The organism is Actinoplanes sp. NPDC000266, assembly GCF_042899005.1.
Classification (GTDB): Bacteria; Actinomycetota; Actinomycetes; order Mycobacteriales; family Micromonosporaceae; genus Actinoplanes.
The window spans coordinates 55,405-111,251 of the sequence record NZ_JBIAZI010000018.1; the positions used below are offsets into that span (position 1 = coordinate 55,405).

Consider the following 55,847-nt stretch of genomic DNA (forward strand, 5'->3'; position numbering starts at 1 on the left):
CGGGTCGGCCAGTGCCTTGAGCACCCCGGCCAGCCGCTCGGCGTCGGCACGTTCAATTGGCTCGCCGGCAAGCGGCGAGATCTGAGGCATTGTCATTTCCGCCAACGCAGTTCCCACGATCTCCATCCTTCCACCAACTGCATCGATTCTCCTGCATGGGTGCAGGAACGAACCGCCTAACTTCGAGGCCGTAAGGCCGACATCGATCGCCGGTACGGTCGATCCAGGATGGCCGGTAACCCGAACTCCTGATCAACCTTTACCCCGGCACCGAACTCGGTCTCTGCCTCCTGCAACGCCTCAGCCGCCGTCAGGTCGCTGCCCATCTGTGTCGAGGTCTCGATCCCCGCCCCGGGAGTGAGACGCCCCACATTGTCAATTCGTCGATCTGTTTCCGGTGACTGATCCGATTTGAGCAAGGTCCGCACACACCTCGCCGTCGTCATCTCAACACCGTGTGCGAGCTCCCGGACCGGGCGGCCGGATGCCGGAAGTTCACGACCCGATGAAAGCACGGCACCACGCTCTGCGACGGGCAATTCAGTGATGAATTTACGCAGGTCGTGGCGTGCTTGCATGTATCGAGCGTACTGGCTGGAACGAAACTGGAACCTTTCGCCCCGGCAGTGCCGAAGGGAACTATTGACGCACAACATTGGGTCTCTCTATAAACAAACCTTACTGTTGGCCAAGTCCCTTTCGCCCCATCCGGAGAACATCGACGCAGCTCAAAGCCCCTATGTCCTGGGTCACAGCCGGTGCGGCCGGCAGATCACCCGGACGAGGTGCTGGGAAGCTCCTGTGAATCGTGCGCCCGGACGTTTACCCATGTAGCGAAAAACACCCTCCGACCGGCTGGTCAAGCGCTATCCGGACAGCCGATTGGGGGACATCGCCGGATGAGAAAGTTACCCGTTCGGGTGACCCATGCCCATCAATATGAGGGGCCTCACCTCAAAATGAGGGGGGTGACTGGCGGGTAACTACTCCGACGGACGTGACCAGTACTCATCATCCGACGACGAAGGGGTCGCGCGCTTCCCCGACTCGGCCCCACTCGCCTCACCGGAAGGTCCGGAAGGAACGGTGGGCGAGGACACCTCGGCCGGATTCGGTACGGAGGAACCAGCCACCCCGGAACCAGAAGCCGAACCGCCCGAAGCCGTTTCCCCGGCCGCCGCCGAAACGCCCCCCGGCGTCGACGCAGCAGCCGTCGACGGGACCGCCGGAGCGGCAGCCGCAGCGGGACCGCCAGACGCGGCCGGAGCGATGGGATGGCTGGCGGAGGCAGGCGCGGCAGCGCCAGGCGCGAACGGCTGGACGGGCGGCGGGGCCGGCGTCGTGGAAGCCGGCGCGGTAGCGCCAGGCGCGAACGGCTGGGCGGGCGCCGCGGGCGCGGAGGACGCCGTGGGCTGGGTGGGCGTCTCAGACGTCACCGGCTGGGTGGCGGTCGCGGACGGCATCGGCGGGACGGGGGCGGTCGCAGCGCCCGGCGCCGCGGATGGCGTGGTCTGGACGGTTGCGGTGGGTGGGGCCTCGGCCGGCGTGGTGGGGGCGGGTGGGGCCGGCGGGCGGGCGTAAGGGGAGTCCGGGCCGCTTCCGTCCGGTGGGGCGGTCGGGGCGGGCGCGGTGGGGTACTGCGGGTAGGGCGCGGCGGCGTACGGGCTGGAAGGGCCTGAAGCGTAAGGGGACCCGGGACCGTAGGCACCGGGGTCGTAGCCCTGGCCGTACTGCTGAGCGTAACCCGCGGTGGCCGGATGTCCCGGGTAAGGCGCGCCGTACGCGGGTGGATAGGCGCCGGGCGGGACGGAAGAAGCGGCCGGCTTGCGGAAGAAGGCGCGCGGGGCCGTCAGTATCAGGACCCCGACGACCGCGTAGCCGAGGATCTGCGCCACCGAGAGGGCGGCGTTCGTGCCGACCCAACCACCCGGGTACGCCTCGGTCAGGCGGGTGCCCAGCGAACCGGGCACCGCGTCGCCGCCTCCCTGCACCGCCACCGTCAGCGCGCTCCCGGCGCCGGCCAGGATGCCCAGGACGCAGGCCACCAGCGTGGTAATCCGCGCGGCGTTGCTGCCCCGGCGCAGGGCCAGGCCCAGGACCACGTACAAGGCGAAGATGATCACGGCCAGGGCCAGGGCCACCGCGGCGCCGAGCCAGACCACGGCCACGTAGTAGTCGAGGTCGGTGTCGCCCGTGAAGGACTGCAGCGGGCTGTCCGTGACGTCGCGGAAGCGGTCGATCGTTCCCGGCACGATGGCCAGGGTCGTGATCGCATAGATCAGGCCGATCACGGCCATCACCCAGAGCAGGACAGCGGCCACCGTCACCGTGGGCGGGCGGCCCGACGGCGAGGGTGGCGGCGCCAGGGCGATCGGCGGCGGCTGGACTGGGTATGACATCGACGACTCCCCGCGGTGATCCGTTGGCCCGAACCTACCCGCGTGGAGCGTCGAACGGTGCGGAACCCGTCCAGCGGGACGTCACGGCTTCGGCGGCTGTGTCCCGTCCGACGGCGGCTGCTCGTCCTCCGCGTCCGACGGCTTCGGCTGCGAGCCCCACGACGGCGGCGGAGCGCCCCACGACGGCTGGCTCCCGCCCGGTGATTCCTGCCCGGCCGGCGGCTGGGCGTAGGGATCGGAGGCCGGCGGCGGAGCGTACGGGTCGGAGGCCGTCGGCGGCGCCGAAGGCTCCGGGCTGGAAGGGCTGGAAGGGCTGGAAGGGCTGGAAGGGCTGGAAGGGCTGGAAGCCGGCGGCGGCGTGGACTGGCCCGGGCCCGGATAGGGCGGAAGCCCCGGAGCCGGCTGCCCCGGCTGACCCTGCGGCGCCGGATAGCCCTGAGCCGGATAACCCTGAGCCGGATAACCCTGGGCCGGATGTCCCGGCGCCGGATAGCCCTGGCTCGGCTGTCCCGGGTACGGCGGGTAGGGGTTCTGCTGCCCGTACACCGGATATTGCCCACCCGGCTGCTGACCCGGGTATGGCGGATATCCGACCGACGGATCCCAGCCCCCGGCCGGCTGCTTGCGGAAGAACTCGTTCGAGGCCGGCAGCGCCAGCAGGATCACCGTGCCCAGGACGGCCAGCAGGGCGATCACGGTCAGGGCCGTGGTCGTCGGCGTGTACCAGGACGGCAGGGCGTCGTTGAGGCGCTGGTCGAGGTCGTCGTCCTGCCACGTGGAGCCCGTGTTGCCGGCCGACTCCATCGTGCTGACCAGGGCGTTTCCACCCAGCCCGAAACCGAGGCAGCAGATCGCGATGCCGCCGATCGCCCACGTGACGATGCGGGACGGGTTCTTGCCCTTGTTGTTGAAGAAAGCCAGCGCGGCGAAGCCGATGCCGATCAGCAGGTTGACGATGCCGCCGAAGACGAAGATGCCGGTCACGACGCCTTCGGCGCCCTCGGACTCGGTGCCGGCGTAGACGTCACGGACCGCGTCGGACATGCGGCCCGACACCGAGAACGTGAGGAAGGCGCTGATCACCTGGATCGCCGCGACCAGGTAGAGCAGATAGGACGCGACCGTCACGATGACCGGGCGCGGCCGTGGTGTGGGTGCCGGGTAGCTCGGAACGGTCACAATGCCCCCAAATTCTTGATCCACTCACGGTATCGGTCGGCCGCCATATTCGCGACAGCGGCACAGAAGCCGACAACCTGTGGCAGCATCGGGCGACGATGGACGAAATATCCGTAAATAGGTCGCTCGTTCAGGGGGCGACACGGGTCGATTCCGGCCCCTACACTTCCATCCGTGGCGCCGACGTGGCAGCAGAGACCTCCCGCGACGCCCCCTGCCCGGACGAGTCGCCCGCCCCAGAAGAAGAGGGCCGAGGCAGACCGTCCTAGGGCACCTGTCCCAATACGCCGGCCGCGTGACCACACCGCGGCCGCCTCAGACCTGTTAAGGACCGGTGAGTCCCATGCCCCACGCCGACACCCTGGACGTCGTTCACCATGACGACACCCGGACCCGATTCACAGACGTGCGATATCAGCTCCACCGCGACGGCATCCGCATCTGGCCCGCCGAGGGCGGAGAGCAACTGGTCACGGACGTCCTGATGACACAGGCCTACCGGCAGCGGACGGCCACCGACTAGAAGAGAACGGCCCCGGGAAACCCCGGGGCCGTTTTTCGTCAGCCTCGCGCGACGGTCAGCCCGTCCTTGTCGGAGGCAAGGTCGACCACGACCCGGTCGCCGTCGCGGATCTCCCCCGCGAGCAGCGCCTTGGCCAGCGAGTCGCCGATCGCCGACTGCACCAGCCGCCGCAGCGGCCGCGCGCCGTAGATCGGGTCGTAGCCGTGCTCGCCCAGCCACTCCACCGCGGGCGCGGTCACGTCCAGCGTGAGCCGCCGGTCGGCCAGCCGCGTCCGGAGCCGGCTGAGCTGGATGTCGACGATCGCGGCCAGGTCGCCCTTGGTCAGCGCGTGGAAGACCACGATGTCGTCGAGCCGGTTGAGGAACTCGGGCTTGAAGTGCGCCCGTACGACCGCGAGCACCTCGTCGCGCCGCTCCTCGTCACCCATGGTGAAGTCGGCCGTCTGCGAACCCAGGTTCGACGTCAGCACCAGGATCGCGTTGCGGAAGTCGACGGTGCGGCCCTGGCCATCGGTGAGCCGCCCGTCGTCGAGCACCTGCAACAGCACGTCGAAGACGTCCGGGTGGGCCTTTTCCACTTCATCGAGCAGGACCACGCTGTACGGGCGGCGGCGCACCGCCTCGGTGAGCTGCCCACCCTCCTCATATCCGACGTAGCCGGGAGGGGCGCCGACGAGCCGGGCCACCGAGTGCTTCTCGCCGTACTCGCTCATGTCGATGCGGACCATCGCCCGCTCGTCGTCGAACAGGAACCCGGCCAGGGCCTTGGCCAGCTCGGTCTTGCCGACACCGGTCGGGCCGAGGAACAGGAAGCTGCCGGTCGGGCGGTCGGGGTCGGCGATGCCGGCCCGGGCCCGGCGCACCGCGCCCGCCACCGCGGCCACGGCCTCCTGCTGGCCGACCACCTTGTCGCGCAGCGACTCCTCCATGCGCAGGAGCTTGGCGGTCTCGCCCTCCATCATCCGGCCGGCCGGAATGCCGGTCCACGAGGAGATCACCTCGGCGATGTCGTCGGCGCCGACCTCCTCCTTGACCATCGGCGGCTCGGCGTCGGCCTCCTGCTCGTCGGCCGCGGAGGCCTTCGCGAGTTCCTGCTCCAGCGCCGGGATCTCCTGGTACTGCAGGCGGGACGCCCGCTCCCAGTCGGCGTCGCGCTGGGCGCGCTCGAGCTCGGCCTTGATCTCGTCGAGCTGCTTCTTGAGCTCGCCGACCCGGTTGAGGCCACCACGCTCGCGCTCCCACCGGGCGTTCAGCGCGGTCAGCTCCTCCTCGCGGTCGGCCAGGTCGCGCTCCAGCCGGCCGAGCCGGTCACGGGAGGCCGGGTCGGTCTCCTTCTCCAGGGCCAGCTTCTCGATGCGCATGCGGTCGACCTGCCGCTGGAGCTGGTCGAGCTCGACCGGGCGGGAGTCGATCTCCATGCGGAGGCGGGAGGCGGCCTCGTCGATCAGGTCGATGGCCTTGTCGGGCAGGAACCGGTCGCTGATGTAGCGGTCGGACAGCGAGGCCGCGGCCACCAGCGCCGCGTCGGTGATCTGCACCCGGTGGTGCGCCTCGTAGCGGCCCTTGAGCCCGCGCAGGATGCCGATCGTGTCCTCGACGGTCGGCTCACCGACCACGACGGGCTGGAAGCGCCGCTCGAGGGCCGGGTCCTTCTCGATGTGCTCGCGATATTCGTCGAGGGTGGTCGCGCCGACCATGCGCAGCTCGCCGCGGGCCAGCATCGGCTTGAGCATGTTGCCGGCGTCCATCGAGCCCTCGCCCTTGCCGGCGCCGACCACGGTGTGCAGCTCGTCGAGGAAGGTGACGACCTGGCCGTTGGAGTTGCGGATCTCCTCGAGGACGCTCTTGAGCCGCTCCTCGAACTGGCCGCGATATTGCGCGCCGGCCACCATCGCGCCGAGGTCGAGCGAGACCAGCTTCTTGTCGCGCAGCGTCTCGGGCACGTCGCCGGCCACGATGCGCTGGGCCAGGCCCTCGACGATGGCCGTCTTGCCGACGCCGGGCTCGCCGATCAGCACGGGATTGTTCTTCGTACGCCGGGAGAGCACCTGTACGACACGGCGGATCTCGGCGTCGCGTCCGATCACCGGGTCGATGCGGCCCTCGCGGGCCTGCGCGGTCAGGTCGACGCTGTATTTCTCCAGCGCCTTGTACGTGGACTCGGGATCGTTGTTGGTCACCCGCCGGTCGCCCCCGCGTACCTGCGGGAACGCGGCGACCAGGGCCTCCTCGGTGGCGCCGACGTCCTTGAGGGCGCGGCCGACGGAGCCGCCCACGCGGGCCAGGCCGGCCAGCAGGTGCTCGGTCGACACGTATTCGTCGCCCAGCGGCTGGGCGATCAGCTCGGCCTCGCCGATCGCGTTGACGAACTCACGCGACAGGCTGGGCTCGGCCGTGCTGGCGCCGCGGGCGGACGGAAGCTGCTCCAGGGCGCGGGCCGCCACCCGGCGTACATCTGCGGGGTTGGCCCCGACCGCGCGCAAGAGAACCGGCGCGGTCGAGCCGCCGGTGTCGAGAAGAGAAAGCAGCATGTGCCACGGCTCGACGGTGGCGTGACCGCGCCGTCCGGCGTCGGCGACCGCCCCCGTGATGACATCGCGGCTCTTGGTGGTGAGGCGTTCGGCGTTCATGTGCTCCCCAGAAAGAAACTTGAGCGTGAGCCACTCAACTCTAGCGCGCGCCGCAAGTGATCGTCACCACGACTCCGCCAGATCCTCCGACCACTCGTTGTAACGTTAAACAACGTGTCGAAACGCCTGCTCCCGCTCGCTCTCATCTTCGTAGCGGTCGGCATCTCGACCTCGTTCGTCGGGCCCTACCTGGCCCTGTTCCTCAGCGACGCCGTGCACGCGGGCCCGATCCGGACCACGGCCTTCCTGATCGCCGCTCCGGTCGCCGGCGTTCTCGTGTCCTGGCTGATCGGCCGGGTCTCGGACCGCCGCCCGATCCGCCGCAAGCTGCTCATCATCGCCGCGCTCGCCGGCCTGGCCGGCACGGCGCTCACCGCCTTCGTCCGCGACTACTGGCTTCTGCTCGCGCTCACCGTGACTCTCACGGCTCTGGCCGGGACGCTCTTTCCACAATCCTTCGCGTACGCCCGTCAGGTGCTCCAAACCGGCGATCCGAAGAAGGCGGCCCTCGGCATCAGCACGCTGCGCACGCTGTTCTCGGTGGCCTGGGTCGGCGGTCCGCCGCTGGCCGCGCTCGTGCTGGCCGGGCACGGCTTCGGCTGGACATACGGGCTCGCCGCGATCATGTACGCGATCACCGCCCTGATCGTGATCCGCTGGCTGCCCGAGGTGCGCAAGCCGGCCACCGGCGGCGCCGAGGATCTGCCGGACGCGATCGCCCCGGTACCGCCGCGGTCCACGCTCTTCCTGATCGTCGCCGGCTTCACCGTCGTGCAGACCGCGGGCACGCTCGCCGTGCAGGCGATGCCGCTCTACGTCAGCACCGACCTGGGCGGCTCGATCCGCTCGGCCGGCCTGATCCTCGGCCTCTGCGCGGCCCTGGAGATCCCGCTGATGCTGGGCTTCGGCGTGCTCACCACCCGGGTGGCGTCGCGGACGCTGATCCTGATCGGCGTGTGCTGTGCGATCGCGTATCACGCGGTGGCGGCCAGCGCGGGCTCGATCTGGGTGCTGGCGGCGGCCCAGCCGCTCAACGCGGCCGCCATCGCGGCGATCAGCGGGCTCGGCATCTCGTACATGCAGGACCTCATGCCGGGCCATCCGGGCCGCGCCACCACGATGATCACCAACACCTTCACGACCGGCCAGATCCTCGCGGCTCCGGCGTTCGGCCTGGCCCAGGCGTACGGCTTCCGTCTGGCGTACGCCATGAACCTCGTTCTTTGCGCCGTCGGCCTGGTCCTGTTGATCAGCGCGCGGCGTGCCGTCGTCACACCGAAGCAGGAGGCGGACACGCTGTTAACGTTGTGATCGTGCGCGTACGGGTGGAACAGACTCCTCTGCCGGGTATAGGCGTCCGACACGACCTCGTGACGTCCTCGGGGCGGACGGTCGGCGTGGTGTCGCATCGCAACGGCCGGCGCGACCTGGTGCTCTACGACGTCGACGATCCCGACGCGTGCCTGGCCTCGATCCCGCTGACCGACGACGAGGCCGAGGCCCTGGCCGACGTGCTCGGCGCCTCCCTCATGCTGGGCCAGCTCGCCGGCCTGCGCCAACAGGCGGCCGGCCTGCTCACCGAGCAGATCGGGCTGGGCGCCGGCTCGCCGTTCGTCGGCCGCAAGCTGGGTGACACCCGCGCCCGCACCCGCACCGGTGCCTCCATCGTCGCGGTCATGCGTGACCGCGAGGTGATCGCCTCACCGGGCCCGTCGTTCGTCTTCGAGCCCAACGACGTGGTCGTGACCGTCGGCACCCGCGAGGGCCTGGACGGCGTCACCGCCATCCTGGCCGGCGACGACGACGGCTAGGCGAGGGCGTGCACGACACCACGATCCTGCTCATCGAGGTAGGAGCGCTCCTCTTCGCGCTCGGGATGCTCGGCCGGCTGGGCCGCCGGATCGGCCTGTCGCCGATCCCGCTCTACCTGCTGGCCGGTCTCGCCTTCGGGCACGGCGGCCTGGTGCCGCTCTCCGCGAGCGAGGAGTTCATCGAGGTCGGCGCGGCCATCGGCGTCATCCTGCTGCTGGTCATGCTGGGCCTGGAATATTCGGCGGGCGAGCTGGTCGGCAACCTCCGCGCGGCCGCGCCCGCCGGCGTGATCGACGCGCTGCTCAACGCCCTGCCCGGCGCCGGCTTCGCCCTGCTCATGGGCTGGGACTGGCGGGCCGCGCTGGTGCTCGCGGGCATCACCTGGGTCTCGTCCTCGGGCGTGATCGCCAAGGTGCTGGGCGATCTGGGCCGGCTCGGTAACCGCGAGACCCCGGTGATCCTCTCGGTGCTGGTCATCGAGGACCTCGCCATGGCCTTCTACCTGCCCCTGGTCACGGCCGTGCTGGCCGGCGTCGGCCTGATCGGCGGGGCCAAGGCGCTCGGCGTCGCGGTCGTCACGGTGGTCGCGGTCCTGGTCGTGGCCATCCGGTACGGCAAGCAGATCAGCACCCTGATCTCGGCCCAGGACGCCGAGGCGCTGCTGCTCGGCGTGCTCGGCCTGACCCTGTTCGTGGCCGGCGTGGCCGAGGAGCTGAAGGTCTCGTCGGCGGTCGGCGCGTTCCTGGTCGGCATCGCGATCTCCGGCCCGGTCGCCCACCACGCGACGCAGATGCTGTCGCCGCTGCGCGATCTGTTCGCGGCGGTCTTCTTCGTCTTCTTCGGGCTCTCCACCGACCCGGCCGAGATCCCGCCGGTGCTGCTGCCGGCGCTCGGCCTGGCCGTGCTGACCATGGCGACCAAGGTGGTCACCGGCTATCTGGCGGCCCGGCGGGTGGGCATCGCCCTGCCCGGCCGGCTGCGGGCCGGCCTGGCCCTGATGCCGCGCGGCGAATTCTCGATCGTCATCGCCGGCCTGGCCGTGGCCTCGGGCGTCGAACCTCGGCTGGCGCCGCTCGCGACCGCCTACGTATTGATCACGGTGGTCACCGGGCCGCTTCTCGCGCGCCTGCCCGATTATCAGTGGTTCAAGAATTTTGTCCGGCGCCGTATGCACCCTCAGCAGGCCCCGGTGCTCAAAGCTACTGACTAGTATCCGATTGTGACGCCGTGACACTTCCGTAGGACATCGCTGGCGCGCTACCGTTCCGCTCCGACAACTACGTGTTATCGGGACTTTCTGGCAGGCGGCGGCGTGACAGTGCGTGAGTCGACTTTCTTCGGATTCGCCAATCCGGTCGATCCTCGGCCGGAGGAGCTTCAGGCGTGGGCATACCATCCTGACGCCGTGCCCCTGGACGCCATGCCGCCCGACTGGGACCTGCTCATCTCCGGCGACGTGCTCGCACCGGTCCTGTTCGAGCTGGCCATGGACAGGCAGTGCCCGGCCCGGCGCTTCGCCCAGCACTGCATGTACATCTACGCCGCCGACGGCGTCCGGCAGAACGCCACCGGCCAGCGCAAACGCCGCCTCAAGAAGTTCATCGAGCGGGCCGACGAGATCGGCGACGAGCCGATGCAGACGTGGGCCCACAACTGCCGCGTGCTGATGAGCCGGCCCGAGATCTTCGACTACTCCGACTGGATCGAGGGCGGCCTGGTCCGCCAGCCCCGGCGTCTGGGTCTCTACCACCGCCGATAGAAAAACGAGGCGGCCGGGGCCGCCTCGTCACTTACCTGTCGGGCGCCCGGCGCGGGCGCCAGACCACCAGAGCCGTCGAAGGTCGCTCCTGGCGGACCAGGTCGCGACGGCCGTACGGGCTCTCCATCTGGGCGATCCGGTCGTACGCCGCGGTGAGCTCCTGCTCCAACTCCTGCACCCGCTGTTGCAGGTCGCCGACGAGCTGCTCGAGCCCGATGATCCGCTTCACGCCGGCCAGGTTGACGCCGTCCTCCTGGCTGAGCCTCTGCACCTCACGCAGCAACGCGACGTCCCGCTCGCTGTATCGGCGACCGCCGCCGCCGGCCCGGCCCGGCTGCACCAGGCCGAGCCGGTCGTACTGTCGCAGCGTCTGCGGGTGCATCCCGGCCAGTCGAGCCGCGACCGAGATGATCAGAACCTTCGCGTCGGAGGACTGCTCGACCGAGATGCTGATCTCCTCATGCATGTGCCACCTCCTACAACGGGTCCTAGCTGCCCCGGCGAACCCGGGCCTCGAGCCGCTCCCGCCCGGCGGGCGGGGTCAGCTTGGCGAAGCGCTCGAGCGCGTCCCGGGCTTCCCCGGTCACCTCGCTCGGCACCTGCACATCGACGGTGACGATGAGGTCGCCCGGCGGTCCGCTCTTGCGGGCCACGCCCTTGCCCCGCGCCCTCAGCTTCCGGCCGCTCGGCGTGCCGGGCGGCACCCTCATGGTGACGGGTCCGTCCAGAGTCGGCACTCGCAGATCGGTGCCCAGAACCGCCTCGGCGATGCTGATCGGCACCGACAGCGTGAGGTCGTCACCCGTACGGCCGAAGATCTCGTCCGGCCGCACCTGGACCTGCACGTAGAGATCGCCCGCAGGTCCGCCCCGATCGCCCGGCTCGCCCCGGCCGCTGAGCCGGATGCGCTGGCCGTCGGCCACGCCCGCGGGAAAGCGGACGTTTATCGTGCGGGCCTTGGTGACCCCGCCCGTGCCCCGGCACTCCGGGCACTTCTCGTCGACGATCGTGCCCGCGCCCTGACACTCGCGGCACGGCTCGGAGAAGCTGAACGATCCCTGGTTGCGCGAGATCAGGCCGCTGCCCGCGCACTGCGGACAGGTCCGCGGTGACGTGCCCGGCTTGGCCCCGCTGCCATGACAGGTGTCGCACTCGCCCGCCGAGCGCAGCGTCAACGGCAACGTCGTGCCGCGGACCGCCTGGGCGAACTCGAGCGTCACCTCGGTCTCGACATCACGGCCGCGTCGCGGCCCTCGTCGGGCGGCGCCACCACCAGGCCCACCGCCCGAGAATATCGAGCTGAATATGTCCGAGAAGCCGGCGCCGCCGAACCGGCGGTCACCCGCGGCGCCGCCACCGGCCGCGCCCGCGTTGCTGAACCCGCCGAACAGGTCGGACGGGTCGAACTGACCGCCGCCGCCGGAACGGGCGCCCCGGCGGAAGGCGCCGGAGCCGAACAGCGAGCGCATCTCGTCGTACTCTTTGCGCTTCTTGTCGTCCGAGAGCACGTCGTACGCCTCGGAAGCGGCCTTGAACTTCTCCTCCGCCTCCTTGTTACCGGGGTTGCGGTCGGGATGCAGGTCCCGGGCGAGCTTCCGGTAGGCCTTCTTGATCTCGTCGGTCGGAGCGGACTTGGGCACGCCGAGAACGGCATAGAAGTCCTTTTCGAGCCAGTCCTTCGAGCTCATCCCGCCTCCCCCCTCCTACGGGCAGGTCCCGCCCACCGCGGCGCGGTGGGCGGGACGAACATCTGAGAGATCACTCCGGGTCGGCCACCGCGACCAGAGCCGGCCGCAGCAGCCGCTCGCCGAGCGTGTAGCCCCGGCGCATGACCTCGACACAGGTCGGCTCCGTGACGTCCGGAGACGTCAGGTGCGCGACCGCCTCGTGACGGTTGGGGTCGAACGAGTCGCCCTTCTCGCCGAACGGCGCCAGACCGAGCTTGCCGGTCACCGCGATCAGCGACTCGGCCACCGAGGCGAACGGGCCGACCAGGTCGCCGTGTTCACGGGCCCGGTCGATGTCGTCCAGCACCGGCAGCAGAGCCGTCAGCACCGTGCCGGTGGTCTGCTCGGCCGCCGCGCCCCGGTCGCGGTCGACCCGCTTGCGGTAGTTGGCGTACTCCGCGGTCACGCGCTGCAGGTCGTGGGTCCGCTCCTCCAGGTCGTTCCGCAGGGCCTCCAGCTCGGCGCCGAGACCGGGCTTGGTCTCCTCCGGCTCGGCGGCCGCGGCCGCCGGCTCCGGAGTCACCTCGGCGTCGTCGGCGCGGTGGGCGCCGACCGAGGCCGAGCCCTTCGCCGATTTGTCGCCCTTCGGATCGATCTTGCGGCGGTCCCGGATGACGACCCGCTCGGTCGCCTGACCGTCGTTCTCGTCGTCCGTGCCAGTCACTTCTTGTCGTCCTCCACGATCTCGGCGTCCACGACGTCGTCGGCGCCGCCCGCGGAGGGGCCGGCCGAACCGGTCGTGGCGCCACCCGGAGCGGCACCCGGGGCGCCCTGCGGGTCGCCCGCGGCGCCGGCGCCGGCGGCGGCCTGAGCGGCGTCACCCTGCGAGTAGAGCGCCGAGCCGGCCTCCTGGGAGACCTGCGAGAGACGCTCGTGAGCGGCCTTGATCTTCTCGATGTCGGTGCCGCCCAGCGCGCCGCGGAGCTCGCCCAGCGCCTCGCCGATCTTGGTCTTGCTGTCCTCGGGCAGCTTGTCGCCGCTCTCGGCCAGGAACTTCTCGGTCTGCCACTGGAGCTGCTCGGCCAGGTTGCGGGCCTCGGCGTCCTCGCGGCGCTTCTTGTCGTCGTCCGCGTGGTCCTGAGCGTCGCGCATCATCCGCTCGATGTCGTCCTTCGGCAGCGCGGAGCCGCCGGTGATCGTCATCTTCTGCTCCTTGCCCGTGCCCAGGTCCTTGGCGGACACGTGCACGATGCCGTTCGCGTCGATGTCGAAGGAGACCTCGATCTGCGGTACGCCACGCGGAGCCGGCGCGATGCCGCTGAGCTCGAAGGTGCCGAGCTTCTTGTTGTACGCGGCCATCTCGCGCTCGCCCTGGAAGACCTGGATCAGCACGGACGGCTGGTTGTCCTCGGCCGTCGTGTAGACCTCGGAGCGGTGCGCCGGGATGGTGGTGTTGCGCTCCACCAGCTTGTGCATGATGCCGCCCTTGGTCTCGATGCCCAGCGAGAGCGGGGTGACATCGAGCAGCAGGACGTCCTTGACCTCGCCCTTGAGCACACCGGCCTGGAGGGCGGCGCCGACGGCGACGACCTCGTCCGGGTTGACGCCCTTGTTGGGGTCCTTGCCGGTCATGCTCTTGACCAGCTCGGCCACGGCCGGCATGCGGGTGGAGCCGCCGACCAGGATGACGTGGTCGATGTCGGAGAGCTTGACGTCGGCGTCCTTGATGGCCGACTCGAACGGGCCCTTGCAGCGGTCGAGCAGGTCCTGCGTCATGCGCTGGAACTCGGAACGCGACAGCGACATGTCCAGGTGGAGCGGACCGTCGGGGCCGGCCGTGATGTACGGCAGGTTGATGCTGGTGGTGGTGGCGGCGGACAGCTCGATCTTCGCCTTCTCGGCGGCCTCGCGCAGACGCTGGAGGGCCATCTTGTCCGAGCCGAGGTCGATGCCGTGCTCACCGCGGAACGTCTTGACCAGGTGGTCGATGATCCGCTGGTCCCAGTCGTCGCCGCCCAGGTGGTTGTCACCGGAGGTCGACTTCACCTCGATGACGCCGTCGCCCAGCTCGAGCAGGGAGACGTCGAAGGTGCCGCCGCCGAGGTCGAAGACCAGGACGGTCTGCTCCTTGGAGCCCTTGTCGAGCCCGTACGCCAGAGCGGCGGCGGTGGGCTCGTTGACGATCCGCAGGACGTTGAGGCCGGCGATCTCGCCCGCCTCCTTGGTGGCCTGGCGCTGCGCGTCGTTGAAGTAGGCCGGCACGGTGATGACCGCGTCGGTGACCGTCTCACCGAGGTACGCCTCGGAGTCGCGCTTCAGCTTCATCAGGACCCGCGCCGAGATCTCCTGCGGGGTGTACTTCTTGCCGTCGATGTCGATCGACCAGTTGGTGCCGACCTCCCGCTTGACCGAACGGATGGTCCGGTCGGGGTTGGTCACCGCCTGGCGCTTGGCGACCTCACCCACGAGCACCTCGCCGTTGCGGGCGAAGGCGACGATGGACGGGGTCGTCCGGGAGCCCTCCGCGTTGGCGATGACGGTGGGCTCGCCTCCTTCCAGAACGCTGACGCAGGAGTTCGTGGTGCCGAGGTCGATGCCGACCGCACGTGCCATGGTGTTCCTCGCTTCTTACAGAGCTCGGTTCGTTTACAAGTTGAGTGGAACCGACTCAATGATGCCACGGGCGCGCCCAACGTCAAATCGAAGTTGAGTCTGAGGGGCGCAAGTACGATGCTGCCACAGCCGCTCCAGCACTTCGGTAGATACCTGTCCGGTCACGGCATACCGGTACCTGTTGTTCTGTCTGCATAGATCGGGCACTCTTTACCCGTGACGACGCACGGTGAGGCGGTCGGTCCGTCGGCCCTGTCCGCCGTGCCCGGCGCCACGCTCCCATCCTCGAGCTCGGCGACAGACGCGCAGGCCAGCGCAGTCGACCAGGCCAACGCAGTTTCCGCCGATGCCGCGGACCACTCTGATCGTACGGAAGCCGTCGTGTCCCGTCAGCCACATCCGGAACCCGCCGAGGACCCGGCGCCTCCCGCGGCACCGGCGTCTGCCGCGGCCTCGACGTCTCCTGAGGCCCCAACGTCTCCTGCGGCCCCGACGTCTCCCGCGGCCCCAGCGTCTCCCGCGGCCCCGACGTCTCCCGCGGCCGACGAACCGCCGGCCGCCGAGCTGCCGCCGGCCGTGGCGAAGCTCGCGAAGGCCCTGGGCCGGTTGCGGGCCGCGATCGGCGCCGCCGCGTACCCCCTGATCATGCCGTCGGCCGACGACGCGAAGCGGGTCGGCGCGGCCCTCGTGGCCCAGCTCGACGACTATTTGCTCCCCCGGCTCACCCGGCTCGACGCGCCGCTGCTGGTGGTCGTCGGCGGCTCCACCGGCGCCGGCAAGTCGACGCTGGTCAACAGCATCGTCCGGGCCCCGGTCAGCGCGGCCGGCGTGCTGCGGCCGACCACCCGCTCCCCGGTGCTCGTGAGCAACCCCGGCGACCAGCCCTGGTTCCAGCAGGGCCAGCTGCTCCCCGGCCTGGTGCGCACCCGCGAGTCGAGCACCGACGCGCGCACCCTCCAGCTCGTCTCGGCCCCCGGCCTCGGCGCCGGCCTGGCCTTCCTCGACGCCCCCGACATCGACTCGGTCGTCGACCTCAACCGCAAGCTCGCCGCGCAGCTGCTGGCGGCGGCCGACCTGTGGCTGTTCGTCACCACGGCCGCGCGCTACGCCGACGCCGTGCCCTGGGAACTGCTGACCACCGCCCGCCTGCGCGGCACGGTGATCGCCCTGGTCCTCGACCGGGTGCCGCCCGAGGCAGCCGGCGAGGTCGCCACACATCTGAGCGACATGCTGTCCGTACGCGACCTGGGCGGCGCCCCGCTCTTCGTGCTGCCCGAGACGAGGCTCGACGGCCAGGGCCTGATCCCCGAAGACGTGATCAGGCCTCTGCACGACTGGTTCGGCCAGCTCGCGGCCGACGCCAACGCCCGCGGCGCGGTGGTGCGCCAGACGCTGGACGGCGCGCTGACCGCGCTCGGCCCGGCCGTCGAGGGCCTGGCCGAGGCGGCCGAGGAGCAGACCCGGGCGGCCAAGGCGCTCAACGACCGGGTCGACGCGGCCTATCGCAACGCCCGGCAGACGATGGCCGACGGCCTGCGCGACGGCCGGCTGCTGCGCGGCGAGGTGCTGGCCCGCTGGCAGGAGTTCGTCGGCACCGGCGAGTTCCTCAAGACGCTCGAGAACAAGGTCGGGCAGCTGCGCGACAAGCTCGTCTCGGCGCTCACCGGCCGCCCGCTGCCCGGGCGCAACCTCCAGGCCGCGCTCGAGTCCCAGCTGGTCACCCTGCTGCGGGGGATCGCGGCCGACGCCGCCGAGCAGGCGTACGCGGCCTGGCAGGCCCATCCGGCCGGTGCCGCCCTGCTCGAGCCCGGCCTCCAGCGCACGTCGGCCGACCTGCCCGAGAGGGCCGAGCGGCTGGTCCGCGACTGGCAGGAGTGGGTGCTCGGCCTGGTCCGCACCGAGGGCGCGGAGAAGAGGGTGGTCGCGCGCGGCGCGGCGTACGCGGTTAACGGCGCCGGCCTGGCCGTGATGATCGCAGTCTTCACCACCACCGCCTTCATTCCCACCGGGCTCGAGCTGGCCAGCGGCGCCGCCACCACGGTGGCCGCGCAGAAGGTGCTCGAGGCGATCTTCGGTGACCAGGCCATCCGTACGCTCGCCACGCAGGCCCGTGAAGACCTGATGATCCGCGTCGGTGAGCTGCTCGACCAGGAGGCGGCCCGCTTCAGCGACCGGCTCACCGAGGCCGGGCTGTCCTCCGAACCGGGCGCGGAGCTTCGCTCGGCGGCCGCCGAGGTGGAGGATGCCCGTAAGGAGCTCGCGTTGACCGGGAGCGCGTCATGAGCCTGGTGGAGAAGGTGCGAGGCGCACACAGCATGGACGACGGCCGGGTCGACCCCGACCGGCTGGTCCAGCGGCTCGAGGCGCTGGGCCGCTTCGTGCGGCTGGTCGACCCCTACCTGCCCGACAGCGAGCTGGTCGCGGCGCACACCCTGATCGAGCGGGCCGGCAACCGGCTGTCGCTCTCCCGCGACCACACCGTGGTGGCCCTGGCCGGCAGCACCGGCAGCGGCAAGTCGAGCCTGTTCAACGCGCTGGCCCGGCTCAAGCTGTCGCCGGTCGGCGTGCGCCGGCCGACCACCGGCGTCGCCCACGCCTGCGTGTGGGGGCCGCTCGAGCCGGCCAACCGGCTCCTCGACTGGGTCGGCGTGCTGCCGCGGCACCGCTTCATCCGCGAAAGCGCCCTCGACGGCGACGACGAGGCCGCCCTGCGCGGCCTGGTCCTGCTCGACCTGCCCGACTTCGACTCGGTCGAGCGCGGGCACCGGCTCGAGGTCGACCGGCTGCTCGGCCTGGTCGACCAGATCGTCTGGGTGGTCGATCCGCAGAAATACGGCGACCGCATCCTCCACCAGGCCTACCTCTCCCAGTTCCGCTCCCACGCGGACGTGACGGTCGTCGTGCTCAACCAGGCCGACCGGCTGTCCACCCAGGACACCGAGCTGGTGCTGACCGACCTCAAGCGGCTGCTCGACGACGACGGCCTCGGCGGGGCGCCGGTGCTGGCCACCTCGGCCAAGCAGCCCGGCATGCTGTCCGACCTGCGCGCGGCCCTGGAGACCACAGTCGCCAGCAAGCAGGCCGCGCTGCGCCGGGTCGCGGCCGACGTCGACGCGGTCAGCCAACCGCTGATGGCGATGATCGGGCCGCCGGCGGCCGAGGACGAGGTCGACCGGGCCACCGTCCGCCAGCTCACCGAGTCGCTCGCGGCCTCGGCCGGCGTGGGCGCGGCGGCCGACGCCGCGGCCGCCGCCTATCGGCATCGCGCCGCCGCGGCCACCGGCTGGCCCCTCGTCCGCGGGCTGCGCAAGCTGCGGCCCGACCCGCTCAAGAGGCTCCACATCGGCGCCGAGGCCGAGCCCGACGCGGTCTCCACCGACATCGTGCCCCGCACGTCGCTGCCCGAGGCGGACGCGGCCCAGAAGTCCGCGGTGGGCCTCTCGGTGCGCGCGGTCGCCACCCGGGCCGCCGCCCCGCTGCCCGAAGTGTGGACGCCGGCGCTGAACAACGCCGCCCGCTCCCGCGCGGCCGACCTGCCCGACGCGCTCGACCGCGCGGTCGGCAAGACCAAGCTCGGGATGGAGAAGACCCCGCTGTGGTGGCGCGCCGTCGGCGCGCTGCAACTGCTGCTGGTCGGCGCGGCCATCGTGGGCCTGGGCTGGCTGTTGGCCGGCTACGGCGTACGCGTGCTCGGTCTGCCCGAACTGAACAATCCGCAGCTCGGAGCGGTTCCGATGCCGACGGTTCTGCTGCTCGGCGGGCTGCTGGCCGGCGTTCTGCTGTGGCTGGTGCTCAAGCCGATCGTCGAGTGGGGATCGCGGCGCGCCCGGAAGAAGGCCGAGCAGCGACTCCGCCAGTCGATCACCGAGGTCGCCCGGGAGTATGTGGTGGCGCCGGTCCGTGAGGTGCTCAACGCGTACGCACAGGCGCGTGAAGCTCTCACCGCGGTGCGTTCGGAGTAAAGCGTGTGGCCCCGGTCACGGGTACGCTCGCGACATGCCGGCACCTCAGACTCCGTACGAAGCGGTCCTGCACGCGGCCCGCGACGTAGCGAAGCTCGACTGCGCGCTGGACGCCGAGATGCTGGGCACCGCCCTGCTCGGCAGTGTCTACTCTGTCGCGGCCGACGACAGGGCCGCGGCCGTGCGCGCCTTCGTGACCGACTTCCTGGCCGCCACCGGCCGCCGGCGTTCCGCCTCGGCGACCACGATCCGTGAGGTCTTCGCGGCCCTGGTACCCGACGCCGAGGGCGCCGACCAGGTGCGGCGGGGGACGCAGGCGCCGTCGTGGGCGGCGCAGCTGGGGCGGGTGCGGCCCACCGGGTGCTACGCCTACGGCGACGTCTACGGCGATCAGACGTCCTATCTGGTCACGTACGCCTATGAGGACGTCGAGGACGGCGGGCCCGAGCACGCGGTGGTCGCCCTGGTCGACCACAACATCGGCATCACCAAGGACATCTTCGTCGGCACGTCGGCCGAGCGGATCCTCACCCAGGTGCGCCAGATGTGCGCCGAGGACGAGCTGACCTGGTTCCGCGAGGAAGACCCGGGCCGGCTGCGCGGTGAGGTCAGCCGCCACCTCGAGATCACCGACGGCCTGGAGAACCTGCCGGCCGAGGGTTCTCTCGCCACCGACCGGGCGCTGGCCGCGGCCCGCCTGGCGCTGCTGCCGACGGCCACCACGCCGCCGCTGACCGAGCTGCCACCGTCGAGCGGTCACGACCTGGTGCGCGACTTCCTGGCCTCGCCCGAAGCGGCCCGTTTCGGGCTCGACCGCGTCACAGCGGACGACGAGCTGGCCTCGCTGCACTTCTGCATCAGCCTGATCCTCGACCACGCGGCAAGCCTGCCCGAGCCCGACCCGCTGCGCTGGAGCCCGGCCGTGGCCGGCCTGTTCCTGCTCGACTGGGTGCATCGCCGGGCGGTCCTCGACATGGACGACGCCGCGATGCTGCCGCGGGTGGCCCGCGCCTGGTCGGCGTACGCGACCCGGCGCCGCGACCTGCCCGGCTCGGCGGCCACGCAGACCGACGAGGTGGTCGAGGAGATGATCCCCGAGTTCGCCCGGCTCTACGCGACGGGCGAGCGGCGCAGCCCCGCCACGGCGGCGGTGGCCCAGCTGATCTCCGAGGGTGTCGACCCGAACGACACCGACGCCATCGACGCCTGGATCGAGGCCAACCGCCACCGCATGGACGGCAACTGACTACCAGTTGCTGGAGTGCTCCTCGGCGTGGTGCCGGCCGACGCGGGAGCTGCGCCGCTGCTCGGGGGTCTGGTCGTCGGCGTGGTGCAGGCTGCCGGCGCGGTGAGCGCCCCGATAGGAGCGGTTCGCGATCTGGTTCTCCTCGGTGCGGGCCTCGGGGATCCGGCCGTGATAGCCGCCGCCGTTGGCGTAGCTGCGCTCGAGGATGCGGGTCGCGCGGATGTTGTGCGGACGTTCGGTCACTGCTGACCTCCGGTGACGGTTGACCTTCTTCTCGGGTGTCTTGTCGCCGCGCTCACAGCGGCGGTCGGGCCGCCGGTGGTGAGAGGGTGCGTCCCCGCAGCGCCCGCGCTCATGGCAGGCGGGCCGCTCAGCGGGCACTTCGGGCAGCCCCGGAACATGCGGCTTGTCAGAATCGCCGGAATCATCCGGCCGCTCGGCCCCATCCAAGCCGCCATCGGACGGCTCACCCCCGTCGCGATCCGAGGGCTCGCCCGAATCATGGCCCGACGGCTCGTCCCAGTCGCGGCCGGAGGGCTCGTCTGAGTCGTGGTCCGACGGGTCGTTCCCCTCGTGGCCGGACGGCTCGTCCGAGTCGTGGCCCGACGGGTCGTTCCCCTCGTGACCCGACGGCTCATCTGAGTCGTGATCCGACGGCTCGTCCCAGGCGCGGCCGGAGGGCTCGTTGTTCCTGGGCGGGTCGTGCGGGGCCGGCGGGTCGTCCAGCTCGGGCTCTTCCGGCTCCTCCGGCACGGCCGGGAGGTTGGGCACGGCCGGAACGCCCAGCCGGACCGGCGCCTCGGGCCCGTTTCCTCCGGATCCCTCCTCGCCGGCCGGGCGCGGGGGACGGCCGGCCTGCTCGCCTCCAGGCCGCGGGCGACCGGCCGACGAGTCGCCGGGCCGCGGGCGACCGGCCGAGGAATCGCCCGGCCGCGGACGACCGGCCGACGAGCCACCGGCCCGCGTGCGGTCGCCGGGCGACTCCACCGAAGGAAGGCCCGGCACGCGGGGCATCCCAGGCAACGCCGCGAACGGCTCCCGACGATCGGCCTGGCCCAACGACTGTCGCTGGCCGGCCTGGCCCAGCAGGAGGCCGAGCCTCTTCGCGGCGTCGGCGGCCTGCTGGGCGCCCTTCGAAGCCGGGGACTCGCCCGCCGGCGACTGGCCCGTGGGCGCGGGGCCGGCCGAGGCCGAGGCGGACGGGGACACCGCGACCGGGCCGGGCAGTGCCGGCGGGAGCACCGGAACGTCCATAGTGTCGGTCCGGTCGCCGTTGAGCTCGTTGGTTCCGGCGGTGATCGCGGCCAGGGTCGGTATCGACGCGAGGCCCACCAGAAGCGCCACGATCAGCACATAACGGCGAGTGGGACCGGAGAAGCCGGTGTCGGCCCGGTAGACGCCGTTGAGGCGCTTCCGCATCACCTTCATCGGCGGCACGAGGTCGTCGTCGCGCTGATCCGGCACGTCCGGTCTCCTCCTTGCGGCGAACTGGGCAACGAGCTGGGCAACAAACCGGGGGTAACTGGCCGGTCACGGGCGTGTCACGAGGCGGCCCCCGGGCCGGAGGCTGGAATGATCAACATTGATTCGTCCCGGTTACCGGAGTGAACGACGCATGGGCATATCGGCAGCGGTGGGAAGGGCCCGTTCGTACGGTAGTGACCGTACGAAAACCACTTAATAGGACAAATACGGGCACCGATGTGACGGCTGAATTTCCCAGTTGTGATCGACCTGACCTGTAACGGGGCTCACGTTCTCTGTCAGGATGGGTGCGACGGCACCGCCGCCGTCGCTTCGCCGAATCAGCGGGGCGGAGGTGGGGGCCGTCACTCCCCGGCGGGGTCTCGGCCCGCGCCGAAACGCTGCGCGGCAACCTCACCCGGGCCAGGCGCGGCGACCGAGGCGGTTCGCCGCGTGGACGGGCAACACCCGCCGCGGCGCTGACACGAAACAGGGAGACACGATGGCGAACGGCGAAAGCGAAGTCGGTGCTGACGCACCGGCAGGCGGCTTCGTCCAACTGCTCACCCCACAGGGGGAGCGCGTCGACAGCGTCACGACCGCGGACGGCACGACGTACTCCGTCGACTTCACCGACGAGGAATACCGCGGGCTCTACCGCGACCTGGTGACGGTCCGGCGGCTCGACAGCGAGGCGCTCGCGCTCCAGCGGCAGGGCGAGCTCGGCCTCTGGGCCAGCCTGCTCGGCCAGGAAGCGGCCCAGGTCGGCTCCGGACGGGCCCTGCGCCCGCAGGACATGGCCTTCCCCACCTACCGCGAGCACGGCGTGCTCTACACCCGCGGCATCGACCCGATCATGCCATTCGGCTTGTTCCGCGGTGTCGACCAGGGTGGCTGGGACGCCAACGAGCACAAGTTCAACGGCTACACGATCGTGATCGGGGCGCAGACCCTGCACGCCACCGGTTACGCGATGGGCGTGACCATGGACGGCAAGACCGGCAGCCCCGACGGGGAGGCCGTGATCGCCTACTTCGGCGACGGCGCCACCAGCCAGGGCGAGGTCAACGAGGCGTTCGTCTGGTCGGGCGTCTTCAACGCCCCCATCGTCTTCTTCTGCCAGAACAACCAGTACGCCATCTCCGAGCCCCTCGAGCGCCAGACCCGCATCCCGCTCTACCGCCGGGCCACCGGGTTCGGCTTCCCGGGCGTACGCATCGACGGCAACGACGTGCTGGCCAGCTACGCGGTCACCCGCGCGGCGCTCGACCGCGCCCGCCAGGGCGAGGGCCCGACGCTGATCGAGGCGTACACCTACCGGATGGGCGCGCACACCAGCTCGGACGACCCGACGCGTTACCGGATCGCCAGCGAGGTCGAGTCGTGGAAGGCCAAGGACCCGATCTCCCGGCTCAAGGCCTTCCTGGCCAAGCAGAAGATCGCGGACGACGGCTTCTTCGCCGAGGCCGACGAGGCGGCCAAGCAGCTCGCCCTCGACCTGCGCGAACGGGTGCTGGCGATGCCCGACCCGCAGCCGGTCACCATGTTCGACCACGTCTATCCGAACGGCTCGCCCGATCTCGACGAGCAGCGCCGGCAGTTCACCGACTACCAGGCTTCGTTCGAGGGGAGCGGGCACTGATGAGCGAGAACATCACCCTCGGCAAGGCGCTCAACCACGGCCTGCGGCGCTCGCTGGAGAGCAACGCCAAGGTCGTCGTCATGGGCGAGGACGTCGGCAAGCTCGGCGGCGTCTTCCGGATCACCGACGGCCTCCAGAAGGACTTCGGCGAGGACCGGGTCATCGACACGCCGCTGGCCGAGGCCGGCATCGTGGGCACCGCCGTCGGCCTCGCGATCCGGGGATACCGGCCGGTGTGCGAGATCCAGTTCGACGGGTTCGTCTACCCCGCGTACAACCAGATCGTCACCCAGGTGGCGAAGATGTCGTACCGCTCGCGGGGCAAGGTCAAGGTGCCCATCGTGATCCGCATTCCGTTCGCCGGCGGCATCGGAGCGGTCGAGCACCACTCCGAGTCCCCCGAGGCGTACTTCGCGCACACTCCCGGCCTCAAGGTCGTGACCTGCTCGAACCCCGCGGACGCGTACACGATGATCCAGCAGGCGATCGCCTCCGACGACCCGGTCGTCTTCTTCGAGCCGAAGCGCCGCTACTGGGAGAAGGGCGACGTCGACCTCGGCGCCGACCTGGCCGGCGCCTATCCGCTGCACAAGTCGCGGGTGGTACGCCCGGGCGCGGACGCGACCGTCATCGCGTACGGCCCGATGGTCCGCACCGCGCTCGACGCGGCCGCCGCCGCGGCCGAGGACGGGCGCAACCTCGAGGTCATCGACCTGCGGTCGCTCTCCCCGATCGACTACGAGCCGGTGTACGAGTCGGTCAAGCGCACCGGCCGCGCGGTCGTGGTGCACGAGGCGCCGGGCAACATCGGCCTGGGCGCCGAGATCGCGGCCCGCGTCAGCGAGCACTGCTTCTACTCGCTCGAGGCCCCAGTGCTGCGGGTGACCGGCTACGACATCCCGTACCCGGCGGCCCGGGTCGAGGAGGAATACCTTCCCGACCTCGATCGGGTGCTGGACGCCGTCGACCGTTCGTTCGGCTGGTGACGCCGATGTCCCGGATCAAGGAGTTCCCCCTGCCCGACCTGGGCGAGGGTCTCACCGAGGGCGAGATCCTGTCCTGGCTGGTCAAGGTCGGCGACACGATCGAGCTCAACCAGCCGATCGTCGAGGTCGAGACGGCCAAGGCGGCCGTGGAGATCCCGGCCAAGTGGGGCGGCGTGGTCGCCCGCATCTTCTTCGAGGCCGGCACGACGGTCGAGGTGGGCGCGCCGATCATCGCGATCGACACCGACCCGTCGGCCGGTCCGCTGCCCGACTTCGACGGCCCGGTGCCGTCGGCCGAGTCGCTCGCGGCGGTGCAGATCGCGCCGGCCGAGGGCGCCGTCGAGCCGGGCATGGCCGGCAGCCCCGCGCCCAACGCCGGGCGCACACCGGTTCTGGTCGGTTACGGACCACGGACAACTGCGGCAAAACGACGACCCCGCTTGGGTACGCCCGTAGCGGCGCCGACAGAAGCAGTAACCCCGCCCCCGCCGCCCGCTCCCGTTCCGACGCCGGCTCCGGCTCCGGCTCCGATCGCGCGGACGGCCGGCCCGGTGCTCGCCAAGCCGCCGGTCCGCAAGCTCGCCCGCGATCTCGGCGTCGACCTCGCCGCGATCACCGGGACCGGTCCGATGGGTTCGGTCAGTCGTGACGACGTACACCAGGCCGCGTCAGCGCGACAGCAAGCAGCGACCGCGGCACCCACGGTGACCACCGCTCCGGCCGCGGCGGTCTTCGACGCGTCCCGCGAGCAGCGCGTCCCGATCAAGGGCGTGCGGAAGCTCACCGCGGAGAACATGGTGGCGTCGGCCTTCACGGCGCCGCACGTCACCGAGTTCCTCACGATCGATGTGACGCGATCGATGAAGGCGCTCGAGAAGATCAAGGCCCGGCGCGAGTTCCGCGACGTCCGAATCTCGCCGTTGCTGCTGGTGGCCAAGGCGGTGCTGCTCGCCGTCAAGCGCCACCCGATGGTCAACTCGACCTGGTCGGGCACGACGAACGAGATCGTCGTCAAGGAGTACGTGAACCTCGGTATCGCGTCGGCCACCGAACGTGGCCTCATCGTTCCCAACATCAAGGACGCCGGGCGTCTCACGTTGCGGGAGCTGGCCGAGGCGTTGAACACGTTGGTCCAGGTCGCAAGATCCGGCAAGACGCCTCCTTCCGACATGTCGGGCGGAACGCTCTCGATCACCAATGTCGGGGTGTTCGGCGTCGACACCGGCACGCCGATCCTGCCCCCGGGCGAATCGGCGATCCTGGCCTTCGGCGCGATCAAGGCGATGCCGTGGGTGCACAAGGGCAAGGTCAAGCCGCGCCAGGTCACCACCCTGTCGCTCTCCTTCGACCACCGGATCATCGACGGCGAGCTGGGCTCGAAATTCCTCCGCGACATCGGCGACTTCCTCGCCGATCCCGAGGGGGCGCTGCTCTCCTGGAGCTAGGCACACCGAAGATGCGTAGGCAACCGGTTTTCTTGACCTACGATCGTTAGGTACGTGCTCGACGTCACCCCCTAAATCGATGGCAGCTCGTCTCGGTGAGTAGCACAATGGACTTACCGAGACGAGCACCACGATGTGGCCGGATGATCCCGGCGCAAAAGGGAAGTGACTTAGCAATGAGCATCGCCGACCGCCTCCGCCGGCGCCGGATGATCAACCGCGAGAACCGTGCCATCGACCGGGCGTGGATGAGCGCACCCACCCAGTCGATGCGCGATGAGATCGCTCTCATGGCCCAGCGCCGCAACTTCTGACCCCACGGCGCCACGGCCCGCCCGGATTCACTCCGGACGGGCCGTTTGCATTTTCACGTCACGCTTAAAGATCTCCGATCGGTCCCCTTCCGGACGTACACCGGGATTCCTCCTGCCGCCCTCGCCCGGTACGGTTGGGCACGGCCAACGAGCCGGCTCGGCCGGTCGGCACGGGGGCCGGGGTTCACGGCCTTGTTTCCGGCCCGCGAATCCCGCACGGCCTGGCCTCAGAGCTGGGCACGGTCTCCGGCGCCCGCCGGCAGGCCGCGTCCGTGCAAAGCCCGGCACGGCCGAAATGTATGAGGAGGCGCTCATGACGTCCGAGGGGCATTACGCCGGTTCGCGACCGGCCGAGGCCACGTCGGGCGGACCCACGTCGGACGGTTTCCCGCCGGACACCGACGGTCAGCGGGCTGCGGGCCGAGCGTCCGCGCAGCCGCCCGCCGATGGTTTCCCCAGCTCGTACGGCCCGCCCCCGCAGGCCACGCCGAACGGCGGCTCGCCGTTCGTGGTGCCCGCGGTCTCCTCCTTCGGTCCCTCTTCCGGCGGCCCTTCCTCCGGCGGCCCTTCCTCCGGCGGCTCTGACGGCCACGGCGGGACCCCTTACGGCTCAGCCCGCGTGCCGCAGCCCGAGGAGGGTGGCGCGCTGCCACAGCGCGGGGGCGCCTCGCCGTACGGTTCGGTCACCCCCGGCGACTCGGCGTGGGCGCCGCAGGTGCGCTCCACCCCCGACTCGGAAAACCAGTTCGTCCAGCGCCAGGGCGCCCCGCTCCCGCAGCGGAACGCGAACCCGGGCGGCACCGTGGACAACTTCGAAGGCTTCAACGGCTTCGCGGCCGGCCAGGCCGGTCGTGACCAGTCCGGCCCCGACCAGGGCAGTCTCGGCCAGTCCGGCCCCAGCCAGTCCGGCCCCGGTTTCGGTGGGCCCGGTCTTGGCGGCCCCGGTCTTGGCGGCCCCGGTCTTGGCGGCCCCGGTCTTGGCGGCCCCGGTCTTGGCGGCCCCGGTCTTGGCGGCCCCGGTCCGGGCGGCGGCCCCAGCTTCGGTGACCTTCCCAGTCGTGGCGCCGGCGACCCGTCCACCGGACGGCCTCCCGGCGTCTCGGCCTTCGACAACCAGCGCGTGCGCGTGCCCGGCGCGACCCTGACCGATCTGCCCGACGCCCCGCCGTCGGTGCGCCCGACGGGAGCTCCCGAGGCCGCGCGCCCGGCCGCCGCGGCGGCGGTCCCGCCTCAGCCCCAGCAGTCCCAGGCCGCGGCCGACCCCGCCGGCGGCTTCCCGCTGCGCGGCGCCGGTGGCGGCGGCTCGGCCTTCCCGACCCGAGGCGGCGGCAGTGGCGGCTTCCCGCTGCGCGGCACGCCCGGCGGCCAGGAGCCCGAGGGACAGCCGGCCGTTCCTCAGCAGGGCGGCGACCTGCCCATCCGCACCCAGTCGTCCCCCGACGGCCCTCCGTCCGGCGGCTTCAGCGCGTTCGGCGGCGGCGCTCCGTCCGCGCCTTCCGCGCAGGAGGAGATCCCGCCCCACCCGTACCGGTCCGAGCCGTTCGCCGATCCCTTCGGCCGCTCCGGCACCGCCGGATCCGACCTGCCGAGCCGCACCCCGGCCGGCTCTGACCTGCCCAGCCGCACTCCAGCCGGCTCCGACCTGCCGAGCCGTGCCCCCAGCGGTTCCGACCTGCCCAGCCGTGCCCCCGGCGGCGGCGCGCCGGCCCTGCCCGACCCGTTCGGCCGCAGCAGCCAGGGTGACCAGCCACCGGCCGCCGCCGCGGCATACGGATCGGCCCAGCCGGACTCGCCATATGGATCGGCACAGTCCGACTCGCCGTACGGATCGGCCCAGCCCGCGGCGGGCGCTTACGGTTCCGCTCGCCCGGCGCCCTTCGGCGAGGGCTCGGCGGAGGAGAACTCCGGCGCACAGCCGGCCACCGGCACGTACGGCTCGGCCCGCCCGTTCGACCAGTCCGCCGCCGAGTCGCCGTACGGCGCGCCCCCGCGCTCCGAGGCCCCGGCCTACGGCTCCGGTTTCGGCGACGGCCCGTCCGGCGAGGCGCCCGACGAGCACGCCCCCTACCGGCGCCCCGAGCCGGCCGGCGACAGCCCGAGTGGATATCCGCAGCGGGTCCCCGGCGCCGCGCTCGGCGCCCTGACCGGCTCCGACTCCCGCAACGGATCGGTGCCGCAGCCGCGCGACCCCTCCGAGCTTCAGCCCGGCTCGGCTTCGGTCGACCCCGCTTCCGGCTCGCCTTCGACCGGTTCCGCTTCTGTCGGCTCAAGCACGTACGGATCGACCGGCTCACCCGCGGTCGGTTCCGCCGGCTCGGCCGCATACGGGTCGACCGGATCGGCCTCAGACGGCTCGGGCGCCTACGGATCGACCTCAGACGGCTCCGCCGGCTCGGGCGCATACGGGTCGGCCAGCCAGGGCGCATTTGGCTCGCCCGCTGTCGGATCGACCGGATCGGCTTCGGCCGGATCGGCGTCCGCCGGATCGGCTGCGGTCGGTTCGGCGCGGCCGGTCACGGCCAGCGCTTCGGTGCCGACGACGAACCGGGTCGCCCCGGTCGAGGCCACCGAACTGCCGCCGCAGACGGCCAGCCCGCAGGCGCGGGTGTACGGCCGTCCGGCGCCGGCCGAGTCCGACCAGGAGGGCGCCTCTTCGGCCCCGGCCCAGGAGTTCCAGCCGGCGGCCGACTTCAGTGAGCCGACGGGCATGTTCACCGCACGCCCCGAGGAGGGCTTCGGCCAGCAGCAGGACGAACCGGGCACGCCCGGCGTCGCCCCGCAGTCCCCGGCCCGGGCCAGCGCCCGCGTCTCACCCACCGGCGCCGCCGCGGCATCGTTCCCGGCCGGCGCTTCCGCCGAGACCACCTCCCCGTACGGCACCGGCTCGGAGAACTCGCCCTACGGCACTCCCGCGGGCCCCGGCTCGGAGGGCACGCCCTACGGCACCCCGGCCGGTTCCGGCTCGGAGGGCTCGCCTTACGGCAATCCCACGGGCCCCGGCTCGGAGGGAACGCCTTACGGCAATCCCACGGGCCCCGGCTCGGAAGGCTCGCCCTACGGCACCCCCGCCGGCGGCGGCTCGGAGGGCTCGCCTTACGGCGGTGGCACCTACGGCGCCCCGGCCAGCGGCTCCCCGTTCGGCGCGGCCCAGGAGCAGCCGTCCAGCGGCTCCCCCTACGGCACCCCGCCGGGCTCGCCCGCGGGCGCCTCGCCCTATGGCCAGCCCAGCGACTCGCCGTTCGGCCCGAAGGGCGACTCGCCCTACGGCCAGCAGGGTGACTCCCCGTACGGCAAGCAGAGTGACTCGCCCTTCGGCGCTCAGAGCGACTCTCCCTTCGGACAGCAGGGCGATTCCCCGTACGGCAAGCAGAGTGACTCGCCCTTCGGCGCTCAGAGCGACTCTCCCTTCGGACAGCAGGGCGATTCCCCGTACGGCAAGCCCAGCGACTCGCCGTTCGGACCGCAGGGTGACTCTGCGTTCGGGCAGGGCGATTCCCCGTACGGCCAGCAAGGTAATTCGCCCTTCGGACCGCGACCGGGGGATTCGCCGAACGGCAACTCGCCGTTCGGGGCCCGACCCGGTGAGCCGGCCAACGGCGCCTCGCCCTTCGGTGAGCGCCCGGGCGCTCGGCCCGATCAGTTCAACGAGATGACCACCGACGTTGCCGGGCGCGATCAGCAGCCGTACGTGCCTGCTCCCGCTCTTCCTCCGATGCCTCCGGGCATCAACGGTTTCGGCGGGCCGAACGGTGGCCAGCCGGGCGGCTTCGTGCCGGGCAGCGGGCCCGACACGAGCGGCGGCTTCGGGCCCGAGACCAGCGGCGGGTTCGGCAGCGCGGCCAGCCGGGCCACGGTGACCCCGCCCAGCCCGAACGACACCACCAGCTGGCCGGGGCCCGAGTCTGAGCAGGGCAAGTTCGACAGCTTCAAGCCGGACGCCCCGGCCGCGAAGCCGGAGACGCCGCACGTGCGGGTGTTCCCGATCCTGCTCGCCATCGTGCTCGGCGCGATCGTGCTGCTCGGTGTCGTCTTCGGCCTGGTCTTCCTGGTCGCCGGCGACAACAACGAGGCCGCCATGAAGACCGGCGACTGCGTCAAGCAGGACGGCACGGCCGCGGTCAAGGTCGACTGCGGTGGCAGCGGCACCTTCCAGGTCGTCTCCATCGTGGACGACAAGACCCAGTGCGCCGACCCGGCCAACCCGTCCGTGCTCACCACCACGGGCGACGGCAAGTCGCAGGTCCTCTGCCTGAAGCCCAACAGCTGACGGTTGTCATCCTGACCACCTTCGTGCCGTGCCGGCGATGCCGGTGCGGCACGATGGTCGGATGACTGGACGTGTGCGGGCGCCGGAGCTCCGGGGCCGAGGCTGGCTGAACACCGGCGGCCGGGATGTGACCCTCGCCGATCTGCGCGGCAAGATCGTCATCCTGGACTTCTGGACCTTCTGCTGCATCAACTGCCTGCACGTGCTCGACGAGCTTCGGCCGCTCGAGCAGAAGTACGGCGACGCCCTGGTCGTGATCGGCGTCCACTCGCCGAAATTCGAGCACGAGCGCGACCCGAAGGCGCTGGCCGCCGCCGTCGAGCGCTACGGCGTGCACCACCCGGTCGTCGACGACGGCGACATGCATCTCTGGCAGCAGTACGCGGCCAAGGCCTGGCCCACCATCGCCGTGGTCGACCCGACCGGATATCTGGTCGCCTCGATGGCCGGCGAGGGCCACGCCGAGGGCCTGTCCCGCCTGATCGACGAGCTGATCACCAAGCACACCGCGGACGGCACGCTGCACCGCGGCGACGGCCCCTATGTGCCCCCGCCCGCGCCCGACACGCTTCTGCGCTTCCCGGGCAAGGCGATCGAGCTGCCCACCGGAAACCTGCTGGTCAGCGACTCCACCGGCCATTCGGTGGCCGAGGTCGAGGCGGACGGCGAGACGCTCGTACGCCGGTTCGGCCCGTTCAACGAGCCGCAGGGCCTCCTGCTTCTCCCGTCCGACGTCGCCGCCACCGCCGGCTACGACGTGGTCGTCGCCGACACCGTGAACCACCAGCTGCGCGGCCTGCACCTGGCCGACGGCGAGATCACCCTGGTCGCCGGGTCGGGCCGCCCGTGGCGTTCGGCCGTCGACGAGCACCCGCACGACGCGCTCGCCACCGACCTGTCCTCGCCGTGGGACCTGGCCTGGTTCGACGACAAGGTCATCATCGCGATGGCCGGCATCCACCAGCTGTGGTGGTTCGACCCGATCAAGCGGACGGTCGGCGTGTACGCCGGCACGACGGTCGAGTCGCTGCGCGACGGCCCGATCCCCGACGTCTGGATGGCCCAGCCGTCCGGCCTCTCGGTTGGCGGCGACCGCCTGTGGATCGCCGACAGCGAGACCTCGGCCCTGCGCTACATCGAGGCCGGCGTCATGCACACCGCCGTCGGCCAGGGCCTGTTCGACTTCGGCCACGTGGACGGCCCGGCCAAGGAGGCGCTGCTCCAGCATCCGCTGGGCGTGGCCGCTCTGTCCGACGGCTCGGTCCTGATCGCCGACACCTACAACGGCGCGATCCGCCGATACGACCCCACCGCGGAGACGGTCTCGACCGTCGACTCCGGCCTGGCCGAGCCCAGCGACGTGCTCGTCACCTCCACCGGCGACGTGATCGTGGTCGAGTCGGCCGCCCACCGCCTGACCCACCTGGCCCCCGGCGCCGTGCAGAGCGTGGCCGGCGAACGCCACCGCACCGAGCGCCCGCCGTCACCGGTCGCCCCCGGCGAACTGACCCTGGACGTGATCTTCACGCCGGCTCCCGGCCAGAAACTGGACACCCAGTTCGGCCCGTCGACCCGCCTGGAGGTCTCCGCTTCCCCACCCGAGCTGCTGCTGTCAGGCGCCGGCGTCACCACAGACCTGTCCCGCCCGCTGGTGATCAACCCCGACGTCCCCAAGGGCATCCTCCAGGTCGTGGCCCAGGCCGCCACCTGCGACGTCGACGTCGAGTTCGCCGCCTGCCACCTGACCCGCCAGGACTGGGGGGTCCCGATCGTCGTCACCACCGACGGCCCCGACCGCCTTCCCCTGATCCTTCGAGGCTTGGACGAGTCCTAAGCGAACGGCGTGACGGTCAGCCCGGCTTCGTGCAGCCCCGCACGGACCCGGGCGGCCAGGTCGACCGCGCCCGGTGTGTCCCCGTGAACGCAGATCGAGGCGACCGGCGCCGGCACCACCTCCCCGTCGGTGGTGGAAACCACGCGAGAAACCGCCATCCGTACGGCCTGGGTGACCACCGCCTCGGCCTCGTGCAGCACGGCACCCGCCTGAGAGCGCGGCATAAGCGTCCCGTCCGCCCGGTACCCACGATCGGCGAACCCCTCGCCCACGACCGTCAGCCCTTCCGCCGCCGCCAAGCGCGCCAGCGTCGATCCCGGCTGGCACAACACCGGAAGCGCGTACTCCCGAACCGCCGCGACCACCGCCCCCGCCTGCACCTCGTCGACGGCCGCCACGTTGTAGAGCGCCCCATGCGGCTTCACATACGCGACCTGGCCGAACGCGCTCAGCGCCCCGATCTGGTACAGGATGTCGTCGCGGAGCTCGTCCGGCTCGTACTCGATCCGCCGTCGCCCGAAGCCCGCCAGATCGCGATAGCCGACCTGGGCGCCGATCGCCACGCCCTTGGCGGTTGCCGCTGAACAGACGCGGCGCATGGTCGACGGGTCGCCGGCGTGGAAGCCGCAGGCCACGTTGGCCGAGGTCACGATGTCGAGCAGCGCCTCGTCGTCGCCGAGGCGCCACCGGCCGAATCCTTCGCCGAGGTCGGCGTTGAGGTCAATGGAGGGCACGGAACCGAACCGTAGTACCCGGCCGGGCCTGCGCGAGCGGCGTCACGTCGTCGACCACGCCGATCACGGGGTAGCCGCCGGTCGTCGGATGATCGGCCAGGAAGATCAACGGCTGCCCGTCCGCCGGCACCTGCACCGCGCCCAGCACCACTCCTTCGGAGGGCAGTTCGCCGGCCTTGGCGCGGGTCAGGGCGCTGCCGGCCAGCCGGCAGCCGATGCGGTTGCTCATCGGGCTGACCTTGTACGGGTTCTCGAACAGCTCCCGGCTCTCGAACCAGTCGTCGCGCGGCCCGAGCCACACTCCCAACTCCAGCTCGGCCGGGTACTTAGCCGGCGAACCACCGTCGGCCACCGTCCCGGTGGCCGATCCGATCGGCAGCACCGTCCCGTCCGTGAGCTTGGCCGGCCCCAGGCCCGACAGCGTGTCGGCCGAGCGGCTGCCCAGCACCGGCTCGACGTCGATCCCACCCGCCACCGCGATGTACGACCGCACGCCCGCGGTGGCCCGGCCGATGTCGAGCACCGAACCGGCCGGCACTTCGATCACGCCGTCGGCCGCGTCGCCGTCCAGCTTCACGACCGCCGTCGCCCCGGTGACCGCGACCCGGGCCGCCTTCTCGAACCGCAGCGCGCACCCCATCAGCGTGGTCTCCAGCCCGGCCGCGCCGGCCGGGTTGCCGACCAGCGCGTTGGCCCGCGTCAGGGCCGGCCCGTCGAGCGCTCCCGACCGGGGGACGCCGAGATGGGCGTACCCGGGCCGCCCGAGATCCTGCACCGTCGTCAGCGGGCCGGCCCGCGTCACCGTGATCATGAGGTCGGCACGAGCTTCACGCGGGTTCCTGGACTGAGGATGGCCGGCTCCTCCCGGCGTACATCAAATAGCTCCAGACCCGTGCGGCCGATCAGCCGCCACCCGCCCGGCGAGGCCGAGGGATAAATCCCGCAGTAAGCCCCGGCGAGGGCGACCGAGCCGGCCGGCACGCGAGGCCGCGGAGCGGCGAGCCGGGGAACCGCCCACTCCTCCGGAAGACCTCGCAAATAACCGAAACCGGGAGCGAAGCCACTGAACGCAACCGTGAATTCGATCTCGACGAGCCGGCCGATCGCGTCGTCCACCGTCACCCGCCAGAGTGAGGCGACGTCGGCCAGGTCCTCGCCGTCGAAGACCGTCGGCACCTCGACCAGCGGCCCCTCGACGGCCGACGCCGCATCCGGCTCGGCCCAGCCCGACAGAAGCGAGACCGTGCCCGGCGCGACGCCGTCGAGCAGCACTGTGTCAGCACCCGGAACGATGTCGATCACCGCCAGGTCGCCCTCTTCGCGCCGGCGCCAGAGCTCACGGCGCCAGGCCTCGACGTGATCGGAGTCGCGGCACTCGATCAGCAGCGCGGTGGCGCCGACCTGTCGTAACCTCATCACGACATCCTCGCTCTACTTGCCAGTAACTTACGATACCGTAACCTGGAGTCGTGACGACCTCCGCACCGTTCCGGATGAAGCCGGCCGACCTCGGCAAGCCGCGTCTGCGCGGCCGGTTGCATCAGTATGCGTTCTTCGTCGCCGTTGTCGGCGGCATCGTGCTGTGCTCGATCGCGCTCAGCCGACCGGGCTTCTCGCCGTTCTTCAGTGTCCTGATCTACAGCGCGACCGTCTGTGGCCTGTTCGGCATCAGCGCGCTCTACCACCGGCGGGTCTGGAGCGAACGCGGCTACCAGATCATGCGGCGGGCCGACCACTCGATGATCTTCATATTCATCGCCGGCACGTACACGCCGTTCTGCGTCCTGCTGCTGCACCCGGGCAAGGCGACGCTGATGCTCTCACTGATCTGGGGCGGAGCCCTGGGCGGCGTCGCCCTCAAGACCATCTGGCCCCATCTCCCGCGCTGGGCCGGGGCGCCGCTCTATCTCGCGCTGGGCTGGGGCGCCGTCGCGATCCTGCCCGACGTCCTGCACACCGGCGGGGTCACCTGCCTCGTGCTGCTCGCGGTGGGCGGCGTGATCTACAGCGTCGGCGCCGTCTTCTACGCGCTGCGCCGGCCGAACCCGTGGCCCACGGTCTTCGGTCACCACGAGTTCTTCCACGCCTGCACGCTGGTGGCCGCCCTCTGCCACCACATCGCGATCTACTTCGCGCTGTACGCCTGAACTCCCGGGTTGTCATAGCGGAAGCGTGCGTTCTGGACATCTTCGATGTGGGTCTCGGCCCATAGCTCCAGCCCTCGCACCAGGCCCAGCAGGCTCTGGCCGAGGTCGGTGAGCCGATAGTCGACGCGCGGCGGCACCTCGGCGTGCACGGTACGGATGATCAGGCCGTCACGTTCGAGGCCGCGCAGCGTCTGGGTGAGCATCTTCGGGCTCACGCCCTGGATCTTCTTCGACAGCGCCGTGTAGCGCTGCGGCCCGTCGGCCAGCATCACCACGATCAGGACGCTCCACGTGTCGCCGATCCGGTCGAGGATCTGCCGGCTCGGGCAGTCCTTCGCGTACGCCGTCACTTCCATGCGAGTAAGTATTGCACTTCAAGGTGCCTACTATCGAATGGGAAGTGATCCCTGACCAGGCATGTTGGCTCCTACTGGCAGATCAAGAACGTCAGAGGAGCTCCCCATGACCATCGTTGTTACCGGCGCCACCGGACACCTCGGCCGCCTCGCCATCGAGTCCCTGCTGGCCAAGGGCGTACCGGCCGCCGACATCGTCGGCATCGGGCGCCAGGTCGAGAAGATCGCCGACCTCGGCATCACGGTCAAGAAGGTGTCGTACGACGACCCGGAGGCGCTGCGGGCCGCCTTCGAGGGCGCGGACAAGCTCCTCTTCATCTCGGCCAGCGAGCCCGGCAAGCGGGTTCCCCAGCACACCAACGTCATCGAGGCCGCCAAGGCCGCCGGCGTCGGGCTGGTCGTCTACACCAGCGCGCCGAAGGCCGACACCACCGACATGAAGCTCGCCGGCGAGCACGCGGTCACCGAAAAACTGATCAAGAACTCCGGGCTTCCGTACGTCATCCTGCGTAACGGCTGGTACATCGAGAACTACCCGCTCGACCAGGCGGTCGCGCAGGGCCTCGTCGGCGCCTCCGGCGACGGCAAGATCAGCCTGGCCACCCGGGCCGACTTCGCCGAGGCCGCCGCGGCCGTCCTCGTCGCCGCGGAGAGCGAGGGGCACGAGGGCCGGACGTACGAGCTGGGCGGCGAGGCCCTCACCAAGGCCGAGCTGGCCGCCGAGATCTCCCGGCAGACCGGCAAGCCGGTGACCTATACCGACCTCGACGTCGACAAGTACACCGAGCTGCTGGTCAGCGTGGGCCTGCCGCGCGAGGCAGCCGACGTCTTCGCCGATGTGGACCGGGCCACCGCGTCGGGCGCGCTCTTCGTGCCCCGCGACGACCTCGAGAAGCTGCTCGGCCGTCCGGCCACGCCGGTGGCGACGGCCATCAAGGCCGCTCTCTGATCGCGCGACGCCGGCACGGCCGCTAGGGGGGAAGCGGCCGGCCGGCGTCGCGAGTCTTCAATCAGTAACCCGGAGGCGGGGGCGGCGGGGCGTCCTCGCGACGGGTCTCGCGGTACTCGCTGCGCACCTGCTGGTTGGGAGCAACCACGGGAGCGGCGGTCTGCCGGGTCACCACAGTGCGGCGACGGCTGTTCCAGTACCAGAGCGTGATGATGAGCCCGACCAGACCGGCGGCCATCAGAATCCAGCCGATGATGTTGATGTCGAGCCCGCTGATGTCCGCGTTGACGGCGAACGCGAGAATCGCGCCTACCGCCAGCAGGAAGATGCTGCCGCCGATGCCCATCACGGGCCTCCTTGATCATCACCGGGGTCAATGCGTTGATGATGGGTTACCCACCCGCCCGTTTCCTCAATCAGGCAAGCTGTCCCCATGACCGCACGGACGCTCGTTCTGCTCCGCCACGCCAAGGCCGAGATCATCGGCGACGATCAACGGGACTTCGACCGCAAGCTGACCGAGCGTGGCGAGACCGACGCCGACGCCGCCGGCGCCTGGCTGGCCGACGAGCGCCTCCACCCCGACCTGGTCTTCTGCTCCCCCGCCGCCCGCACCCGCCAGACCTGGCAGGGCGTCTCGATCGCGTTGGCCCAGGCCAAGCCGGGCGGCGGCGCTCCCGAGGTGCGCTACGAGGAGTCCCTCTACTTCGGAGGCCGCACAGAGGTCTTCGACCTGCTGCGCACGGTCCCCGACGCGGTCCACACGGTCCTGGTGGTGGGCCACAACCCCACCGTCTCCGAGGTCTCCCTGCTCTTGATCCCCGACGCCCAGTACGACGGCGTCGACGTGGCCCTCAAGACAGCAGGCTTGGCCGTCCACCGCGAGGACGGCCAATGGTCCACCACAGAGCCCAAGTCGATGCACCTGATCGAGCGACACACCGCCCGCGGCTAGCCTCGTTCGATCTGGGCCAGGTAGTAGTCGTGATAGCGGGCCAAGGTCGCCGGAACGTCGGCGGTGGCATGGCGCGCGAAGGCCTCGAACACTTCGCGGTACTCGGCCACGTCACGGCGGCCGCGGGTGGTCAGGCCGGTGTTGAACAGGTCTATCACCACGAGGTCCTCGTCGTAGACGACGAAGCCGTGCAGCGCGGGCACCTCGATCTCGGCATCGTCCGGGACGATGGCGATGCGCACGTTCGGTAGATCGTTGAGCTCGCGCAGGCTGCTGATCTGGGCGAGCATGTCGACCGGGGAACATATCCGGTTACGCAGCACCGACTCGAGAAAGACGAAGTGGAACGACTTGGTGCCGTCGGCCAGAGCTTCCTGGCGCCCGATCCGCGCCGCCACCGCGTTCCGGAGCCCGGCCTCTCTGTTCTGGGTCGCGTTCCCGCTCCGCGGTGCGAGCTGAAAGCCCGCCAGAGCGGCACGCGCGTAACCGCTGCTCTGTAAGAGACCTGTTATCAACGCCGGCTGAAAATCCCGAATCTCGCTCGCGTTCGACTCCCACTCGGCGAGAGTGGACTGCCGGCCGGCGAGATTGGCCGAGGTCGGGCGCCAATCGGTGAGCCGGTTGTACGCGCGCTCGCCCCGCTCGGCCCGCTCCTTCAGAGCTTGGGTCTCGCTCTCGCTGGCGCCGAGGGTGCGAGCGATCAGGGCAACGTCCTCGGGATCAGCGGCGCCCTTCCCCCGCTCGATCCGGGAGATTTTGGGCTGGCTCATGCCGACCCGCTCGGCGACCGTCGCGCCGGTCAGATTTCGCTCACGCCGCATGCGAGCCAGTGCGGCCCCCACCGGCTCCTCGGAGTCGGCGGGGGTGCCCGGAGCCGATGACACCTAGCACCCCCGAGGTTGTGTCAGGACAGGTTGCGCATCGCTTCCGCCAGCAGTTCCACGGGAATCTCGACAAGCCCCTCACCGTCGGGGAGGTCGATGCCGGTGTCCTGCGTTCTCACGGTAAAACCCTGGACCACGAGCGAGCCGTTGCCCGCCTCGTAGATCGTAGGGCACGAGCCGGCGGCACAGCGATTTGCGATCACTTTGAGTGATGATCCGCCGGAGCCGATTTCACCGGCTTCCTCGAATGAGTTAGTCACCAGAGAACCCTATTCAAAGATGAGACATCCCTCGCGGGAGTCCGAAAATTAGGTGAAAAAGTAATAGCATACCGGGACGATTCGGACGAGCTTGTAACCCGTCGGAGTGCCGCATGGCAAGGTGAGTGCTCACACATTGCCACATGGCAGATCGATACTCAAGACGATCCACTTAGCACAGAATGAACTCGCTGGATATTCACGCAGGGTGAATACACACTGTGAGTAACAGTCCAGCTACGGCTCTTGGATGGCAGTCATGATCGACAAGCAGCCGCAATTCCTGGCCCTGATGGATCGTCCCGAAGTCCTCCTCCTCATGGCCGGCGCCTGTCTGGTCGTGGCCCTCCGCTTCGCCACGCGGGCCATCAGACCGATAGGCGCGATCATCCAGTCGGCCGCTGCGGCGGCCGTTGTCGTCTTCGCCGTGGGCGTCGCCCTGGCACTCGTCGTCGCAGTCGCCGTAACCCAGTGATCGGAGGAGAAATGTCCGCTTACACAGTTATGGGCCTGGTCGCCCTACTGGTCGCGCTGGTCGCTCTCACCGAGGTGTTGGCCGCGTCCGTGCCTCTGCTGCTCGTGATCACGATGGTGCCGCCTCACGAGCGGGCGCAACTGGCCGAACTCATCGCCGCCGCTGATCGTGGTAGACGGCTGAGACTCTGGCCGGCTCTGCGCGCCGCGGTGGCGGCGCGCCGTTGCCGGAAGGAACGAACGAGCCCATGAACCGGACACGGCGAGGGCCGGCGGACTTGGTAGTCCACCGGCCCTCGCCGTTCTGCTAGCCGGAGATCAGAAGACGTCCTCGGAGAGGTCCATCAGGTCGAGGTTCGTGTTCTCGATGATGCGGCGGTCGGAGCCGATGCGGGGAAGGATCTCGCGGACGAAGAAGCGAGCCGCGGCGATCTTGCCCTCGTAGAAGTTCTTGTCGGCCGCCGAGACCTCGCGGCCCAGGGCCTTGAGGGCCACGTCGGCCTGGCGGAGCAGCAGCCAGGCCAGGACCACGTCGCCCAGGGCGAGCAGGATGCGGCGGGAGGTCAGGCCCACCTTGTACAGCTCGCGGGTCTCGCCGCCCTGCACCGCGGCCAGCCAGCCCATGGTCACGCCGAGGATCTGCTGGAGCTCGCCCAGAGCCTTGCCCAGGGCCAGGCGCTCCTCCTTGAGCTGGCCGTTGCCGGCCTCGCTCTCGATGAACGACTGGATCTCGGTGGCCAGGGTGGCCAGCGAACGGCCCTGGTCCTTCACGATCTTGCGGAAGATCAGGTCGAGGCTCTGGATCGCCGTGGTGCCCTCGTAGAGGGTGTCGATCTTCGCGTCGCGGACGTACTGCTCCAGCGGGTAGTCCTGCAGGAAGCCGGAGCCGCCGAAGGTCTGCAGCGACTCGTGACCGAGCAGCTCGTACGCCCGCTCGGAGCCGACGCCCTTGACCAGCGGGAGAAGCAGGTCGTTGACCTTGCTGGCGGCCTTGGCGGCGGCGGTGTCGCCGGCGGCCTCGGCGATGGCCACCTTGTCCTGCCAGGTCGCGGTGTAGATGACCAGGGCACGCAGGGCCTCGGTGTACGACTTCTGGAGCATCAGCGAGCGGCGCACGTCGGGGTGGTGGGTGATCGTGACGCGCGGGGCGGCCTTGTTGTCGTTCTGCACCAGGTCGGCGCCCTGTACGCGGTTCTTCGCGTACTCGAGAGCGTTCAGGTAACCCGTGGACAGGGTCGCGATCGCCTTCGTGCCGACCATCATCCGGGCGTACTCAATGATCATGAACATCTGGCGGATGCCCTCGTGCTTCTCGCCCAGCAGCCAGCCCTTGGCCGGTGTGCCGTGCTCGCCGAAGGTCATCTCGCACGTGTTGGAGGCCTTGAGGCCCATCTTGTGCTCGACGTTCGTGGCGTAGACGCCGTTACGCTCGCCCAGCTCGCCGGTCTCGGCGTCGAAGTGGTACTTCGGCACGATGAACAGCGACAGGCCCTTGGTGCCGGGGCCGCCCACGCCCTCCACGCCGACCGGGCGGGCCAGCACGTAGTGGACGATGTTGTCGCTCAGGTCGTGCTCACCCGAGGTGATGAAGCGCTTGACGCCCTCGATGTGCCACGAGCCGTCGGGCTGCGCGATGGCCCGGGTGCGGCCGGCGCCCACGTCGGAGCCGGCGTCGGGCTCGGTGAGCACCATCGTGGAGCCCCACTGCTTCTCGACGAAGAGCTTCGCCCACTGCTTCTGCTCCTCGGTGCCCTCCTCGTGCACGACGTGCGCGAAGGACGGGCCGGAGGAGTACATCCAGACCGGGGCGTTGGCGCCGAGGATGTTCTCGGCCAGCGCCCACCACAGGGCGCGCGGGGCGAGGGTGCCGCCGAGGGAGCCCGGCAGGTCGAGACGCCAGAACTCGGAGGCCATCCACTGCTCGAACGACTTCTTGAACGACTCCGACATCGGCGCGGTGTGCGTGGCGGGGTCGAAGACCGGCGGGTTGCGGTCGGCCTCGGTGTAGCTGGCCGCGAGGTCTTCGGTGGCGAGGCGGTTCACCTCGGAAAGAACGTCCTTGGCGGTCTCCGCGTCGATGTCCTCGTACGGCGCCTGGCCGAACGCACGATCAGCCTCGAAGACCTCGAACAGGTTGAACTGGAGGTCCCGAAGGTTGCCCTTGTAGTGAGTCATGCTGCTGGCCCCGCTCTCCGAACGCCGCGAGTCTTGGAGTTACCCGTCAGTAACTCCCACTGTATTACTGATCGGTAGAGGCGGACAACCCGCAAGCCGTTTCGTGACCGACCACCCGTGTGTGGGGGTCTGTCCGTCGGTTCGAACATCAAACGACTCCGATCGGGTGGCCAGCAGGACAGCCGTTCGGCTATTTGCGTGCTCCCATGCGCCCCACACGTATCGGAGGGTTCCTCGGCTCGTTGCTGTGGATAGACGTTCATTCAAGCCGCCAAGGGGGCGCGCATGTTCGCCACGATCAAGAGCCTGATTCCGGAGCCTCGCCAGGCGGACCAGCCACGTCACTACGTCGGGCGCCACCGCAAGCCGGAACCGGTGCCCGTACCGGTCTCTCCCGCGCCCGCTCCGCCGACCGGAGAGTCGGTCCCCGAGGAGTCGGTTCTCGAAGGCAAGACCGAAGAGATCGCCGCCGCCTAACTGCCGGCGGCGCCGACCTCCCAGCTCGGCATCGGCATCGTCGCGCCGTCGTCCGGGCCCGCGTATTCCAGCAGGACCAGCGCGATGTCGTCCTCGAGGCGGCCGTGCACCCAGTCGACCAGGGCGGTCTCGAGCGAGGCGAGCCCGTCACCGACCGTGCCGTGGCCCAGCAGCCGCCAGGCCCGGTCGGCGGTCGGGAAGAACTCGCCCTCCCGGCGGGCCTCGCCGAGCCCGTCGGTGAACAGCAGCAGTCGGTCGCCCGGCTCGAGCCGGGTGACCAGCGCTTTCACCTCGGGCATGAAGCCCAGCGGGGGCGCCGGCGCCGGCGGATCCAGCGGGATGACCTGGCCCCGCCGCAGCAGCAGCGGCGCCGGATGTCCACAGTTGACGATCGTGAGCGTGCCGCCACGCTCCTCGACCAGCGCCGCGGTCACGAAATCCTCGTCACCGACGCTGCGCGCGACCGCCCGGTCGAGGTCGGTCACCATGGCTTTCAGATCATTGCGCTCGTACGCCACGTGACGGTACGAGCCGAGGACGATGCTGGCCAGACGGACCGCGTCCAGGCCCTTCCCGCGCACGTCGCCGATGATGATGCGGACCCCGTACGGCGTGTCGAGGGCCTCGTAGAGGTCCCCGCCGATGTCGGCGGCGGCCGTCGCCGAGATGTAGCGGCCGGCCACCGCAAGCGAGCCGACCTGCGGCCCGAGCGGCCGCAGCACGGCCTGCTGGGCGACCGCGGCCAGCCGCTGCAACTCGGCGATCTTGTCGTCCTGCCGCTGCCGGATGGTGGCCACGGCGGCGGCGATGCCGGTGGCCAGCAGGATGCCGAGCAGGTTGACCATGCCGGCCACGGTGATCGGCCCGGCCGCGCCGACGAAGGCCATCCCGGCGATCGTCGCGATGATGCCGACGACGAGCACGGTCTGCCAGAAGGCGAAGACCGCAGCGAGGAAGGGGACGGCCGCGAACAGGCCCACGAAGTCGGCCGTGCTGGGGTCGGCCAGCTCCACCGCGGACACGACCGCGAGCAGCACGACGGCCGCGCCGAGGCCGGCGCGGGATCCAGGGCTCAGCGGGCGGCGGCGGCCCGACGGCAGAGTAGGCATGGTTACGCGACACAGCATGCCCGATCAGAGCGACGGACTGCACTAACTTGACCCGTAGTCTGAGCGGGTTCTGACCGCGCGGCGGAAGGGATCAGCCGCACGATGACAGGATGTCGGCGTGGCGAGCGACTTGCGTGAGCACCTCAGGGCCGGTTTCCGGTGGACCGATCCGGGCGACGGCAGCGGATATCTGGTGAGCGACCGCTCCGGCTGGTGGCGCGATCCGGTGATCCTCGACAAGCTCGGCGACGGCCTGGCCGAGATGTTCCGCGCCGACCACCCGACCGTGGTGGTCGCTCCGGAGGTCACCGGTTTCCTGGTCGGCCCGCTGGTGGCGAGGGCGCTGGGCGTCGGCTTCGTCGAGGCCTACCGGGCCGGGGCCCGCCGCCCGATCGCCGAGCCGATGATCTGGGCCGAGGTCCCGTCGGACCATCGCGGGGAGAAACAGCATTTGGGGGTACGTCGCCAGCTGCTCACGCCGGAGGACCGCGTGCTCGTGGTCGACGACTGGGCGTCCACCGGCGCCCAGGCCCGGGGCCTGCGAAGCCTCTTCGGCGCCGGATACGTGGGCACTGCGGTGATCGTGGACGAGACGCCGCCGCCAGTGGCCCGCGAGTTGACCATTCGGGGCCTGCTCAGCGGCGACGACATCGAACCGAACTAGTCCCGGACGAGCCCCCGGTTGGCGATGTAGCCGACCGGCGTGTATTCCGCGACGCCGGCCTTGACGTACGGATCCTCGGCGATCAGCTCGAGCGCCCGCTCCCGCTCAGTGACCTTGAGCACGAGCACCCCGCCGACCGGCGGATCCTGACGCCCGGCCGAGGCGAGCAGCCCACGCGCCTCCAGCGAGTCCACATAGGCCAGGTGCTCGGCGCGCACGGCGTCGACCTGCTCGACCGGCACGACGTACTTCGAAATCATCAGATACACGTCCGCAATCGTACGATCAATTTCGTGAACGACTTCGGGCAGTACGGGATCTGGGTGCCCGGCCGCGTCTGGCCGGACGACGCGAACGTGGTCGCCACGGCGGCACAGGAACTCGAGTCACTGGGCTACGGCGCGGTGTGGATCGGCGGCAGCCCACCCGACGACCTGTCCCTGGCCGAGGCCATCCTGGCCGCCACGTCGACCCTGGTCGTAGGCACCAGCATCGTCGACATCTGGCACAGCGACGGCGACGCCCTGGCCGCCAGCCACTTCCGTCTGCACGCCCACTTCCCGGGCCGCTTCTACCTGGGCGTCGGCTCCGGCCACGCCCCCACGGCGGCCTCGGTCGGCGAGGCGTACGTCAAGCCCCTGACCAAGCTCAAGTCCTTCCTGACCGGCACATTGCGGGACGTCCCCCAGGAAGAACGCCTGATCGCCGCCCTGGGCCCGAAGACGCTGGAGGCCGCGCGCGACCTCACGGCCGGCGCCCTCCCGTACCTGATGCCGCCCGCACACACCGCCGAAGCCCGCCAGATCCTGGGCCCCGATCGCCTGCTGATCCCCGAGCAGAAGGTCTTCGTCGGCACCGACCCCGCCCAGGCCCGAACAGTGGCGAGGCGCGTCCTGAAGCCATATCTGTCCCTCCCCAACTACACCAACCAGTGGCGCCGCTTCGGCATAACCGACGCCGACCTGACCGCCGACGGCAGCGACCGCGTAGTGGACCTGACAGTCACCTGGGGCGACGACGACACCATCCGCGCCGGCGTCCGGTCCCATTTCGAGGCCGGCGCCGACCACGTAGCGATCCAGGCCCTCTCCGCCGACGCCGCCCCTCACCTCCCCCGCGACGAGTGGCGCCGGATAGCGGAGCTCCTTTTCTGAGGTTTCTTCCGGATGGTTTCCGGTCGGCCGAGCGGACGATGGCGCCCGACACTTCCGAAAAGTTACATTTCAGGAGTGTTTTTGCAGATCACCGCGCGACCGGACCCCCGGCTGGTCGTCACCGCCCTGCGCCACGGCCTGCGCCGCCCGATGCTGATCGCCCGGGTGGCGGGCTGGGTGGCGATCGGGCTGGCCGCCCTGCTCGAGATCACCGGCAGCGGGCTGAACATCCCCCTGCTCGTGCTCGGCGTGGTCCTGGCCGTAGGCATCCCCCTCCTTCTAGTCAACACCGGCGCCCGCCGCGCCATGGACGCGGGCCGCCTGACGACGTACGAGATCAGCGACGGCGGCCTGGCCCTCTCCACGCTCGAGAGCCGCCACGCCTACGCCTGGACCGCCTTCACCACCGTCGACAAACTGGCCGGCCAGCTCGTCTTCGGTCGCACCCGGGCCCGCTTCCTGCCCGTGCCGACGGCCGGCCTGACCCCTGCCCAGATCGACGAGGTCCTCGGCGCCGCCGCCGGCCACGGCCTGCAGATCCGCTACTTCAAGAAGACGCCGTAGGCCTGGGGCTGTTTCTCCGGAGGCTCGGCCGCCCGCTCCAGACGCATGGTCTCGGTGAAGCCGGCCGCGGCAAGCAGGTCGGCCATCCGGGCCGGCGGATGGTCGTAGACGTCCAGGTCGATGTCGTGGCCGTAGCCGGTGGAGAGGGTCCGCTTGGCGTCGCCGGACTTGTAGGCGAGCAGCAGGCGGCCGCCCGGTCTCAGGACCCGGGCGAACTCGGCGAAAGCCGTGGGCAGCAGCTCGGGTGGGGTGTGCACGAGCGAGTACCAGGCGACCAGGCCGCCGAGGCTCGCGTCGGGGAAGTCCAGCTCGAGCATGGAGCCGATGGCGAAGGGGATCTGGGGGTACGCGGCCTCGGCCTCCCTGACCATGGCCGGTGAGAGGTCGACGCCCTGGATGTCGACGCCCAAGGAGGCCAGGTGGGCGGTGATGCGGCCGGTGCCGCAGCCGACCTCGGCCACCGGCCCGGTCACGAGCTCGGCGTAGGCGCCCAGCACGGCCCGGTCCCAGGTCGACTCGGCGACTGAGCTGCCGTTGAACAACTCGGCGTAGGTGGCGGCGACCGTGTCGTACGCCGCCCTGGTTCTGTCCAAATAGGTCCCCGTGGAGTTCGTCACGGGTTCATTCTGCCCCTGCGGAGACCCCCGGTCCGGAGTTATCCACAGGGGCGGAAGCGCGCCGGATTTGCGGCTTTCAGGCAGTCGGCCAAGTGCGGAAATTCTGGGCCGAGCGGCTCGGTGTGGGGCCGCGCTGGCCCTGGTAGCGCGAGCCGTAGACGGCGGAGCCGTACGGGTGCTCGGCCGGGCTGGAGAGCCGGAAGATGCAGAGCTGGCCGATCTTCATGCCGGGCCAGAGCTTGATCGGCAGGTTGGCCACGTTGGACAGTTCGAGCGTGACGTGACCGGAGAAGCCCGGGTCGATGAATCCCGCGGTCGAATGTGTCAGCAGGCCCAGGCGGCCAAGGCTGCTCTTGCCCTCCAGGCGACCCGCGAGCTGCTCACCGAGGGTGATCACCTCGAGCGTGGAAGCGAGGACGAACTCCCCCGGATGCAGGACGAACGGCTCGCCGGCCTCGACCTCGACCAGGGCGGTCAGATCGTCCTGCTGCTCGGCCGGGTCGATGTGGGTGTAAAGGTGGTTGTTGAACACCCGGAAGAACCTGTCCAGGCGAACATCGATGCTGGACGGTTGCATCAGTGCCGGCTCGAACGGCTCCAGGGCCAGGTCGCCAGATTTGATCTCGGAGACCAGGTCACGGTCGGACAGCAACATCGCAACACCATACCCAAGCTGCCCGTTCGGCGTGTTTTGGTGGGCGTGTCGAACGTATGTTCGATAGAATGACCACATGGCTTCCTGGTCCGATTTCGCCGCGGTTGAGCCCACCCTCGCGGCCGGCATCCGCGCGCTCCTCCAGCAGTACGGCCCTGGCCTGGCCTACCTGGCCACGGTGCGTGCCGACGGTGCTCCACGGGTCCACCCGGTGTCCCCCGTCTTCACCGACGAGGGACTCTATTGCTTCATCGTCGCCTCCCCCAAGCGTGGCGACCTAGACCGCGACGGCCGCTACGCGCTGCACTCTTTTCCCCCGGAAGAGAGCGACGACGAGGCTTTCGTGAACGGCCGAGCAGTCCGCGTCACCGACCCCCGAGTGATCACCCGCCTGGCGGGCGCCCTGCGGGCCTCACCAGACGTGGACTGGCGCCTCTACGAGCTCACGATCGAGTCGGCCACCTTGCGCCGCCACGGCCCAGCGGGCGCACTGCCCCTGTCCCCAGACGTGACGCCGCTGTCCCACACGTGGCGAGCCGAGTTACCGCGCCCACTGGCCGCAGTGAGTTAGACGAGGCGGTCCCGCCATCCCGACCACGAATCGGGTACAGTGGGGCCGCCACGCGGGTGTAGTTCAATGGCAGAACATCAGCTTCCCAAGCTGACAGTGCGGGTTCGATTCCCGTCACCCGCTCAGAGGCAGGGGCCCTGTGTCCGCGGAGAGCGCGGACCAGGGCCCCTTCGCATATCTGCCTGGGGGGCGACCCCCCAGACCCCCACGGTGCGGTGGATGCTGTGGAAAGCGGACCAAGACCTCTCGCATGTCGCCTGAAGGCACCCCCAGAGCGGTGCGGTGGTTGCTGTGGAAAGCGGACCAAGACCTCTCGCATGTCGCCTGAAGGCACCCCCAGAGCGGTGCGGTGGATGCTGTGGAAAGCGGACCAAGACCTCTCGCATGTCGCCTGAAGGCGCCCCCAGAGCGGTGCGGTGGTTGCTGCGGCAGAGGGTGGGGACGGCTGGGCGTGGGATTGTCTCGAGCCCTTTTTCACTCTCTCGAGTAATTGTCCTCCTGGGGCTCGAGCCCCAGGATTGCTGGCACGTGTCCGTCACCGATTAGGAGAGCACGTGCTTGGTAAGCAAACGGTCAGTGGTCTGCGCCGTAGCGACAACCACTTCACCACGGTGATGCCGTTCAAATGGCTGCTCGACAACTTTGCATCCGGCCTCGTCCTGGAAGATGCCCTCCGCGACGTGGAGCAGGGTTACACGGTGGACGAAAGGGTGGCCCAGCTCGCCCCGATGCGGGCCAAGATGCAGCGTCCGTTCCAACGCACCGTCGTGCAAAAGCGCAGTGTCAACGGGCAGTCGGTGGAGGTCTCCGTTCTTGATCCAACCCCTAAGTTGAAGAACACGAAAGGACCGCTCCGCGAGTACCTGCTCCAGCAGTTCGCCGACAGCTCAGAGGAGCATTTCGGTGTTCTGCCGGGGTTTGTAGGTGTATGGCCGGAGAAAATGCCAGCAACCCCGGTCAAGGCCGACATACCTGGCTACGCCGCGGTCTGGACCGAATACGACTTCAGCAACCTTGGACGAGGCACGCTCGCCGACGGTGAGTGCCGGCACCTGTGCGGCCTCTACATCAACGCCGACCAGAGCGTGTCGCAAGCACTGAAGGACAAACTCCTCAACAAGTTGGTGACCATCGAGATCTACCACGGCATCACCGTCGATCAAGCAGCCCAGATGTTCGTGGACCTCAACTACGAGGGCACGCCCATGGACAAGACTACGAAGGCCAATATCGATCCGCGCAACAAATGGGTATGGGCGGCGAAGAAGATCTTCGAGGAGCTCGGTGTTCGGCTTGCCACGGACGGGCGGCAAATCACGAACACCCATAAAGTGCACGGCCAGCTGCTGATGTTGACCCACGCCGAGCAGATGGTGAAGGCGATTGCCCTCGGCGCCTATAAAGCGAGTGGCAAAACGATCGCAAAGCGGGACGCGGAGTACGTCGCTGATCTCGATTGGGAAAAAGTGCACCGTGCAGGCGTCGACTGGTTCGGCGAGATCTTCCAGCACTTCGGAGGGCCTGGAATTCTGGTCGATGAGTCGCAGGTCGTACGAAGCATTCCGATCCGGCTCGCCCTGGCCGGTCTTGGCCAGCACTTCTTCCTCCACAACGAGCAGGGCACCCGTGACGCACGCCAGGCCTTACGCGACATCAACTGGGTCGTCAACGAAACCTGGAACGGCATCGCCGGCAAGGTGACCATCAACGACAGGGGTGAAGCGCGGCTGGCTGCGTCGGGCGCCAAGGAGAACATCACCAAGGCAGTTCAGGCCGTCAGCAAGCCCGATACGAAGGCTGGCCGGCTTGTCCGCGGTCTGAGCGCGCCCATCGAGGACACCGTCGCGGCATAGAGCATCGTGGCAGAGCGTCTGCCTTCGACAGCGATCGCCTCGGCGGCCGGGCAGAAGGCCCCGCGCCCACCGAAAGAGTGGGCTGGGCCTGGAGCAGGAGCGGTCGGTGGCGAAGCGCTGCTCGTCCAGGACGGCCGTGCGGTCTTCGGGAAGGCGGCGATCGTGGTCGACCGGGTCCACAGGGGAGCGTCCAGGACGTTCCACTCCGTGTGTACTTCGCGCTGGGGGTTTCCGGCTCCGATGGAGCTCAAGTAGTAGTACTGCTGTGCTTGACGACCCCGGGGATCGCGACCAGCAGGGCCGTTGCGACGCAGGCATTTTGTCCGCTTCAGCCGATTGCCACGAAGACGTTGTCGATCTCGCCGGCGAACTGGTCGTTGCCTCTGTTCGTGCCCTTGCCGCCCACGCGCAGGGGCTCGGCGTTGGCGATCGACAGGTCCGGCGGCACGGCGGCCTCGGCTCTCGTGGCGCCGTCGACCGCCAGCGTCAGGCGGTCGCGCTTCCGGACGCAGGACAGGTTGTGCCACTGGCCGTCGGCCACGTCCAGCAGGGCCTCGGCACGATGGATCCGGCCGCTTCCGGCCAGGACGCATGACGGGTGGCCCAGCTTGTGATCCACCTGGAGTTTGTACTGGCTCACCCCGCCGACCGAGTAACCCTTCTGGACGACGTTGGCCCCGTCCGACAGGTCCGCGTGCGTCATCAGGACCGACGCGCCGTAGTTGAGCTTGCGGAGGCCGGGGTTCAGCGTGTCGTCCCGGACGCCCTCCAGGATGGCGCGCGGGCAGTCCCGTTCCCGGGCCAGCCGGCAACGGTCGGGATAGGAAACGGCAAGACCGGAGGACCCTTGCTGTCGTACGAGGCGCAGGATCCCGCCGTTCTCACCGACCGGCCGCAGCTCGTGCCCGCCGTTGACGTCGGTGATCGGCTTTCCCACGCCGCCGTCGAAGGTGTAGCGGATCGAGATCGGCCCGGGAGCGATGCCGATCGGCTCCGGCGGCATCGGCGGCGCGGAGGGCGAGACCGACATGGCCAGCGCGCCCGCCCGGGCCGCCGGCGTGTGCAGCGCGATGCCGTACGCCGGAAGGCGATAGAAATGCGCGACCGCGCCGGCCAGCACGACCACCGCCAGCGCCAACCCCCACCCTTTTCGTGACATGTCGGGATTGTGCGGCACCCACCACGCGCGGCGACGGACCAGCAAGCGATCGCACCGGAATTACGCCGGACGAGGTCAGCCGACCGCCCGAGGCGACGCCGGTACGTGTGGGTGAGCGGGCTCCCCCACCACCGCGTGGATCACGTCGTCCAATGTGATCACTCCGAGCGGTGTGCGGCCGTCGCCGACCAGCGCGATGTGCAGGCGGTCGCGGCGCATGGTCAACAGAAGATCGGCGAGCGTACGGTCGGCCGGCACCACCGCCAAGGGCCGGATGATCTCCGGTGGGATCGGGCGGGTGCGGCGCTCCACGCCGTACCCCAAAATGTCTTTGACGTGCACGAATCCCAGCACCCGGCGGGTCTCGCGCTGGACGACCGGAAAGCGGGACCGCCCGGTGCGCGTGGCCAGCGCCTCGACGGTCGCGGGGGACACGTCGTCGGCGATCGTGGTGACGCTCGACCAGGGCCGCAGCGTGTCGGCCGCCGTCCGGTCCTGCAGGCCGAGCGCCGCGTTGATCCGCGCGTACTGCTCCGTGCCGAGCAGGCCCTCGGCTCGCGCCTGCGTCACCATCCCGGCCAGTTCCTCGGCCGTGAAGACCGTCTTCACCGCGTCCGTCGACTCGATCTTCCAGAGGCGGAGGACGATCTTGGCGGCCCAGCGCATCGCGTTCAGCAGCGGCTTCGTGGCCGTGCAGAAGCCCAGCATGAACGGGCCGAGGATCAGCGCCGCCTTCTCGGGACCGGCCAGCGTGATGTTCTTCGGGACCATCTCGCCGATCACCGTGTGCAGGAAGACCACGATCATCAGGGCCAGCACGAACGCCACCGGATGGATCGCGTTCTCCGGCAGCCCCAGCGCCTCGAACGGACCCTCGAGCAGATGCGCGATCGCCGGCTCGGACAGCGCGCCCAGGCCCAGCGAGCAGACCGTGATGCCGAGCTGGGCGCCGGCGATCATCAGCGGGATCTGGCTCATCGCCGACAGGGCCCATCGGGCCCGTTTGGACGTCGCGGCCAGCGGTTCCAGGGCCGTACGCCGGGACGCGATCAGCGCGAACTCGCCGCCCACGAAGATGCCGTTGCCGATCAGCAGCAGGACGGTGACGAGCAGCTCAGTCATCGGCGGGCTCCGGCGGGATGACGACACGGACCTGCTCGACCCGGTGGCGGTCGACGGCCATGATGGTGAACTCCCAGCCGCCCGTCTCGTACGACTCGCCGACCTCCGGGATGTGGCCGAGCCGGGCCAGCAGGAAGCCGGCCAGCGTCTCGTACGGGCCCTCGGGCAGCTTGAAGCCGGTCTGCTCGATCAGCTCGTCCTCGCGCAGCAGGCCGTCGACCAGGAACGTCTTCTCGCCGCCGGGCGCGGTCAGCTCCACCGTCGACGTCTCGGCCTGCTCCGCGTCGTATTCGTCGGCGATCTCGCCGACCAGTTCCTCGATCAGGTCCTCGACCGTGACCACGCCGTCGGTGCCGCCGTACTCGTCCACCACGATGGCCAGGTCGGCGTCGGCCTCGCGCAGCGCCGACAGCACCTTGTCGAGGCCGAGGCTCTCCGGCACGTAGACCGGCTCGCGGGCGATCGTGGACACCCGCGTCGCGGCCCGCCGCTCGGGCGGCACGCCGAGCGCGTCGGGCACGCCCACCACGCCGGTGACCAGGTCGATCGTGTTCTCGTAGACCGGAAACCGGGTGTGACCGGTCTCCCGGGCCTTGGTGATCAGGTCGGCCACGCTGGCGGCGACGGTCAGCCCCACCACGTCGACCCGCGGGGTCATGGCCGAGGCGGCCCTCTTCTCACCGAAGCGGATCGTGCGGCGCACCAGCGTCGCCGTCTCGTTCGGCAGCGTCCCGGCCCGCGCGCTGATCGCCGCGAGCAGGCCCAGCTCCTCGGGCGAGCGCGCGCTGGCCAGTTCCTCCTGCGGCTCGACACCGATCCGGCGCACCAGCCAGTTCGCCGACCCGTTCAGCGCGCCGATCAGATATTTGAAGAGCTTGGAGAACGTCCGCAGCGGGGCCGCGGTCAGCAAGGCGGCGCGCATCGGCCGGGCCAGGGCCGCGTTCTTCGGCACCAGCTCGCCGAACAGCATCGACACGAGAGTGGCCACGACCAGGGCGATCGCGTGGGTGATGCCCTCGGTCGCGTCGCCGCCGATGGGCTCGATCAGCGGAGTGAAGATCTTGGACAGCGCCGGCTCGGCGAGATATCCGGTGAGCAGCGCGGTGATCGTGATGCCGAGCTGGGTGCCGGAGAGCTGGAACGAGAGCTCGTGCAGCGCGTGCTGCACCGTGCGGGCCCGGCGGTCGCCGGATCGGGCGCGGGCGTCGATCTCGGGCCGGTCGACCGTCACCAGACCGAACTCGGCGGCCACAAAGAACGCGTTGCCCGCCGTGAGCAGCGCGAACGCCGCCAAGGGGAGCACCGCGGTCAGGAACAGGCCGTCCATGATCGGTTCACCTCGGTCCCCATTGTGCCGGATGCGGGCGATTCCCGGCGTCCGGGCGCTTCGGCGATTGATCTTCGCCCGCTTTGGTTACCGTCAAGGGCATGAACCTTGCCGAGGAGTTCCTGCTGCTCGCGTACGACGATGACGGCACCCCGCTCACCGACGGCACGCACCTGGACAACGGCCTCGGCGGAGCGGTGCTGCTGGAGCTCGCGCTGGCGGGCCGGGTCGACATCGCCGACAAGAAGGTCGTCGTCCTCGACGGCGCCCCGACCGGCGACGCGATCCTGGACAGCGCGCTGGGCCGGCTCCGGGCCGAGGAGCGCGGCCGGCGGCCCGGCCATTGGGTCACGAAGTTCTCCAAGGACACCCGCCCGCGGGTGCTCGACCGGCTGGTCGCCGACGGTGTGCTGACCGTGGAGAAGGACAAGGTGCTCTGGGTCTTCCCGCGCACCCGGTACCCGGCCGCGAACGGCGTCGAGCCGGTCGCCGAGACCGAGGCCCGGCAGCGGATGCAGGCCGCTGTGGCCGGAGCGGGGGCGGTCGACCCCCGTACGGCTGCGCTCTGTGCCCTGGTCGCCGCGACCGACCTCGACAAGAAGGTCTTCGCCGGCCTGGACCGCAAAGGGGTCCAGGCGCGACTGCGCGAGATCGGCGAGGGCGCCTGGGCGGCCGCCGCGGTGAAGAAGACGCTGGACGAGATCCAGGCGGCCGTGATGGTCGCGATCGTCGCCTCGACCACCGCGGCCACCGCCGGCACCACGAACTAGCGGGTCAGACTTCCTGCTTGAGCGAGCGCAGGAGGACCGTCGCGACGTCCACGACCTCGACGTTCTCCTGCTCGCCCTTGCCGGTGACACCGTCGCCGATCATCGTGTAGCAGAACGGGCAGCCGACCGCGATCGTCTTGGCGCCGGTCGCGAGGGCCTCCTCCGTACGCTCGACGTTGATCCGCTTGCCGATCTTCTCCTCCATCCACATGCGCGCGCCGCCGGCGCCGCAGCAGAAGGACCGCTCCTGGTTGCGCGGCATCTCGACCAGCTCGCCGACCGCGCTCCCGAGCACCTCGCGGGGCGCGTCGAAGACCCGGTTGTGCCGGCCCAGGTAGCAGGGGTCGTGATAGGTCACGCCGCCGTCGACCGGCTGCACCGGCGTCAGCTTCCCGGTCTCGACCAGGTGGGCCAGCAGCTGCGTGTGGTGCACGACCTCGACCTTCAGGCCGAGCTGCTCGTACTCGTTGCCCAGCGTGTTGAAGCAGTGCGGGCAGGTCGCCACGATCCGCTTCACACCGGCTTCCTGAAGCGTCTCGACATTTTGCTGAGCCAGCATCTGGAAGACGAACTCGTTGCCGATACGCCGCGCCGGGTCACCCGTGCAGGTCTCGCCCTCACCCAGGATCGCGTAGTTGACCCCGGCCTCGTGCAGCAGCTTGGCCACGGCCCGGGTGGTCTTCTTGGCCCTGTCCTCGAACGCGCCGGCGCAGCCGACCCAGAACAGGTAGTCGAAGTCCTCGACCTCGCCGACCCGCGGCACCTCGAAGTCGAGGCCCTTGGTCCAGTCCTCGCGGGTGTTCTGCGGGGCGCCCCACGGGTTGCCCTTGTTCTCCAGGTTGCGCAGCATGACGCCGGCCTCGCTCGGGAACGACGACTCGATCAGCACCTGGTAGCGGCGCATGTCGACGATGTGGTCGATGTGCTCGATGTCGACCGGGCACTGCTCGACGCAGGCGCCGCAGGTCGTGCACGACCACAGCACGTCCGGGTCGATCACGCCCTGCTCGTCCTCCGTCCCGACGAGCGGGCGGTTGCCTTCCGCGAGGGCCAGCACGTCCATGTGGGCCAGCTGGGCCTCGGTCGCCTTCTCCTCACCGGTCAGATCTTTGCCGCCTCCGGCGAGGAGATAGGGCGCTTTGGCGTACGCGTGATCGCGCAGACTGAGAACCAGCAGCTTCGGTGAGAGCGGCTTGGCCGTGTTCCAGGCCGGGCACTGCGACTGGCACCGGCCACACTCCGTGCAGGTGGAGAAGTCGAGCAGACCCTTCCAGGTGAACTGTTCCACCTGGGCCACGCCGAACTGGTCCTTCTCCGGGTCGGCCTCCTCGAAGTCGAGCGGCTTGCCCTGGCTCATCATCGGCCGCAGCGCGCCCAGGCCGGAGCCCGCCGGCTTCTCGGGCGCGCGCTTGAAGAAGATGTTGAAGAACGCCAGGAAGCGGTGCCACGCCACGCCCATGGTCGGGTTCAGCGCGATCGTGATCAGCCAGCCCATGGAGATGAACAGCTTGACCAGCGCCACCCAGGTGGCGCCGTCCTCCCACGACGGCAGCGCGGCGCCGATCGCGTGCGACAGCGGCGCCGACCAGGTCGGGTAGGGCAGGTGGTCGTTGGCGGCCTTGAACCCGCGGATCAGGAACCCGCAGACCAGCACGCCGAGGATGACGGCCTCGACGAAGTACGCCTGCCACATCGTCGAGCCGAGGAACCTGCTCCTTTTGGACCGGTTGGCCCGCTGCCGTACGAAGATCAGATAGACGATGCCGAGCAGTCCCAGGATCCCGATCCACTCGGTGACGAACCCGAAGACCGTCCAGTGCCCGATGATCGGCAGCTCACCCGCGGGGTCGACGACCTCGAAGTACGCCTCCACGACCAACAGGAAAAGGATCATGAAGGAGACCATCACGAGCCAGTGCGCCGCCCCGATGGCCGACCACTTGAGCATCCGCGTGTGACCGAGCGTCTCGGTCAACATCGTCCTGGTCCGCGTGCCCTTGTCCGCGAAACGCGCGGGATCCGGCTGTCCCCGACGGATCACCGAGGTGATCGTCAGGACGGCGCGCACCGCCAGCACGACGGCCACCACCGTGACCAGGCCGGCCAGGACGGTGGCGACGATCTGCGCTATGCCCATCTGGGTTGTGCCTCCTCGGTCGGCAGTCCGACGCGCTCATGTTACCCGCGAGTAATCGACGACCGCACGCCGCCGGGTCAAGTAGCGCAAAGAGCACCCCGCGCCGTCGGTGCGGGGTGCGCTTGAATCGGACGAAGACGACGATACCCGCGTTAAGCAGGTATTACCGGCCTATCGCCAGCGCGACAGGATGCCCAGCGAGGCGACCATGCAGCCGAAGCCCACGGCGAGGTTCCAGTACCGCCAGGCCTCCACCGGGTACTGCTGCGACGACAGGTAATACACGACCAGCCAGGTGATGCCGATGACGATGAGCGCCACCGCGCTGATCGGCAACCACATCGGGCTCGGCTTCTTGGAAGCCGCTGTCGCCGCCGGACGAATGTCCGTCGGCGGCGTGTAGACCTTCTTCTTGCGAACCTGAGACTTCGGCACGGTGCATCTCCTGAAGGGCAACAAGTGGTGAACAACCCCACCGCTGAGCGGCTCCGGAGATCCCGAATGCTGCCCGTGGCGATTAATGTTCGACAGCTAGCGTAGTCAAGGCTGCGCTCAGACAGGCACCCGCCAGGCGAGGAAATTGTCCGGCACGATTTTCCGGGAGGAACGAGGACGTGGAATACACCACTGGCGCGCCCTCGTGGCGGCTCGTTCTGCGGCGCGCGCTCGGCGGTTTCCGGCCACGCCGGCGGGCCCAGCGCACGCGCGGCTGGTCCGCTGTGGTTCCGCTGATCGCGCTGGCCGCGGGCCTGCTCTTCACCACCTCCGCCCGGACGGCGGACGGCACGGCCCTGCGCGACGACCGGCGGCCCCAGCTGGCCCAGCTGATCGCCGACAAGCGGGTACGCCTCGACGCGCGCGAGAAGACGGCGGCCAAGCTCCGCGCCACGGTCGACCAGGACACGGCCCAGCTGGCGGAGGTCGACCCCCAGGTCGCGAAGGCCCGCAAGGCCGCCGACGCGCTGCGGGCGCCGGCCGGTTTCACGGCCCTG

The 55,847-nt window shown here is 70.2% G+C and carries 54 protein-coding genes and 1 tRNA gene (2 of these 55 only partly in view); 28 read left to right on the top strand and 27 right to left on the bottom strand.

Going from position 1 to position 55,847, the window contains the following annotated elements; all coding sequences use genetic code 11:
* From ACFY36_RS47200 to ACFY36_RS47215, 4 genes are all read right to left on the bottom strand, one after another.
* On the bottom strand, positions 1 to 126 hold the 5' portion of the coding sequence (locus tag ACFY36_RS47200) for an ArsR/SmtB family transcription factor (RefSeq protein WP_014440216.1). The gene continues 252 nt to the left of window position 1, outside the view; only the first 126 of its 378 coding nucleotides appear in the window; its start codon is at positions 124 to 126; its stop codon lies beyond the left edge, outside the window.
* A 50-nt stretch (positions 127 to 176) separates the two neighbouring features.
* Positions 177 to 578 (bottom strand): hypothetical protein, encoded by a 402-nt coding sequence (locus tag ACFY36_RS47205; protein WP_499752472.1) that lies wholly within the window; start codon positions 576 to 578, stop codon positions 177 to 179.
* A gap of 405 nt (positions 579 to 983) precedes the next feature.
* Entirely contained in the window at positions 984 to 2,399 is a 1,416-nt protein-coding gene (locus ACFY36_RS47210) for a hypothetical protein (RefSeq protein ID WP_499752473.1), read from the bottom strand.
* Between the two features lie 81 nt (positions 2,400 to 2,480).
* A complete protein-coding gene (locus ACFY36_RS47215; protein WP_499752474.1) occupies positions 2,481 to 3,578 on the bottom strand; it encodes a hypothetical protein in 1,098 nt (365 codons plus the stop codon).
* A 343-nt stretch (positions 3,579 to 3,921) separates the two neighbouring features.
* Between ACFY36_RS47215 and ACFY36_RS47220 the strand changes: the two genes are divergently transcribed.
* Positions 3,922 to 4,101, top strand: a complete 180-nt coding sequence (locus tag ACFY36_RS47220; RefSeq protein WP_360248122.1) for a hypothetical protein — start codon at positions 3,922 to 3,924, stop codon at positions 4,099 to 4,101.
* A gap of 38 nt (positions 4,102 to 4,139) precedes the next feature.
* Here the strand turns inward: ACFY36_RS47220 and clpB are convergent, their stop codons facing one another.
* Positions 4,140 to 6,731: an ATP-dependent chaperone ClpB gene (clpB, locus tag ACFY36_RS47225; protein ID WP_499752475.1), complete on the bottom strand. Its 2,592-nt coding sequence runs from the start codon at positions 6,729 to 6,731 to the stop codon at positions 4,140 to 4,142.
* Positions 6,732 to 6,845: 114 nt separating this feature from the next.
* Between clpB and ACFY36_RS47230 the strand changes: the two genes are divergently transcribed.
* The 4 genes from ACFY36_RS47230 (at position 6,846) to ACFY36_RS47245 (ending at position 10,302) form a co-directional block, all read left to right on the top strand.
* The gene (locus ACFY36_RS47230) at positions 6,846 to 8,042 is read left to right on the top strand and encodes a sugar efflux transporter (protein WP_499752476.1); all 1,197 of its coding nucleotides are present in this window, start codon (positions 6,846 to 6,848) and stop codon (positions 8,040 to 8,042) included.
* Between the two features lie 2 nt (positions 8,043 to 8,044).
* The gene (locus tag ACFY36_RS47235; protein ID WP_364668570.1) at positions 8,045 to 8,542 is read left to right on the top strand and encodes a cation:proton antiporter regulatory subunit; all 498 of its coding nucleotides are present in this window, start codon (positions 8,045 to 8,047) and stop codon (positions 8,540 to 8,542) included.
* Positions 8,543 to 8,550: 8 nt separating this feature from the next.
* Positions 8,551 to 9,753 (top strand): cation:proton antiporter, encoded by a 1,203-nt coding sequence (locus tag ACFY36_RS47240; RefSeq protein WP_097326933.1) that lies wholly within the window; start codon positions 8,551 to 8,553, stop codon positions 9,751 to 9,753.
* A 102-nt stretch (positions 9,754 to 9,855) separates the two neighbouring features.
* A complete protein-coding gene (locus ACFY36_RS47245) occupies positions 9,856 to 10,302 on the top strand; it encodes a hypothetical protein (RefSeq protein ID WP_499752477.1) in 447 nt (148 codons plus the stop codon).
* Positions 10,303 to 10,333: 31 nt separating this feature from the next.
* Here the strand turns inward: ACFY36_RS47245 and ACFY36_RS47250 are convergent, their stop codons facing one another.
* From ACFY36_RS47250 to dnaK, 4 genes are all read right to left on the bottom strand, one after another.
* Positions 10,334 to 10,768 (bottom strand): heat shock protein transcriptional repressor HspR, encoded by a 435-nt coding sequence (locus ACFY36_RS47250; RefSeq protein ID WP_499752478.1) that lies wholly within the window; start codon positions 10,766 to 10,768, stop codon positions 10,334 to 10,336.
* Between the two features lie 22 nt (positions 10,769 to 10,790).
* Positions 10,791 to 11,990, bottom strand: coding sequence for a molecular chaperone DnaJ (gene dnaJ / locus ACFY36_RS47255; protein ID WP_097326930.1), 1,200 nt, complete (start codon positions 11,988 to 11,990; stop codon positions 10,791 to 10,793).
* A gap of 70 nt (positions 11,991 to 12,060) precedes the next feature.
* Positions 12,061 to 12,693, bottom strand: a complete 633-nt coding sequence (gene grpE / locus ACFY36_RS47260; protein ID WP_499752479.1) for a nucleotide exchange factor GrpE — start codon at positions 12,691 to 12,693, stop codon at positions 12,061 to 12,063.
* Entirely contained in the window at positions 12,690 to 14,582 is a 1,893-nt protein-coding gene (dnaK, locus tag ACFY36_RS47265; RefSeq protein ID WP_499752480.1) for a molecular chaperone DnaK, read from the bottom strand. Before dnaK ends, grpE begins: the two co-directional genes overlap by 4 nt.
* 576 nt (positions 14,583 to 15,158) lie before the next feature.
* On the opposite strand from dnaK, the gene ACFY36_RS47270 reads away from it, so the two are divergent.
* Genes ACFY36_RS47270 through ACFY36_RS47280 form a run of 3 tightly spaced genes read left to right on the top strand, consistent with a single transcriptional unit; the run spans position 15,159 to position 19,790 of the window.
* Positions 15,159 to 16,865, top strand: coding sequence for a GTPase domain-containing protein (locus ACFY36_RS47270; protein ID WP_499752481.1), 1,707 nt, complete (start codon positions 15,159 to 15,161; stop codon positions 16,863 to 16,865).
* Positions 16,862 to 18,544: a GTPase gene (locus ACFY36_RS47275; protein ID WP_499752482.1), complete on the top strand. Its 1,683-nt coding sequence runs from the start codon at positions 16,862 to 16,864 to the stop codon at positions 18,542 to 18,544. The genes ACFY36_RS47270 and ACFY36_RS47275 overlap by 4 nt, the downstream gene beginning before the upstream one ends.
* Positions 18,545 to 18,578: 34 nt before the next feature.
* Positions 18,579 to 19,790, top strand: a complete 1,212-nt coding sequence (locus ACFY36_RS47280) for a hypothetical protein (protein WP_499752483.1) — start codon at positions 18,579 to 18,581, stop codon at positions 19,788 to 19,790.
* Here ACFY36_RS47280 and ACFY36_RS47285 read toward each other — a convergent pair whose 3' ends face one another.
* Entirely contained in the window at positions 19,791 to 21,254 is a 1,464-nt protein-coding gene (locus ACFY36_RS47285) for an ICP22 family protein (protein WP_499752484.1), read from the bottom strand.
* Positions 21,255 to 21,756: 502 nt separating this feature from the next.
* On the opposite strand from ACFY36_RS47285, the gene pdhA reads away from it, so the two are divergent.
* The 6 genes from pdhA to ACFY36_RS47315 all read left to right on the top strand — a co-directional run bounded on the left by pdhA (position 21,757) and on the right by ACFY36_RS47315 (position 31,742).
* Positions 21,757 to 22,896, top strand: coding sequence for a pyruvate dehydrogenase (acetyl-transferring) E1 component subunit alpha (gene pdhA / locus ACFY36_RS47290; protein ID WP_499752485.1), 1,140 nt, complete (start codon positions 21,757 to 21,759; stop codon positions 22,894 to 22,896).
* Entirely contained in the window at positions 22,896 to 23,882 is a 987-nt protein-coding gene (locus ACFY36_RS47295) for an alpha-ketoacid dehydrogenase subunit beta (RefSeq protein ID WP_499752486.1), read from the top strand. The genes pdhA and ACFY36_RS47295 overlap by 1 nt, the downstream gene beginning before the upstream one ends.
* 5 nt (positions 23,883 to 23,887) lie before the next feature.
* On the top strand, positions 23,888 to 25,327 hold the full coding sequence (locus ACFY36_RS47300; protein ID WP_499752487.1) for a dihydrolipoamide acetyltransferase family protein: 1,440 nt from the start codon (positions 23,888 to 23,890) through the stop codon (positions 25,325 to 25,327).
* 176 nt (positions 25,328 to 25,503) lie between these two features.
* On the top strand, positions 25,504 to 25,641 hold the full coding sequence (locus ACFY36_RS47305) for a hypothetical protein (RefSeq protein ID WP_179855508.1): 138 nt from the start codon (positions 25,504 to 25,506) through the stop codon (positions 25,639 to 25,641).
* Between the two features lie 313 nt (positions 25,642 to 25,954).
* Positions 25,955 to 29,908: an LppU/SCO3897 family protein gene (locus ACFY36_RS47310; RefSeq protein ID WP_499752488.1), complete on the top strand. Its 3,954-nt coding sequence runs from the start codon at positions 25,955 to 25,957 to the stop codon at positions 29,906 to 29,908.
* Positions 29,909 to 29,969: 61 nt separating this feature from the next.
* Positions 29,970 to 31,742, top strand: coding sequence for an NHL domain-containing thioredoxin family protein (locus ACFY36_RS47315; RefSeq protein ID WP_499752489.1), 1,773 nt, complete (start codon positions 29,970 to 29,972; stop codon positions 31,740 to 31,742).
* On the opposite strand, the gene ACFY36_RS47320 is transcribed toward ACFY36_RS47315, so the two are convergent.
* From ACFY36_RS47320 to ACFY36_RS47330, 3 genes are read right to left on the bottom strand one after another with little or no spacing between them, the layout of a single operon-like run.
* Positions 31,739 to 32,467: a LamB/YcsF family protein gene (locus tag ACFY36_RS47320; protein WP_499752569.1), complete on the bottom strand. Its 729-nt coding sequence runs from the start codon at positions 32,465 to 32,467 to the stop codon at positions 31,739 to 31,741. The genes ACFY36_RS47315 and ACFY36_RS47320 overlap by 4 nt on opposite strands.
* Positions 32,463 to 33,287: a 5-oxoprolinase subunit C family protein gene (locus ACFY36_RS47325; RefSeq protein WP_499752490.1), complete on the bottom strand. Its 825-nt coding sequence runs from the start codon at positions 33,285 to 33,287 to the stop codon at positions 32,463 to 32,465. Before ACFY36_RS47325 ends, ACFY36_RS47320 begins: the two co-directional genes overlap by 5 nt.
* The gene (locus ACFY36_RS47330) at positions 33,284 to 33,892 is read right to left on the bottom strand and encodes a 5-oxoprolinase subunit B family protein (RefSeq protein ID WP_499752491.1); all 609 of its coding nucleotides are present in this window, start codon (positions 33,890 to 33,892) and stop codon (positions 33,284 to 33,286) included. The genes ACFY36_RS47325 and ACFY36_RS47330 overlap by 4 nt, the downstream gene beginning before the upstream one ends.
* Before the next feature lie 53 nt (positions 33,893 to 33,945).
* On the opposite strand from ACFY36_RS47330, the gene trhA reads away from it, so the two are divergent.
* Positions 33,946 to 34,623, top strand: coding sequence for a PAQR family membrane homeostasis protein TrhA (trhA, locus tag ACFY36_RS47335; RefSeq protein WP_097326918.1), 678 nt, complete (start codon positions 33,946 to 33,948; stop codon positions 34,621 to 34,623).
* Here the strand turns inward: trhA and ACFY36_RS47340 are convergent.
* Positions 34,602 to 34,979, bottom strand: a complete 378-nt coding sequence (locus tag ACFY36_RS47340; protein ID WP_499752492.1) for a winged helix-turn-helix transcriptional regulator — start codon at positions 34,977 to 34,979, stop codon at positions 34,602 to 34,604. The genes trhA and ACFY36_RS47340 overlap by 22 nt on opposite strands.
* A gap of 106 nt (positions 34,980 to 35,085) precedes the next feature.
* Between ACFY36_RS47340 and ACFY36_RS47345 the strand changes: the two genes are divergently transcribed.
* On the top strand, positions 35,086 to 35,928 hold the full coding sequence (locus ACFY36_RS47345; RefSeq protein ID WP_499752493.1) for an SDR family oxidoreductase: 843 nt from the start codon (positions 35,086 to 35,088) through the stop codon (positions 35,926 to 35,928).
* 61 nt (positions 35,929 to 35,989) lie between these two features.
* Here ACFY36_RS47345 and ACFY36_RS47350 read toward each other — a convergent pair whose 3' ends face one another.
* Positions 35,990 to 36,274, bottom strand: a complete 285-nt coding sequence (locus tag ACFY36_RS47350) for a DUF6458 family protein (RefSeq protein WP_097326915.1) — start codon at positions 36,272 to 36,274, stop codon at positions 35,990 to 35,992.
* A gap of 87 nt (positions 36,275 to 36,361) precedes the next feature.
* Between ACFY36_RS47350 and ACFY36_RS47355 the strand changes: the two genes are divergently transcribed.
* Positions 36,362 to 36,883, top strand: a complete 522-nt coding sequence (locus ACFY36_RS47355; RefSeq protein ID WP_499752494.1) for a SixA phosphatase family protein — start codon at positions 36,362 to 36,364, stop codon at positions 36,881 to 36,883.
* Here ACFY36_RS47355 and ACFY36_RS47360 read toward each other — a convergent pair.
* The gene (locus ACFY36_RS47360; protein WP_499752495.1) at positions 36,880 to 37,767 is read right to left on the bottom strand and encodes a helix-turn-helix domain-containing protein; all 888 of its coding nucleotides are present in this window, start codon (positions 37,765 to 37,767) and stop codon (positions 36,880 to 36,882) included. The two genes, ACFY36_RS47355 and ACFY36_RS47360, sit on opposite strands and share 4 nt — an antisense overlap.
* A gap of 20 nt (positions 37,768 to 37,787) precedes the next feature.
* Positions 37,788 to 38,027: a hypothetical protein gene (locus tag ACFY36_RS47365; RefSeq protein WP_499752496.1), complete on the bottom strand. Its 240-nt coding sequence runs from the start codon at positions 38,025 to 38,027 to the stop codon at positions 37,788 to 37,790.
* Positions 38,028 to 38,286: 259 nt separating this feature from the next.
* Between ACFY36_RS47365 and ACFY36_RS47370 the strand changes: the two genes are divergently transcribed.
* Positions 38,287 to 38,502, top strand: a complete 216-nt coding sequence (locus ACFY36_RS47370; protein WP_499752497.1) for a hypothetical protein — start codon at positions 38,287 to 38,289, stop codon at positions 38,500 to 38,502.
* Between the two features lie 11 nt (positions 38,503 to 38,513).
* Positions 38,514 to 38,753, top strand: coding sequence for a hypothetical protein (locus ACFY36_RS47375; protein ID WP_499752498.1), 240 nt, complete (start codon positions 38,514 to 38,516; stop codon positions 38,751 to 38,753).
* 66 nt (positions 38,754 to 38,819) lie between these two features.
* Here the strand turns inward: ACFY36_RS47375 and ACFY36_RS47380 are convergent, their stop codons facing one another.
* On the bottom strand, positions 38,820 to 40,676 hold the full coding sequence (locus ACFY36_RS47380) for an acyl-CoA dehydrogenase (RefSeq protein ID WP_499752499.1): 1,857 nt from the start codon (positions 40,674 to 40,676) through the stop codon (positions 38,820 to 38,822).
* A 285-nt stretch (positions 40,677 to 40,961) separates the two neighbouring features.
* On the opposite strand from ACFY36_RS47380, the gene ACFY36_RS47385 reads away from it, so the two are divergent.
* Positions 40,962 to 41,153: a hypothetical protein gene (locus ACFY36_RS47385; RefSeq protein WP_498693580.1), complete on the top strand. Its 192-nt coding sequence runs from the start codon at positions 40,962 to 40,964 to the stop codon at positions 41,151 to 41,153.
* On the opposite strand, the gene ACFY36_RS47390 is transcribed toward ACFY36_RS47385, so the two are convergent.
* The gene (locus tag ACFY36_RS47390) at positions 41,150 to 42,280 is read right to left on the bottom strand and encodes a PP2C family protein-serine/threonine phosphatase (RefSeq protein WP_499752500.1); all 1,131 of its coding nucleotides are present in this window, start codon (positions 42,278 to 42,280) and stop codon (positions 41,150 to 41,152) included. The two genes, ACFY36_RS47385 and ACFY36_RS47390, sit on opposite strands and share 4 nt — an antisense overlap.
* A gap of 100 nt (positions 42,281 to 42,380) precedes the next feature.
* Between ACFY36_RS47390 and ACFY36_RS47395 the strand changes: the two genes are divergently transcribed.
* Positions 42,381 to 42,926, top strand: coding sequence for a phosphoribosyltransferase (locus tag ACFY36_RS47395; protein WP_499752501.1), 546 nt, complete (start codon positions 42,381 to 42,383; stop codon positions 42,924 to 42,926).
* Here ACFY36_RS47395 and ACFY36_RS47400 read toward each other — a convergent pair.
* On the bottom strand, positions 42,923 to 43,186 hold the full coding sequence (locus ACFY36_RS47400; RefSeq protein ID WP_499752570.1) for a YciI family protein: 264 nt from the start codon (positions 43,184 to 43,186) through the stop codon (positions 42,923 to 42,925). The genes ACFY36_RS47395 and ACFY36_RS47400 overlap by 4 nt on opposite strands.
* Positions 43,187 to 43,219: 33 nt before the next feature.
* On the opposite strand from ACFY36_RS47400, the gene ACFY36_RS47405 reads away from it, so the two are divergent.
* Together ACFY36_RS47405 and ACFY36_RS47410 are read left to right on the top strand one after the other, a co-directional pair.
* The gene (locus ACFY36_RS47405) at positions 43,220 to 44,080 is read left to right on the top strand and encodes an LLM class F420-dependent oxidoreductase (RefSeq protein WP_499752502.1); all 861 of its coding nucleotides are present in this window, start codon (positions 43,220 to 43,222) and stop codon (positions 44,078 to 44,080) included.
* A gap of 75 nt (positions 44,081 to 44,155) precedes the next feature.
* A complete protein-coding gene (locus ACFY36_RS47410) occupies positions 44,156 to 44,644 on the top strand; it encodes a YcxB family protein (RefSeq protein ID WP_499752503.1) in 489 nt (162 codons plus the stop codon).
* On the opposite strand, the gene ACFY36_RS47415 is transcribed toward ACFY36_RS47410, so the two are convergent.
* Positions 44,623 to 45,261: a class I SAM-dependent methyltransferase gene (locus ACFY36_RS47415; protein WP_499752504.1), complete on the bottom strand. Its 639-nt coding sequence runs from the start codon at positions 45,259 to 45,261 to the stop codon at positions 44,623 to 44,625. The two genes, ACFY36_RS47410 and ACFY36_RS47415, sit on opposite strands and share 22 nt — an antisense overlap.
* Before the next feature lie 76 nt (positions 45,262 to 45,337).
* Entirely contained in the window at positions 45,338 to 45,916 is a 579-nt protein-coding gene (dcd, locus tag ACFY36_RS47420) for a dCTP deaminase (RefSeq protein WP_499752505.1), read from the bottom strand.
* Positions 45,917 to 45,992: 76 nt separating this feature from the next.
* On the opposite strand from dcd, the gene ACFY36_RS47425 reads away from it, so the two are divergent.
* The 3 genes from ACFY36_RS47425 (at position 45,993) to ACFY36_RS47435 (ending at position 48,340) form a co-directional block, all read left to right on the top strand.
* Entirely contained in the window at positions 45,993 to 46,487 is a 495-nt protein-coding gene (locus tag ACFY36_RS47425; protein WP_499752506.1) for a pyridoxamine 5'-phosphate oxidase family protein, read from the top strand.
* 52 nt (positions 46,488 to 46,539) lie between these two features.
* Positions 46,540 to 46,610, top strand: a tRNA-Gly gene (locus tag ACFY36_RS47430).
* Between the two features lie 431 nt (positions 46,611 to 47,041).
* Positions 47,042 to 48,340 (top strand): hypothetical protein, encoded by a 1,299-nt coding sequence (locus ACFY36_RS47435; RefSeq protein WP_499752507.1) that lies wholly within the window; start codon positions 47,042 to 47,044, stop codon positions 48,338 to 48,340.
* A 328-nt stretch (positions 48,341 to 48,668) separates the two neighbouring features.
* Here ACFY36_RS47435 and ACFY36_RS47440 read toward each other — a convergent pair whose 3' ends face one another.
* The 3 genes from ACFY36_RS47440 to ACFY36_RS47450 all read right to left on the bottom strand — a co-directional run bounded on the left by ACFY36_RS47440 (position 48,669) and on the right by ACFY36_RS47450 (position 51,948).
* On the bottom strand, positions 48,669 to 49,499 hold the full coding sequence (locus ACFY36_RS47440) for a LamG-like jellyroll fold domain-containing protein (protein ID WP_499752508.1): 831 nt from the start codon (positions 49,497 to 49,499) through the stop codon (positions 48,669 to 48,671).
* Between the two features lie 75 nt (positions 49,500 to 49,574).
* Positions 49,575 to 50,621: a hemolysin family protein gene (locus ACFY36_RS47445; RefSeq protein WP_499752509.1), complete on the bottom strand. Its 1,047-nt coding sequence runs from the start codon at positions 50,619 to 50,621 to the stop codon at positions 49,575 to 49,577.
* Complete coding sequence (locus tag ACFY36_RS47450; protein ID WP_499752510.1) at positions 50,614 to 51,948, bottom strand: hemolysin family protein; 1,335 nt, start codon at positions 51,946 to 51,948, stop codon at positions 50,614 to 50,616. Before ACFY36_RS47450 ends, ACFY36_RS47445 begins: the two co-directional genes overlap by 8 nt.
* Positions 51,949 to 52,049: 101 nt before the next feature.
* On the opposite strand from ACFY36_RS47450, the gene ACFY36_RS47455 reads away from it, so the two are divergent.
* Entirely contained in the window at positions 52,050 to 52,718 is a 669-nt protein-coding gene (locus ACFY36_RS47455; RefSeq protein ID WP_499752511.1) for a GOLPH3/VPS74 family protein, read from the top strand.
* 4 nt (positions 52,719 to 52,722) lie between these two features.
* Here ACFY36_RS47455 and ACFY36_RS47460 read toward each other — a convergent pair whose 3' ends face one another.
* The gene (locus ACFY36_RS47460; protein WP_499752512.1) at positions 52,723 to 54,855 is read right to left on the bottom strand and encodes a (Fe-S)-binding protein; all 2,133 of its coding nucleotides are present in this window, start codon (positions 54,853 to 54,855) and stop codon (positions 52,723 to 52,725) included.
* Between the two features lie 171 nt (positions 54,856 to 55,026).
* Positions 55,027 to 55,290, bottom strand: coding sequence for a cell division protein CrgA (locus ACFY36_RS47465; protein ID WP_499752513.1), 264 nt, complete (start codon positions 55,288 to 55,290; stop codon positions 55,027 to 55,029).
* A 179-nt stretch (positions 55,291 to 55,469) separates the two neighbouring features.
* Here ACFY36_RS47465 and ACFY36_RS47470 point away from each other — a divergent pair, with 179 nt between their 5' ends.
* Positions 55,470 to 55,847, top strand: the start of a protein-coding gene (locus tag ACFY36_RS47470; protein ID WP_499752514.1) for a DUF881 domain-containing protein. 435 nt of this gene lie beyond the right edge of the window; 378 of the gene's 813 nt are visible here — the first part of the coding sequence; the start codon lies at positions 55,470 to 55,472; its stop codon lies off the right edge, out of view.

Bases quoted from the DNA above. Each gene is read 5' to 3' on its own strand.
- ACFY36_RS47385 (WP_498693580.1), top strand. From the start codon at position 40,962: ATGTTCGCCACGATCAAGAGCCTGATTCCGGAGCCTCGCCAGGCGGAC.
- dnaJ (WP_097326930.1), bottom strand. From the start codon at position 11,990: ATGAGCTCGAAGGACTGGCTCGAAAAGGACTTCTATGCCGTTCTCGGC.
- dnaK (WP_499752480.1), bottom strand. From the start codon at position 14,582: ATGGCACGTGCGGTCGGCATCGACCTCGGCACCACGAACTCCTGCGTC.
- ACFY36_RS47440 (WP_499752508.1), bottom strand. From the start codon at position 49,499: ATGTCACGAAAAGGGTGGGGGTTGGCGCTGGCGGTGGTCGTGCTGGCC.
- ACFY36_RS47300 (WP_499752487.1), top strand. From the start codon at position 23,888: ATGTCCCGGATCAAGGAGTTCCCCCTGCCCGACCTGGGCGAGGGTCTC.
- ACFY36_RS47345 (WP_499752493.1), top strand. From the start codon at position 35,086: ATGACCATCGTTGTTACCGGCGCCACCGGACACCTCGGCCGCCTCGCC.
- ACFY36_RS47330 (WP_499752491.1), bottom strand. From the start codon at position 33,892: ATGAGGTTACGACAGGTCGGCGCCACCGCGCTGCTGATCGAGTGCCGC.
- ACFY36_RS47445 (WP_499752509.1), bottom strand. From the start codon at position 50,621: ATGACTGAGCTGCTCGTCACCGTCCTGCTGCTGATCGGCAACGGCATC.
- ACFY36_RS47370 (WP_499752497.1), top strand. From the start codon at position 38,287: ATGATCGACAAGCAGCCGCAATTCCTGGCCCTGATGGATCGTCCCGAA.
- ACFY36_RS47375 (WP_499752498.1), top strand. From the start codon at position 38,514: ATGTCCGCTTACACAGTTATGGGCCTGGTCGCCCTACTGGTCGCGCTG.
- ACFY36_RS47305 (WP_179855508.1), top strand. From the start codon at position 25,504: ATGAGCATCGCCGACCGCCTCCGCCGGCGCCGGATGATCAACCGCGAG.
- ACFY36_RS47310 (WP_499752488.1), top strand. From the start codon at position 25,955: ATGACGTCCGAGGGGCATTACGCCGGTTCGCGACCGGCCGAGGCCACG.
- ACFY36_RS47460 (WP_499752512.1), bottom strand. From the start codon at position 54,855: ATGGGCATAGCGCAGATCGTCGCCACCGTCCTGGCCGGCCTGGTCACG.
- ACFY36_RS47400 (WP_499752570.1), bottom strand. From the start codon at position 43,186: ATGATTTCGAAGTACGTCGTGCCGGTCGAGCAGGTCGACGCCGTGCGC.
- clpB (WP_499752475.1), bottom strand. From the start codon at position 6,731: ATGAACGCCGAACGCCTCACCACCAAGAGCCGCGATGTCATCACGGGG.
- ACFY36_RS47450 (WP_499752510.1), bottom strand. From the start codon at position 51,948: ATGGACGGCCTGTTCCTGACCGCGGTGCTCCCCTTGGCGGCGTTCGCG.
- ACFY36_RS47325 (WP_499752490.1), bottom strand. From the start codon at position 33,287: ATGATCACGGTGACGCGGGCCGGCCCGCTGACGACGGTGCAGGATCTC.
- ACFY36_RS47295 (WP_499752486.1), top strand. From the start codon at position 22,896: ATGAGCGAGAACATCACCCTCGGCAAGGCGCTCAACCACGGCCTGCGG.
- ACFY36_RS47280 (WP_499752483.1), top strand. From the start codon at position 18,579: ATGCCGGCACCTCAGACTCCGTACGAAGCGGTCCTGCACGCGGCCCGC.
- ACFY36_RS47205 (WP_499752472.1), bottom strand. From the start codon at position 578: ATGCAAGCACGCCACGACCTGCGTAAATTCATCACTGAATTGCCCGTC.
- ACFY36_RS47355 (WP_499752494.1), top strand. From the start codon at position 36,362: ATGACCGCACGGACGCTCGTTCTGCTCCGCCACGCCAAGGCCGAGATC.
- ACFY36_RS47340 (WP_499752492.1), bottom strand. From the start codon at position 34,979: ATGGAAGTGACGGCGTACGCGAAGGACTGCCCGAGCCGGCAGATCCTC.
- ACFY36_RS47380 (WP_499752499.1), bottom strand. From the start codon at position 40,676: ATGACTCACTACAAGGGCAACCTTCGGGACCTCCAGTTCAACCTGTTC.
- ACFY36_RS47315 (WP_499752489.1), top strand. From the start codon at position 29,970: ATGACTGGACGTGTGCGGGCGCCGGAGCTCCGGGGCCGAGGCTGGCTG.
- ACFY36_RS47250 (WP_499752478.1), bottom strand. From the start codon at position 10,768: ATGCATGAGGAGATCAGCATCTCGGTCGAGCAGTCCTCCGACGCGAAG.
- dcd (WP_499752505.1), bottom strand. From the start codon at position 45,916: ATGTTGCTGTCCGACCGTGACCTGGTCTCCGAGATCAAATCTGGCGAC.
- ACFY36_RS47390 (WP_499752500.1), bottom strand. From the start codon at position 42,280: ATGCTGTGTCGCGTAACCATGCCTACTCTGCCGTCGGGCCGCCGCCGC.
- ACFY36_RS47425 (WP_499752506.1), top strand. From the start codon at position 45,993: ATGGCTTCCTGGTCCGATTTCGCCGCGGTTGAGCCCACCCTCGCGGCC.
- ACFY36_RS47275 (WP_499752482.1), top strand. From the start codon at position 16,862: ATGAGCCTGGTGGAGAAGGTGCGAGGCGCACACAGCATGGACGACGGC.
- pdhA (WP_499752485.1), top strand. From the start codon at position 21,757: ATGGCGAACGGCGAAAGCGAAGTCGGTGCTGACGCACCGGCAGGCGGC.
- ACFY36_RS47350 (WP_097326915.1), bottom strand. From the start codon at position 36,274: ATGGGCATCGGCGGCAGCATCTTCCTGCTGGCGGTAGGCGCGATTCTC.
- ACFY36_RS47455 (WP_499752511.1), top strand. From the start codon at position 52,050: ATGAACCTTGCCGAGGAGTTCCTGCTGCTCGCGTACGACGATGACGGC.
- ACFY36_RS47210 (WP_499752473.1), bottom strand. From the start codon at position 2,399: ATGTCATACCCAGTCCAGCCGCCGCCGATCGCCCTGGCGCCGCCACCC.
- ACFY36_RS47220 (WP_360248122.1), top strand. From the start codon at position 3,922: ATGCCCCACGCCGACACCCTGGACGTCGTTCACCATGACGACACCCGG.